The 57,671-nt window shown below is 69.4% G+C and carries 44 protein-coding genes (2 of these 44 only partly in view); 20 read left to right on the top strand and 24 right to left on the bottom strand.

The features are described 5' to 3' along the window. Nucleotides 1-335, top strand: partial view of a glucose-1-phosphate thymidylyltransferase RfbA gene (rfbA, locus tag FK531_RS01790; RefSeq protein ID WP_142094920.1) — the end only. The gene continues 541 nt to the left of window position 1, outside the view; 335 of the gene's 876 nt are visible here — the last part of the coding sequence; its start codon lies beyond the left edge, outside the window; it ends in the stop codon at nucleotides 333-335. 2 nt (nucleotides 336-337) lie between these two features. After that, nucleotides 338-925, top strand: a complete 588-nt coding sequence (locus FK531_RS01785; RefSeq protein ID WP_142095321.1) for a dTDP-4-dehydrorhamnose 3,5-epimerase family protein — start codon at nucleotides 338-340, stop codon at nucleotides 923-925. A gap of 243 nt (nucleotides 926-1,168) precedes the next feature. On the opposite strand, the gene FK531_RS01780 is transcribed toward FK531_RS01785, so the two are convergent. After that, complete coding sequence (locus FK531_RS01780) at nucleotides 1,169-2,422, bottom strand: MCE family protein (RefSeq protein WP_246097770.1); 1,254 nt, start codon at nucleotides 2,420-2,422, stop codon at nucleotides 1,169-1,171. A 229-nt stretch (nucleotides 2,423-2,651) separates the two neighbouring features. Here FK531_RS01780 and FK531_RS01775 point away from each other — a divergent pair, with 229 nt between their 5' ends. Then, nucleotides 2,652-3,818, top strand: a complete 1,167-nt coding sequence (locus FK531_RS01775; protein WP_142094919.1) for a S1C family serine protease — start codon at nucleotides 2,652-2,654, stop codon at nucleotides 3,816-3,818. Nucleotides 3,819-3,828: 10 nt separating this feature from the next. Here FK531_RS01775 and FK531_RS01770 read toward each other — a convergent pair whose 3' ends face one another. Continuing rightward, a complete protein-coding gene (locus tag FK531_RS01770) occupies nucleotides 3,829-5,217 on the bottom strand; it encodes a DUF1254 domain-containing protein (RefSeq protein WP_142094918.1) in 1,389 nt (462 codons plus the stop codon). 91 nt (nucleotides 5,218-5,308) lie between these two features. Further along, on the bottom strand, nucleotides 5,309-5,776 hold the full coding sequence (locus tag FK531_RS01765) for a GtrA family protein (protein WP_290367590.1): 468 nt from the start codon (nucleotides 5,774-5,776) through the stop codon (nucleotides 5,309-5,311). A gap of 143 nt (nucleotides 5,777-5,919) precedes the next feature. Between FK531_RS01765 and dprE1 the strand changes: the two genes are divergently transcribed. From dprE1 to FK531_RS01740, 5 genes are all read left to right on the top strand, one after another. Then, nucleotides 5,920-7,371 (top strand): decaprenylphosphoryl-beta-D-ribose oxidase, encoded by a 1,452-nt coding sequence (dprE1, locus tag FK531_RS01760; protein WP_142094917.1) that lies wholly within the window; start codon nucleotides 5,920-5,922, stop codon nucleotides 7,369-7,371. Continuing rightward, entirely contained in the window at nucleotides 7,371-8,132 is a 762-nt protein-coding gene (gene dprE2 / locus FK531_RS01755) for a decaprenylphospho-beta-D-erythro-pentofuranosid-2-ulose 2-reductase (RefSeq protein WP_142094916.1), read from the top strand. Before dprE1 ends, dprE2 begins: the two co-directional genes overlap by 1 nt. A 158-nt stretch (nucleotides 8,133-8,290) precedes the next feature. Continuing rightward, entirely contained in the window at nucleotides 8,291-10,126 is a 1,836-nt protein-coding gene (locus FK531_RS01750; RefSeq protein WP_142095318.1) for a galactan 5-O-arabinofuranosyltransferase, read from the top strand. A gap of 130 nt (nucleotides 10,127-10,256) precedes the next feature. After that, nucleotides 10,257-11,144, top strand: a complete 888-nt coding sequence (locus FK531_RS01745; RefSeq protein ID WP_142094915.1) for a DUF8832 domain-containing protein — start codon at nucleotides 10,257-10,259, stop codon at nucleotides 11,142-11,144. Nucleotides 11,145-11,226: 82 nt separating this feature from the next. Beyond that, on the top strand, nucleotides 11,227-12,594 hold the full coding sequence (locus FK531_RS01740) for an MFS transporter (protein WP_142094914.1): 1,368 nt from the start codon (nucleotides 11,227-11,229) through the stop codon (nucleotides 12,592-12,594). Nucleotides 12,595-12,604: 10 nt separating this feature from the next. On the opposite strand, the gene FK531_RS01735 is transcribed toward FK531_RS01740, so the two are convergent. Both FK531_RS01735 and FK531_RS01730 read right to left on the bottom strand, forming a co-directional pair. Continuing rightward, entirely contained in the window at nucleotides 12,605-12,805 is a 201-nt protein-coding gene (locus FK531_RS01735; protein ID WP_142094913.1) for a PspC domain-containing protein, read from the bottom strand. A 164-nt stretch (nucleotides 12,806-12,969) separates the two neighbouring features. Continuing rightward, complete coding sequence (locus tag FK531_RS01730; protein ID WP_142094912.1) at nucleotides 12,970-13,413, bottom strand: DoxX family protein; 444 nt, start codon at nucleotides 13,411-13,413, stop codon at nucleotides 12,970-12,972. A gap of 194 nt (nucleotides 13,414-13,607) precedes the next feature. Between FK531_RS01730 and FK531_RS01725 the strand changes: the two genes are divergently transcribed. Both FK531_RS01725 and FK531_RS01720 read left to right on the top strand, forming a co-directional pair. Then, nucleotides 13,608-15,461: a DEAD/DEAH box helicase gene (locus FK531_RS01725; protein ID WP_142094911.1), complete on the top strand. Its 1,854-nt coding sequence runs from the start codon at nucleotides 13,608-13,610 to the stop codon at nucleotides 15,459-15,461. Continuing rightward, on the top strand, nucleotides 15,461-16,036 hold the full coding sequence (locus FK531_RS01720) for a hypothetical protein (RefSeq protein WP_142094910.1): 576 nt from the start codon (nucleotides 15,461-15,463) through the stop codon (nucleotides 16,034-16,036). Before FK531_RS01725 ends, FK531_RS01720 begins: the two co-directional genes overlap by 1 nt. 8 nt (nucleotides 16,037-16,044) lie before the next feature. Here FK531_RS01720 and FK531_RS01715 read toward each other — a convergent pair whose 3' ends face one another. Continuing rightward, the gene (locus FK531_RS01715; RefSeq protein ID WP_142094909.1) at nucleotides 16,045-16,515 is read right to left on the bottom strand and encodes a MarR family winged helix-turn-helix transcriptional regulator; all 471 of its coding nucleotides are present in this window, start codon (nucleotides 16,513-16,515) and stop codon (nucleotides 16,045-16,047) included. A gap of 81 nt (nucleotides 16,516-16,596) precedes the next feature. Here FK531_RS01715 and FK531_RS01710 point away from each other — a divergent pair, with 81 nt between their 5' ends. Next, nucleotides 16,597-17,148, top strand: coding sequence for a carboxymuconolactone decarboxylase family protein (locus FK531_RS01710; RefSeq protein ID WP_246097768.1), 552 nt, complete (start codon nucleotides 16,597-16,599; stop codon nucleotides 17,146-17,148). Nucleotides 17,149-17,557: 409 nt separating this feature from the next. On the opposite strand, the gene FK531_RS01700 is transcribed toward FK531_RS01710, so the two are convergent. After that, nucleotides 17,558-18,811, bottom strand: a complete 1,254-nt coding sequence (locus FK531_RS01700; RefSeq protein WP_181762773.1) for a KasA/KasB family beta-ketoacyl-ACP synthase — start codon at nucleotides 18,809-18,811, stop codon at nucleotides 17,558-17,560. Between the two features lie 40 nt (nucleotides 18,812-18,851). Between FK531_RS01700 and FK531_RS01695 the strand changes: the two genes are divergently transcribed. Next, entirely contained in the window at nucleotides 18,852-19,412 is a 561-nt protein-coding gene (locus tag FK531_RS01695) for a TetR family transcriptional regulator (protein ID WP_142094908.1), read from the top strand. Here the strand turns inward: FK531_RS01695 and FK531_RS01690 are convergent. Together FK531_RS01690 and FK531_RS01685 are read right to left on the bottom strand one after the other, a co-directional pair. Then, nucleotides 19,409-20,014: a TIGR03086 family metal-binding protein gene (locus tag FK531_RS01690; protein ID WP_142094907.1), complete on the bottom strand. Its 606-nt coding sequence runs from the start codon at nucleotides 20,012-20,014 to the stop codon at nucleotides 19,409-19,411. The two genes, FK531_RS01695 and FK531_RS01690, sit on opposite strands and share 4 nt — an antisense overlap. Continuing rightward, on the bottom strand, nucleotides 20,011-21,012 hold the full coding sequence (locus FK531_RS01685; protein WP_142094906.1) for a sigma-70 family RNA polymerase sigma factor: 1,002 nt from the start codon (nucleotides 21,010-21,012) through the stop codon (nucleotides 20,011-20,013). Before FK531_RS01685 ends, FK531_RS01690 begins: the two co-directional genes overlap by 4 nt. A 177-nt stretch (nucleotides 21,013-21,189) precedes the next feature. Here FK531_RS01685 and FK531_RS01680 point away from each other — a divergent pair, with 177 nt between their 5' ends. Next, nucleotides 21,190-21,576, top strand: a complete 387-nt coding sequence (locus tag FK531_RS01680) for a VOC family protein (protein WP_142094905.1) — start codon at nucleotides 21,190-21,192, stop codon at nucleotides 21,574-21,576. 15 nt (nucleotides 21,577-21,591) lie between these two features. Here FK531_RS01680 and FK531_RS01675 read toward each other — a convergent pair whose 3' ends face one another. Further along, nucleotides 21,592-23,013 carry a protein kinase family protein gene (locus tag FK531_RS01675; protein ID WP_142094904.1) on the bottom strand — a complete coding sequence of 474 codons (1,422 nt, stop codon included), beginning with the start codon at nucleotides 23,011-23,013 and terminating at the stop codon, nucleotides 21,592-21,594. Between the two features lie 314 nt (nucleotides 23,014-23,327). Continuing rightward, a complete protein-coding gene (gene map / locus FK531_RS01670) occupies nucleotides 23,328-24,095 on the bottom strand; it encodes a type I methionyl aminopeptidase (RefSeq protein ID WP_142094903.1) in 768 nt (255 codons plus the stop codon). A 50-nt stretch (nucleotides 24,096-24,145) separates the two neighbouring features. On the opposite strand from map, the gene FK531_RS01665 reads away from it, so the two are divergent. The 7 genes from FK531_RS01665 (at nucleotide 24,146) to FK531_RS01640 (ending at nucleotide 36,527) form a co-directional block, all read left to right on the top strand. Beyond that, a complete protein-coding gene (locus FK531_RS01665; RefSeq protein ID WP_142094902.1) occupies nucleotides 24,146-24,415 on the top strand; it encodes a helix-turn-helix domain-containing protein in 270 nt (89 codons plus the stop codon). Between the two features lie 261 nt (nucleotides 24,416-24,676). Continuing rightward, a complete protein-coding gene (locus FK531_RS01660; protein WP_142094901.1) occupies nucleotides 24,677-26,239 on the top strand; it encodes an alkaline phosphatase D family protein in 1,563 nt (520 codons plus the stop codon). 134 nt (nucleotides 26,240-26,373) lie between these two features. Continuing rightward, a complete protein-coding gene (locus FK531_RS01655; RefSeq protein WP_181762772.1) occupies nucleotides 26,374-28,218 on the top strand; it encodes a glycosyltransferase family protein in 1,845 nt (614 codons plus the stop codon). Between the two features lie 182 nt (nucleotides 28,219-28,400). Further along, the gene (locus tag FK531_RS22185) at nucleotides 28,401-28,550 is read left to right on the top strand and encodes a hypothetical protein (protein WP_181762771.1); all 150 of its coding nucleotides are present in this window, start codon (nucleotides 28,401-28,403) and stop codon (nucleotides 28,548-28,550) included. 148 nt (nucleotides 28,551-28,698) lie between these two features. Beyond that, on the top strand, nucleotides 28,699-31,947 hold the full coding sequence (locus tag FK531_RS01650) for an arabinosyltransferase domain-containing protein (protein ID WP_142095315.1): 3,249 nt from the start codon (nucleotides 28,699-28,701) through the stop codon (nucleotides 31,945-31,947). Nucleotides 31,948-32,134: 187 nt separating this feature from the next. Next, nucleotides 32,135-35,392 (top strand): arabinosyltransferase domain-containing protein, encoded by a 3,258-nt coding sequence (locus FK531_RS01645; protein ID WP_142095314.1) that lies wholly within the window; start codon nucleotides 32,135-32,137, stop codon nucleotides 35,390-35,392. Between the two features lie 232 nt (nucleotides 35,393-35,624). Beyond that, a complete protein-coding gene (locus FK531_RS01640; protein WP_354003498.1) occupies nucleotides 35,625-36,527 on the top strand; it encodes a hypothetical protein in 903 nt (300 codons plus the stop codon). A 70-nt stretch (nucleotides 36,528-36,597) separates the two neighbouring features. On the opposite strand, the gene FK531_RS01635 is transcribed toward FK531_RS01640, so the two are convergent. The 13 genes from FK531_RS01635 to glf all read right to left on the bottom strand — a co-directional run. After that, entirely contained in the window at nucleotides 36,598-38,142 is a 1,545-nt protein-coding gene (locus tag FK531_RS01635) for an acyl-CoA carboxylase subunit beta (protein ID WP_142094899.1), read from the bottom strand. Beyond that, the gene (gene pks13 / locus FK531_RS01630; RefSeq protein WP_142095313.1) at nucleotides 38,143-43,212 is read right to left on the bottom strand and encodes a polyketide synthase Pks13; all 5,070 of its coding nucleotides are present in this window, start codon (nucleotides 43,210-43,212) and stop codon (nucleotides 38,143-38,145) included. 53 nt (nucleotides 43,213-43,265) lie between these two features. Next, nucleotides 43,266-45,152, bottom strand: a complete 1,887-nt coding sequence (gene fadD32, locus FK531_RS01625) for a long-chain-fatty-acid--AMP ligase FadD32 (protein WP_142094898.1) — start codon at nucleotides 45,150-45,152, stop codon at nucleotides 43,266-43,268. Nucleotides 45,153-45,323: 171 nt separating this feature from the next. Further along, on the bottom strand, nucleotides 45,324-46,316 hold the full coding sequence (locus tag FK531_RS01620) for an LLM class F420-dependent oxidoreductase (RefSeq protein WP_142094897.1): 993 nt from the start codon (nucleotides 46,314-46,316) through the stop codon (nucleotides 45,324-45,326). 81 nt (nucleotides 46,317-46,397) lie between these two features. After that, complete coding sequence (locus FK531_RS01615) at nucleotides 46,398-47,378, bottom strand: cutinase family protein (protein WP_142094896.1); 981 nt, start codon at nucleotides 47,376-47,378, stop codon at nucleotides 46,398-46,400. Nucleotides 47,379-47,384: 6 nt separating this feature from the next. After that, nucleotides 47,385-47,933, bottom strand: coding sequence for a DUF732 domain-containing protein (locus FK531_RS01610; RefSeq protein ID WP_142094895.1), 549 nt, complete (start codon nucleotides 47,931-47,933; stop codon nucleotides 47,385-47,387). Nucleotides 47,934-48,086: 153 nt separating this feature from the next. After that, nucleotides 48,087-50,171 carry an alpha/beta hydrolase-fold protein gene (locus FK531_RS01605; RefSeq protein ID WP_181762770.1) on the bottom strand — a complete coding sequence of 695 codons (2,085 nt, stop codon included), beginning with the start codon at nucleotides 50,169-50,171 and terminating at the stop codon, nucleotides 48,087-48,089. 323 nt (nucleotides 50,172-50,494) lie between these two features. Beyond that, nucleotides 50,495-51,493, bottom strand: coding sequence for an alpha/beta hydrolase (locus tag FK531_RS01600; RefSeq protein ID WP_142094894.1), 999 nt, complete (start codon nucleotides 51,491-51,493; stop codon nucleotides 50,495-50,497). Between the two features lie 298 nt (nucleotides 51,494-51,791). Then, the gene (locus tag FK531_RS01595; RefSeq protein ID WP_290367589.1) at nucleotides 51,792-53,699 is read right to left on the bottom strand and encodes an arabinofuranosyltransferase AftB family protein; all 1,908 of its coding nucleotides are present in this window, start codon (nucleotides 53,697-53,699) and stop codon (nucleotides 51,792-51,794) included. After that, a complete protein-coding gene (locus FK531_RS01590; protein ID WP_142094893.1) occupies nucleotides 53,677-54,582 on the bottom strand; it encodes a decaprenyl-phosphate phosphoribosyltransferase in 906 nt (301 codons plus the stop codon). The genes FK531_RS01595 and FK531_RS01590 overlap by 23 nt, the downstream gene beginning before the upstream one ends. After that, complete coding sequence (locus tag FK531_RS01585) at nucleotides 54,579-55,109, bottom strand: phosphatase PAP2 family protein (protein WP_246097829.1); 531 nt, start codon at nucleotides 55,107-55,109, stop codon at nucleotides 54,579-54,581. Before FK531_RS01585 ends, FK531_RS01590 begins: the two co-directional genes overlap by 4 nt. Before the next feature lie 10 nt (nucleotides 55,110-55,119). Further along, complete coding sequence (locus FK531_RS01580; RefSeq protein WP_142094892.1) at nucleotides 55,120-57,039, bottom strand: glycosyltransferase; 1,920 nt, start codon at nucleotides 57,037-57,039, stop codon at nucleotides 55,120-55,122. After that, nucleotides 57,036-57,671: the 3' portion of a UDP-galactopyranose mutase gene (gene glf / locus FK531_RS01575; RefSeq protein WP_142094891.1), read on the bottom strand. 585 nt of this gene lie beyond the right edge of the window; only the last 636 of its 1,221 coding nucleotides appear in the window; its start codon lies off the right edge, out of view; the stop codon is at nucleotides 57,036-57,038. The genes FK531_RS01580 and glf overlap by 4 nt, the downstream gene beginning before the upstream one ends.

Genomic DNA, 57,671 nt, shown 5'->3' with positions numbered 1-57,671 from the left:
CGATCGCGCGCGGGCTCGAGCCGTCCGCGCGCGGCGAGTACGAGATCACCGACGTCAACCGCACCTACCTGGAGGCGGGCACACTGCAGGTGGAGGTGCTCCCCCGCGGCACGGCCTGGCTCGACACCGGCACCTTCGACTCCCTGCTCGACGCGTCGAACTACGTGCGCACCATCGAGGAACGGCAGGGCCTGAAGATCGGTGTGCCCGAAGAGGTCGCCTGGCGGCGCGGGTTCATCGACGACGACCAGCTGCGCGAACGCGCGGAGACCCTGGTCAAGTCCGGCTACGGCGACTACCTGCTCGGGCTGCTCGAGCGCGGCAAGGACTGGTGACGGTGGAGTTCCGTGAACTGAGCATTCCCGGCGCCTGGGAGATCACGCCCCGACAGTTCGGCGACGACCGCGGGGTGTTCCTGGAGTGGTTCAAGGGCTCGGCGTTCGAGGCGGCGGTCGGGCGGCCGCTGAAGTTGCAGCAGGCGAACTGCTCGGTGTCCGCGGCCGGGGTGCTGCGCGGGGTGCACTTCACCGATTACCCACCCGGGCAGGCGAAGTACGTCACCTGCGTCAAGGGCGCTTTCCTGGACGTGATCGTCGACCTGCGGGTCGGGTCGCCGACGTTCGGCCGGTGGGACAGCGTGCTCATCGACGACGTGGACCGTCGGGCCGTGTACCTGTCCGAGGGACTCGGGCACGCCATCCTCTCGCTCGAGGACGACTCCACGGTGATGTACCTGTGCTCGATCGAGTACACCCCGAGCCTGGACCGGGACCTGCACCCGCTCGACCCGGACGTCGCCATCGAGTGGCCGACGGTCGGGCGCGACGGCACGGCCCTGGCCTACCAGCTGTCCGAGAAGGATTCGGCGGCGCCCACGCTGGCACACCTGGTCGAGGAAGGTGTGCTGCCGAAGTTCGACGGGTGAGTGAGGCGCCGTCGCGTTGGCACCCTGCCTTCCGTCACCGCTGACCGAGAGGCCCACCGGAGGCCGGAATAGAACTCGACCCGGTACCGTTGAACGGGCTGGCGACGTCCGGACATACCCCGGGTACCACATCATATTTGTCGCTGCGAGCGACCACTTGCCGAGAGGCGATATGGCGGGCATCGTCACCGGAGGCCGTCGGCACCTGTTTCAGGTGCCGGCGGCTTCACCCTTTTCGGGCCGTCACTTCGGGGTGACGCCCGTCAGTCGTGCCAGCTGTGTGGCGATCGGGTTCAGGTTCAGCGTCTCGGGCGCCTTCTTCGGCTTGTTGTCCCACGGCTGCGGGGTACTCGGATCGGCGTAGGCGATTCGGTTCGCGGACCGGACACCGGTCGCGCTGCCGAGCGGGGTGGTGCAGTTCGCCTCGGTGTTGAGCGGGAAGTCGTCGCGGGTCTCGTCGAAGTCGGGGTTCTCCCGCTTCATCCGTTCCACGATCTCGCGGGTGCCCTCGTAGCCCTGGGTGCACGGCGGCGGGTTGTTGGTCTCGGCGAGCAGACCCAGGTGGATGGTGCCGTCGCCGGGGGTGACGGTGCTCGCGCCGCCGGCCAGCGCGGGCAGGTAGGTGAGCAGGGTGTTCAGCGCCAGCGCGCGGGGCCCGAGCGAGCGCGACAGCTGGGCGACATTGGTCAGGTTCGTCGTCAGGTTCGCGCCCGACGCGGCCAGCAGCGACCCGACCTGCGTGCTGGCGGCAGTGCCGGTGTCGATCAGCCGTCGCAGGTCGGGGTCGTCGGACTTCAGCTGCTGCGAGAGCAGTTCGAGGTCCGCGCTGAAGTCCCTGATCGAGGAGGACTGCGCCGCCTGAGTGTCGAGAACCTTCCGACCGTCACGGATCAGCGTTGTCGTCTGGGGCAGGTTGTCGGTTCCGGCCTTCGACAACGAGTTGACCGAGTCGACGAGCTTCTGCAGGTCGTCGCCCTTGCCGTCGAAGGCCTCGCCCAGCTCGCGCACCGTGGTGGTCAGCGAACCGAGCGGCACCGAGTGCACGAGTGTGTTCGTGCCGGCGAGCACCTGCTCGACCGGGACCGGGATGACGGTGTTCGCCCGCGCGATGTGGAAGCCGTCGGTCAGGAACGGTCCGCCGTCGGAGGAGGGCTGGAGATCGACGTACTGCTCACCGATGGCGGAGCGGTTCGCGACGACCGCCTTGGCCGTGGCGGGCACCTTGGGAGCGTCGTTGTCGAGCATCAGATCCACCGCGACGCCGTCGTCGGTCAGTCGCAGGTTCCCGACCGTGCCGACCGGGACGCCGCGGTAGGTCACCTCGGCGTTGGTGAAGATGCCACCGGAATCGGCGAAGTTCGCAGTCACGGTGTACTGGCCGAAGCCGAGCAGATTGTCGAGCCGGACGTACTTGCCGCCGACGAACACCAGGCCGACGAGCGCCAGCAGCGCGAGCCCCACCAGCTGCCAGCGGGCCATTCGTGACAGTGCAGGCATCGTCCACCTCTGCTGATCGTCGTCGTTCTCACGGCCAGCCGGCCCCCCGCCACTGCCTAGTACGCGAATGAAATTACTCATGAGTAGGAATTAGCTGCAACTGAAAGTTACGTACATCTCATTTCCGCGCGCCCGAAAGCGCGCACTCGCGACAGGACCCCAGTAGCGTCTAGAGCACGACTGCGCAGGATTCGGAGAGGGCGGCTGCGCCGCCGGATGCAGGGTGTGGATGGACAGCAGGGAGCGCGACCGACGACGGCCGCCGCGTCACCGTGGCCTGCGTGCGCTGCTGCTCGTCGCCGCGGTCGCCGGATGCCTGCTGGTCGGCGGCCGACTCGGCACCGACTCGCCCACCCTGCCGAACATCCCGGCACCGGTCGCCGCCCCCGCGCCCGCGCCCGTCCCGCTCGCCCCCGCCGAGATCGCGGCCCGCGTGGTGCCGACCATCGTCACCATCACCTCCGCCGCGGGCCCGCTGACCACCGCGGGCACCGGCATCGTGCTCACCCCCGACGGTGTGGTGCTGACCAACCACCACGTCATCGACGGCGCCACCGACATCAGCGCCACCACCCTCGTCGACGGGTCCCGCCACACCGCGCAGGTACTCGGCTACGACCGGTTCCGGGACGTCGCGGTGCTGCGACTCGACGACGTGACCGGCCTGCCGACCGCCACGCTCGGCCGGTCCGCGGACCTGCACCGGCACGACCCGGTCATCGCGATCGGCAACGCGGAGGGCGGCGGGATACCGCTGTCCGCGCCCGGCGAAGTGGTCGGCGTCGGCCAGTCGGTCACCGCGCGCAACGCCTCGGACGGCAGTCGCAACCGGCTCACCGGCATGATCGAGGTCGACGCGGACATCCGGCCCGGCGACTCCGGCGGGCCACTGGTCGACGCGTTCGGCAAGGTCGTCGGCGTCAGCACCGCGGGCAACACCGGGATGCGTCCGGCGCCTGTCGATCCGGGGCATTCCGCCGGCTCCACGCCCGCACCGGATTCGCCGCCGACGACGGGCGCGCCGATCCCGATCGAGTCCTACGCCATCCCGATCGACGATGCCGTCGCGCTGGCGGACCAGATCCGCGGGGGCCGGACCTCGGAGACCGTGCACATCGGGCCGACGCCGCTGCTCGGCGTCGCCGTCACCGATGTCGGCGAGACCCAGTCCGGGGCCAAGGTGGTCGCGGTCGGCGCGGGCAGCCCCGCCGAACAGGCCGGGATCGCGCGGGGAGACGTGATCGTGTCCTGGGGCGCGAACCCGATCCGCTCGTCGAGCGACCTGACCGTCGAGATGACCGCCCGCCATCCCGGCGACCGCGTCGACCTCGGCTGGGTCGACGGCGGCGGCCGGCAGCGGACGGGATCGCTGACGCTGACCGTCGGCGCACCCTGACTGTCCGTTCTCAGGCGGGGGTGATGTCCCCCAGTTTCCAACTGCGGTCGAAGTACGGTTCCAAGGGGCCGTAGAACCGGAAGTATGAGAACCAGTGCCGGCCCGGGATGGTCTGGACCCAGTTGGCCTCCCTGCCGCCCGGCGCGGTCGGCCCGAAGTAGAGGTCGACGGAGCCGTCGTCATTCTTGACGAGGTCGGGATCGCGCGATCCACGGTCGCCGCGCTGCTGCTCGTTGTCGATCAGGCAGCGGGTGTCGACGTCGTAGACGGTGGCCGACCAGAACAACTTGGCGGGCGGATCGGCGGGGACGTGCAGCGTGTAGTGCTCGCCGCCGTCCAACCACTCGCCCGCCGCGTCGGTGTACGCGCCGAGGTACGCCTGTCCGACGCCCGGCGTCTGACTCTTCATCGCCTCGGAGAAGCTGACCGCCTCGTAGAACCAGGCGGCGCGCTCGAGCAGCTGGTCGTGGTGCTCGCCACGCTGATCGGAGTGGTCGAGCTGGGCGACCAGATCCCACTGCCGGTCCGGCCAGTACAGGGCCCCCGGGAAGCGCTTGGCGAACGAGTTGGCCTGCGCCATCAGCTCACCTGTGGCGGTAGCCGCGGTCAGGATCCGGGTCAGCCGCTCGTCGGGTTCGAACGGTTTGCCCTTCTCGATGCCCAGCTGTTTGAGCATCGCCAGGTAGAAGCGGTCGCGCTCGTCGACGATCTCGTGCTGATAGATGTCGTGCAGTCGAACCCAGTAGTCGAGGCCGCGCGGCTGGTCGCCGTTCCACGCCCGGCCTGCCGGGGAGACGATCCGGGTCTGCGGTGCCTCGCGTCCATCGAACGGGGTGATCCGGATCCCGTCGACCAGCTTCTGGGACCGCGCCGGGTCGGGGTCCAGCGTGCGGAAGCCGAACATAACGTTCATGCCGCTCGCCTCGTGCACGTAGTAGCTGTCGTCGACGTCGGGCGTGTCCTGCCCGGGCGGAACGATCAAGTGCTTGCCACCGCGGCCCTGGTCCGGGCCCATCTCGCCGAGGATCCCGCATTCGCGCTGCCAGAAGTCGGACAACCCGCCCGCGGTCGGTCCGGGTGGCAGTTCCACGACCAGCGGTCCGGTCTGGCTGAGGTCGATGAAGTTCAGGATGTACGGCGTCGTCGCATTCGCCGTGATGAGGCCGAGACGGTCCTGATAGGTGACGTAGTGCACCAGGTCGTAGTCCGTCGCGCCGAACACGTCCCGGTGCTGCGCCTGCCATTGGGCGTACGACACCAGCGGCAAGGACCACAGGTACGCCTGGCAGGCCAGCTGATGATCGAGCTCGTCGAAGATCGTCGGCAGGTCCGCGCGGCGGGGAAGCTCGCCGTCCATCCGAACATTCGCCAAGGTGCCGTGGACTGGTGAACTGGGCATGTGTTCCTCCGAGAAGTTGGGCGTCACCCCACCATTCCCCGGACCGACGGCCTTGTCGTCACCCGGCAAGGATGACGACCGACCGCCGCGACTACCGGATCTTGAAGATCACCATCCGCTGGACCAGGAAGTTGATCACCGTCGCGGTGCCCTGCGCGATCAGGTAGGCGAGCGGGACGCGCCACCACACGTCCGGAAAGGTGTGGTACATAACCTGATTGAGGCCGACCTGCACCGCGAAGGTCACCGCGTAGAGCGCCACCACGGCGATGAACCGCGCGCGACTCGGTTCCGCCTGGAACGTCCACCGGCGGTTGATGACGTAGGCGGTGGTGGTGCCGGCGACGAAGCTGATCGACTTGGCCACGGCGACGGGCAACCCGATCGCCAGGCCGACCACGTACAGGCCGAAATCGACCACCGCGGACAACGCGCCGGTCGCCACGAAACGCACGATCTGGGTCTTGAGATCGACCTCGGGCTGCACCGACTCGTCGGCCAACGGGAGGTCGACGGCCAGCGGCACGTGCGGCTTGGGACTTTGGGGGGTACCGGACACGAATCGAGCGTAGGCGACGGTGCGACGGAGGCCCGACGAGCGTGCAGTTGTCGGGGCAAATGTCGAGTTTCGGCGACCGGATCTGCACACTCGGCGCAGCGACCGGGGTATGCAATCGCGGCCGACGAGTAACCTCTACACCGATGTCCACGACAGCAGAAGAGTCGCCTGCCGCGCTCACGCCGCCGCAGCCTCTGACAACCCAGACCCGCACCCTCACCGGTTGGGGGCGCACCGCCCCGACCACCGCGGAGGTGCTGTCCACCCCCGACGTCGAGGTGATCGCCAGCGCAGTCGCGCAGGTCGCCGAGCACAACGACGGGAAGCCGAGCCACCTGCGCCGTGGCGTCATCGCCCGCGGCCTCGGCCGCTCCTACGGCGATCCCGCGCAGAACGCGGGCGGCCTGGTCATCGACATGAATGCGCTGAGCCGCATTCATCGCATCGACCGGGAGACCGGGCTGGTCGACGTCGACGCCGGTGTGAACCTGGACCAGCTGATGAAGGCGGCTCTGCCGTTCGGCCTGTGGGTCCCGGTCCTGCCCGGCACCCGCCAGGTCACCATCGGCGGCGCGATCGGCTCCGACATCCACGGCAAGAACCACCACAGCGCGGGCAGCTTCGGCAACCACGTCGTGTCGCTGGACCTGCTCACCGCGGACGGTCAGGTGCGCAAGCTGACCCCGAAGGGCGGCAAGAACGACCCGAAGGGCGCGCTGTTCTGGGCGACGGTCGGCGGCATGGGCCTGACCGGCATCATCCTGCGCGCCACCATCAAGATGACGCCGACCGAGACGGCGTACTTCATCGCCGACAGCAGGCGCACGGAAAGTCTCGACGAGACGATCGCGCTGCACAGCGACGGCAGCGAGGCCAACTACGACTACTCCTCGGCGTGGTTCGACGCGATCTCCGCGCCGCCGAAGCTCGGGCGCGCCGCCGTCTCGCGCGGCAGCCTCGCCACGCTCGACCAACTGCCGGCGAAGCTGCAGAAGGATCCGCTGCGGTTCAACGCCAAGCCCCTGGTGACGTTCCCGGACATCTTCCCGAACGGCCTGGCCAACAAGTTCGACTTCACGATCGTCGGCGAGCTGTACTACCGCAAGACGAAGAACGCGACGAACCAGGTCCAGAACCTGACGGCGTTCTACCACCCGCTCGACCTGTTCGGCGAGTGGAACCGCGCCTACGGGTCCAACGGATTCCTGCAGTACCAGTTCGTGGTCCCGACCGACGCCGTCGACGAGTTCAAGAAGATCATCGTCGACATCCAACGCTCCGGGCACTACTCGTTCCTCAACGTGTTCAAGCTGTTCGGCGACGGCAACCAGGCCCCGCTGAGCTTCCCGATGCGCGGCTGGAACGTCTGCGTCGACTTCCCGATCAAGGCCGGCCTCAACGAGTTCGTCACCGAACTCGACAAGCGGGTGCTCGAGTTCGGTGGCCGGCTGTACACCGCGAAGGACTCGCGCACCAACGCCGAGACCTTCCACGCGATGTACCCGCGGATCGGCGAGTGGATCGCGACCCGTCGCAAATACGACCCCACAGGCGTTTTCGCCTCCGACATGTCCAGAAGGTTGGAACTGCACTGATGATCAACGCCGTGGGTAACCCCCAGACCCTCCTGCTGCTCGGCGGCACCTCGGAGATCGGCCTCGCGATCTGCGAGAAGTACCTCGAGAAGGCGCCGATGCGGGTCATCCTGGCCGCGCTGCCTGGCGACCCGGGCCGTGACGGCGCCGTCGCGCAGCTGAAGGCCAAGGGCGCCACCGAGGTCGACGTCATCGACTTCGACGCCGTCGACACCGAGTCGCACCCGAAGGTCATCGACGAGGCGTGGTCGAAGGGCGACGTCGACGTCGCGATCGTCGCGTTCGGCCTGGACGCCGACGCCGAGGAGCTGTGGCAGAACCAGCGCAAGGCCGTGCTGGTGGCCAACGTCAACTACACCGCGGCTGTCTCCGTCGGTGTGCTGGTCGGCGAGAAGATGAAGGCGCAGGGCTTCGGTCGCATCATCGCGATGTCCTCGGTGGCGGGCGAGCGCGTCAAGCGCGCCAACTTCGTCTACGGCTCCACCAAGGCCGGCCTGGACGGCTTCTACCTGGGCCTCGGCGAGGCCCTCGCCGAGTACGGCCCGAAGGTGACCGTGGTCCGCCCGGGTATGGTGCGCACGCAGTTCAGTGCGCACGTCAAGGAGGCCCCGCTGACGGTGAACAAGGAGGACGTCGCCGCGCTGGCCGTCTCCGCGTCCGACAAGGGCAAGGAAATCGTCTGGGCACCGGGCCCGTTCCGCTTCGTGATGGTGATCCTGCGGCACGTCCCCCGCGCCGTCTTCCGCAAGCTGCCGGTCTAGGCGGCTCCGCCGCCCGTGAGTCCTTCTGGTCCGCCTGCGGGCCACAAGTACTCACGGGCGCGTAGCGCCTAGACTCCGAATTCGTGACGACCACCGCCAGCACTGCCCCGCCCCACCCCGTTCAACCCGCCCGGCGGGCGATCGAGGCGATCGGCGAGATGGTGCTGGCGGCTGTCGTTGCGGCCGTGGTCGCGGCGGTCGGACTGGTCGCATTCTCGGTGGTGCACTGGCCGGCGTTCAACTCCTCCAACGTCACTCGCGCCCTGACCACTGTCGGCCAGGTGGCCGCGATGGTGCTGCTGGCCGTGTCGGTGTGGCTGCTGCGCGCCGGTCGCGCCCCCCTGGTGGCGAAGGCACTCTCCTGGGTGGGGGTGTCCGGATTCGTCACGGTCACCCTCGGGATGCCGTTGGCCGCGACGAAGCTGTACCTGTTCGGCGTCTCGGTGGACCAGGAGTTCCGCACCGAGTTCCTCACCCGGATGACCGACACCGCGGCCCTCAAGGACATGACCTACGCCGACCTGCCGTCGTTCTACCCGGCGGGCTGGTTCTGGGTCGGCGGACGCGTGGCCAACCTGCTGGGGATGTCCGGCTGGGAGGTCTTCAAGCCGTACTCGATCGCGTCGCTGGCGGTCGCGTCGGTGATCGCACTCGTGTTGTGGTCCAGGCTGATCCGCGCCGACCTCGCCGTCGTCGTGACCCTCGCCGTGAGCGCGATCGCGCTCGCCTACGCCTCCCCCGAGCCGTACAGCGCGGTGCTCGTGGTGCTGCTGCCGCCGGTGCTGGTGCTGGCCTGGGGCGGTCTGCACCGCGCCCCCGGTTCCGGCGGCTGGGGCGCGATCGTCGGCACCGGCGCCTTCCTCGGCCTGGCCGCCACCTTCTACACCCTCTACCTCGGCTGGGCCGCGTTCGCCGTGACGTTGATGGCGCTGGTCGCGGCCGGGTTGGCATGGCGCGCGGACGGATTCGCCGCGGTGCGCGATCCGCTGCTGCGGCTCGTCGCGGCCGGGGCGATCGCCGGGCTGATCGCGTTGATCGTGTGGACGCCGTTCCTGCTCGAACTGCGCCACGGCTCCCCCGCCGGTTCGGGCACCGCCACGCACTACCTGCCCGAGCCCGGCTCCACCCTGCCGCTGCCGATGTTCGACGCGTCCTTGATCGGCGCCCTCTGCCTGCTCGGCACGGTGTGGCTGGTCGGCCGCGCCACCACGTCGCGGCGAGCCCAGTCCCTCGGCATCGGTGTGGTCGCGGTGTACCTGTGGTCGTTGCTGTCGATGGCCTTCACCGCCGCGGGCAACACGCTGCTGTCCTTCCGTCTCGAGCCGGTGCTGCTGGTGTTGCTCGGCGCTGCAGGCGTTTTCGGCTTCGTCGACTTCTCCCGTTGGATCATCCTGGCGACCAGCGACAATCCCCGGATCAAGGCCGCACTGGTCGCGGTCGGGGCGCTGGGCGCGGTGGCGTTCGCACAGTCGATCCCGCATCACCTGGCCCCCGAGATCAACACCGCCTACACCGACACCGACGGCGACGGCGTGCGGGCCGACAAGCGGCCGCCCGGCGCCGCGTCCTACTACTCCGAGGTGGACGCGACCATCCGATCGCAGCGCCCCGAGCCGCGGTCGGACACCGTGGTGCTCACCGCGGACACCAGTTTCCTGAGCTTCTACCCGTACTTCGGATTCCAGGGCCTGACCTCGCACTACGCGAACCCCCTCGCCGAGTTCGACAAGCGGGCCGCCGCCATCGGGCGGTGGACCGAGGCCACCAGTCCCGACGACCTGATCCGGCAGCTGGACGAGAGCCCGTGGCGCGCACCGGATGTGTTCGTCTTCCGCAAGAGCGCCGACGGCTACACGCTGCGGCTGGCGCAGGACGTGTACCCGAACGACCCGAACGTCAAGCGCTACACCGTGACCTTCCCGACCTCCCTGTTCGACGACCCGCGGTTCACCACGACCGAGGTCGGACCGTTCGTCGTCGTCACCCGGCACTGACCCCGGCCGGGACCAGCCACCCGGTCGAACCCCGACACACCCCGCACGGCGATTCTCCACACCCCTTGCGATACCCCCAGGGGGTATGTATCTTCGTTCCTGGGACCACCCCGCAACGAGAGGAACGACGATGAGCACCCACACCCACGACCAGCACGCACACGGCACCCACGCCAACGGCGGCCACGCCAACGGCGGCCACGTGGCCGCCGACCAGGCCCAAGCCCACGCCCACGCTGGCCACGGCGGCCACACGGCTCACGCGCACGGCGGCGGCGACCATCCCGCGGGACTGCCGGGCGGACTGCAGATCACACAGGACGGCTACACCCTGGACCTGGCCGAGACCGTCGTCCGGCCCGGCGACCTCGACCTCCGGTTCCGCATCCTCGGCCCCGACGGCCGCCCGGTCACCGACTACACCTCGATCCACGACCGCGACCTGCACCTGATCGTCGCGCAGCGCGAGCTGACCGGCTTCTGGCACGTGCACCCCGAGCTCGCCGACGACGGCACCTGGTCGGTGCGCCTGCACCTGCCGGAGGCCGGCGCCTACCGGGTGTTCACCGACATCGCGCCGACCGCGCTCGGACGCACGATCACGCTCGGCGCCGACCTCGCCGTCGCCGGCGACTACGACCCCCGGCCGACGCCCGCCCCGAACCGCGCCGCCGTCGTCGACGACTACGAGGTCACCCTCGACGGGGACCTGACCACCGGCGCTGGCGGCCTGCTGACCCTCACCGTCCGCCGGAACGGCGTGCCCGTCACCGACCTGCAGCCGTACCTCGGCGCCTACGGGCACCTGGTGGTGCTGCGCGCGGGCGACCTCGCCTACGTCCACGTCCACCCGAACGGGGCGCCCGGCGACGGGGTCACCGCGCCCGGCCCTGCCGTCACCTTCCACACCGCAGCACCGGGCGTCGGAACGTACCGCCTGTTCCTCGACTTCCGGCACGACGACACCGTCCGCACCGCCGCGTTCACCCTCACCGCGGCCGCACACCACCACCACTGACACCCACCGGAGGCGACCCGATGTGCGACTGCTGCTGTCCGCGTACCCGCGACCCACCCCATCGACGAAGGAACCCACCACCGTGTCCGAGTCCACCCTCACGTCGCTGTTCGCGAACCGCGACTACCTCCGGCTGTTCACCGCCCAGGTGTCGGCCCTGTTCGGCACCGGCCTGACCACGGTCGCGCTCGGGCTGCTCGCCTACGAGCTCGCAGGCGCCGACGCGGCAGCGGTGCTCGGCACCGCACTGACCATCAAGATGGTCGTCTACGTCACCGTCGCCCCGGTCGTCGCCGCCTACGCGGGCCGGCTCCCCCGGCGACCGTTCCTGATCTCGCTCAACGCGATTCGCGGGGCGATCGTGATGGCGCTGCCGTTCGTCGACCAGGTCTGGCAGATCTACCTGCTGATCGCGATCCTGCAGACCGCTTCCGCCGCGTACACCCCGACCTATCAGGCGATCATCCCGGACATCCTCCCCGACGAACGCGAGTACACCCGCGCGCTGTCGGCCGCGCAGCTGGCCGCCACGATGGAGACCCTGCTGAGCCCGATGCTGGCCGCGGTTGCCCTGACCCTGGTGAGCTTCCACTGGCTGTTCGTCGGCACCGCAATCGGATTCGTTGTCTCGGCCGCCCTGGTGATCGCCACGCGCATCCCCGACAGCACGGCAACCACGGAGGGCACGTTCCGGGACCGGATCACGGTCGGCCTGCGCATCTTCGCGGCCACCCCACGCCTGCGGGGACTCCTCGGCCTGAACCTCGCGGTTGCGGCGGCGGGGTCGGTGATCATGGTCAACACCGTCAACTACGTCCGCGACAGCCTCGGCGGAACCCAGTCCGGCGTGGCGGTTCTGCTGGCCGCCAACGGGTTCGGGACGATGATCATCGCGCTCACCGCACCGCGGGTGCTGGACCGGGTCGGGGCCCGGCCGGTGATGCTGGCAGGCGGCGGAACGCTGCTCGCCGGTCTCGGGGCGGCGATCCTGCTCTCGCTCGCGGACGGTGGCAACTGGCGCTGGGCCGCCGCGGTCGGAGTGTGGGCGGTCGTCGGCGCCGGCACCGCTGCGGTGCTCACCCCCACCGGCCAGGTGCTGCGGCGGTCCTCCGGCCCGGCGGACCGACCCGCCCTGTTCGCCGCACAGTTCTCGCTCTCCCACCTTGCGTGGCTGGTCACCTACCCGATCGCGGGATGGCTCGCGGCCTCCGGGTTGACCACGACCTGGGTGACGCTGTCGGTGATCGGTGCCGCCGGACTCGGTGCGGCACTGTGGATGTGGCCGCGGCACGACCCGGAGTTGATCACCCACCTGCACGACGCGGAGTCGCTCACCCCCGCCGAGCGGGCGGCGGCCGACCTCGTCGGGGACGACCTCTACCGGCACACCCACGCGGTCGTCATCGACGCCGCGCACCCGCGCTGGCCGCAGCCGGTCCCGGTCAGCTGATCCGACGACCTCACGCGGGCAACAGCATCCACAGCGCGAGGTAGACGAGGACGGCGGTGCCACCGGTGGCGAAGGCGGCGAGGACGGCGCCGGCTCGCACGAGGTTGGCGTCGACCCCGAAGTACTCGGCGATGCCGCCGCACACGCCGCCGAGCATGCGCTGCGTGGTCGAGCGGGCGAAGGGCTTGGTGGTGTTGCTGTCGAAGGTCATGTCGACATCCTGTCGCCCGGGCCGGGGTCGGCGCATCAGGTGTCACCCCGAATTCGACCCTGATCTTCGCCCGGAGTCCCGCCCCCACCCGCACCGAATGGGCCATCCGGTCAGTTGAACTGACCGGATGGCCCATTCAGGACGGTGGCACGCGGGACGCGGCGTCAGCGGCGGACGAGCGGCATGATCGCCCGAACCCGGGCGTCGCGCAGGTACAGCCCGCCCCAGACCAGGATCCCGAAGTAGATCGGGGCCAGGGTGGTGCTCAGGATCGGCTGCTCGGTGAGCAGGTTCGTGGCCACCGCCCCGCCCAGGTAGCCGGTCAGCAGGACCGCGCCGAGGATCGACGTGACGGGCACCAGGTAGATCACCAGGCACGCGAGCAGCACCACGCCGAACACCCGGTTCAGGCTCGGGTCGAACCCGAGGTCGGCCATCGCGGTGCGCACCTGTTCGACGTTCGCGATGTGGGTGAGCGAGTCGAAGAGGAAGAACAGGACGACGACGCCCGTGACGATGCGTCCGACGAGCCGGGTGCGCGGCGAGATCGGGTGGGTGCCGGCGACGGTCGCGGGGGCGATGGTCGAGGTGTGCGGCGTGGTGGTCATGGCGGGCTCCTCGGGCCTGATGCTCCGCGCACGGTGCGTGAAGCTGTTGCCAGGTAGACCAGCGGCGGTCGGAAAACTCATCGCCGCCCGGTCAGAGCCGCACAGACCGGGTTCCGTCAATGTCGGGAAAACCACAGCTGAACTGCAGATTTATCGTGGCAAGAAGAGCGGGGCCGGCGCTACCCTCGGCGACCATGGACGAGTCGAACCCGAATCCCGGACGCCTGCAGGCCACCCTCGTGCCCGCGCAGGCGTCGCTCGCGTGGTGGGGCGTCGACGACGTCGAGGCGGCCCTGACGGCATACGGCCTCCCGTCCGGCACTCCGGCGCAGGTGCGGCTCGCGGTGCCCGTCGACGCGACGACGGTCGCACCGCGGACCGTGCAGGCACGACTGGTCGACGTGCCCACGGCCCTGCCCGCGCTGCGCGACCTGCGTCCCGACCTGCCCGCCGACGAGGTGGGGGCGTCGGTGCGGGCCTGGCAGCGAGCGGCGCAGGTGGCGGACGGCGACGTCGCCGATCTCGCCGCGTCGATGCCGGCCGCCGCGCATGCGGCCCTCGACGGCGACGAGTCCACCATCGACGGGGCGGCGGCGACGCTGCGCCGGTTCGGCGCGACCGCCGCCCTCACCCGGGACCTTCGGGCCGCGCGCATCCGAGCGACCCTACGGCCCTACCAGATTCACGGGGTGGCCTGGCTCCGCGCGCTCGCGGGCGAGGGCGGCGGCATCCTGGCCGACGAGATGGGCCTGGGCAAGACGCTGCAGGCGATCGCCCTGCTGGCCACCCGCCCGGGCCCGCACCTGGTGGTGTGCCCGACCTCGGTGATCGGCAACTGGCGGCGGGAGATCGACCGTTTCGCACCGGACCTCGCGGTGACGGTGCACCACGGTCCGCACCGATCCCTGCCGGCAGACCCGACTTCCATCGTCCTGACCAGCTACAGCGTCCTGCGCTCCGACGCCGACGCCCTGGCGGCGGCGAAGTGGGACGCGGTGATCTTCGACGAGGCCCAGCAGATCAAGAATCCCGGCTCGCAGGCCGCCAAGGCTGCCGCCCGGCTGGAGGCGACGATCAAGGTCGCGATGACGGGCACGCCGGTCGAGAACCGGCTCGAGGAACTGTGGTCGCTGCTGCACGTCACCAACCCGGGGGTGCTGGGCACCCGGTCCCGGTTCCGGCAGCGGTTCGCCGCGCCGATCGAGTCCGGTCGCTCCGCCTCGGCCGCGGCGCGCCTGGCCACGGTGATCGACCCGTACGTCTTGCGCCGCACCAAGGCACTGGTCGCGACGGACCTGCCCCCGAAGCAGTACGCGACGATCGCGTGCACCTTGACCGACGAGCAGGCTCGCCTGTACCGCGCCGCCGTGGAGACCGCGTTCGACGCGGGACTGGGCAGCGGCATCGCCCGGCGCGGCAACGTGCTGGCGCTGTTGACCACCCTCAAGCAGGTGTGCAACCACCCCGCGCAGCTCGGTCACGAGGGCGACCGGTTGTCGGGGCGGTCCGGAAAGTTCGACCGCGCAACCGAAATGCTGTCGGAGATCGTCGCGGACGGCGACCGCGCGCTCGTGTTCACCCAGTACCGCACCATGGGCGAGCTGCTGTCGTCGCACCTGACCGCCGAACTGGGCCTGGGCGAGGTTCCGTTCCTGCACGGCGGGCTGAGCGTGGCGCGCCGCGACGAGCTCGTCGAGGCCTTCCAGTCCGCACCCGACGCGCCGCCGGTGCTGATCCTCAGTCTCCGGGCGGCGGGTTTCGGACTCAATCTCACTCGGGCGAGCCATGTCCTGCACTACGACCGCTGGTGGAACCCGGCCGTGGAGGATCAGGCCACCGACCGCGCCCACCGGATCGGCCAGCGGCGCACCGTCAACGTGCACACCCTCGTCACCGGCGGCACCGTCGAGGACCACATCGCCGCGATGCACGAGTCGAAACGTGCTGTCGCGGAGTCGATCTCCGGCAACGCGGAGGCCGCACTCGCGGACCTGCCCGACGCGCAGCTGCGCGCCCTGCTCGACCTCGACGCGATCGGAGCAAACTGATGGCCACGAAGCTCGGAGTCACCGCATGGGGACGGGCGTGGCTGCGGACGGTCGAGTCCACGACTACGTCGACGCCGAATTCACTGTTGCCCCAAGCTCGCACGCTGGCCGGAAACGGCTCGGTCACCCTCACCGCCGTCGAGGCGGGCCGGATCCGAGCCGAGGTCACCGTCCGCGGCAAGACCGTCCCGGTCGGGATCGACCTGCCACTGTGGGACCGCAAGGAGTCGACCGCCGCCCGCGCCCTGCTCACCCGCGTCGGCGCCCGCGACCGTCGGGTCGCGGCGGGCGAGATTCCCGACAGCGTGGTTGCCGACCTTGTCGCGAAGGGCATCTCGGTGACCGGTGACGTCGCCGACCACACCACGACCTGCGGGTGCGCGGGCCGCCGGAACCCGTGCCTGCACCACCTTGCCGCCGTCTACTGCCTGGTCCAACGGATCGACGAGGAGCCCGCGCTCGCAGTCACGCTGCGAGAGCGCCGGCCGGCGACCACCGGCCGGTCCGCGGCGGGCAGGACACCGGACCGGATCCCGCTCGCCGAGGTGGATGCGGCGAGCTTCTACGGCGACTGAGCCGCTCGTCAGCCGCCGAACCAGGCCTGCGCGTCCAGCCGGTACGCCTGACCGGCGGTGACGGTGCGCAGGTCGTCCTCGAGGGCGCGGAGCCTGTCGGCCCCGATCGCGCGCGCCCAGTCGGCCTGCAACCGGTCGAAGATTGCGCCCGCGCGTCGCAGGCTGTCGAGGCCCAGTTCGGTGAGCACCACCCGCTTGGCCCGGGCATCCGACGGATCCGGTTGTCGGGAAACGTATCCCATCGACTCCAGGCGGTCGAGGGTCTTGCCGGCAGCCTGCTTCGAGATGCCGAGTCGCCTGCCCACCTCACTGGCGCTGGCACCGTCGAGCCCGACCGCCTGCATCGCGAATCCGTACGCGGGCCGCATGTCCGGATGTCCCTGCTCCGCAAGCCTGCGGTGCGTCTCGTCGATCAGCGACCGGAACCCGGCAAACAGCAAGAGGGGCAGTTCGAAGCCCGGACCCGCGCGCTCACTCATGTCGCACCCCTTGCGCAATATCGACAACCAGGTTTACCGTTTGGACAACCACGTTGTCGACCCTATCCGAAGGAAGCCACCATGACGTTCACCGCCCACACCACCGCGACCGCCCCGACCGCCGCCCGCCCGACCATGGCCGCGGTCGAGCAGCAGTTCGGCTTCCTCCCCGCCGCGACGGCACTGATGGCCGAGTCGCCGGAACTGACGCAGGCATTCGCCAGGACGAACGCCCTGTTCGAGCACGGCACGCTGAGCCACCTCGAACGCGAGGTGGTGGTCTTCGCGATCGCCACGCGCCACGAATGCCACCTCTGCGTCGCCCTGCACTCGGCGCGACTCACCCGGGACGCAGCCTCGCCCGAACTCATTGCCGCGCTACGTGAGCGCCGTCCGCTCGGCGATCCGCGCCTGGAGACGCTGCGGCAGTTCACCCTGGCCGTGCTCGATACCGCGGGCGCCGTCGACGACGTCCGGATGCGCGCGTTCCTCGACGCCGGCTTCACCCCCCGGCAGGCGCTGGAGGTCGTGCTGGGCCTCGGCACCTACACACTGTCGACCTTCGCCAACCGCATGACCGGGGCGCCGGTCGACGAGGCCTTCGCCCCGTTCGCCTGGGAGGGCGTCGCGTAGCCCGTTTCGCGATTCCGCGTCGCCGCCGGGGCCGCCTTGCCGTCATCGATGACCCCCCTGACCGGCACCACCCGGATGTACCTCACCCGCGACCTCGACGCCTTCGTCCGCGACCACCGGGGCGCGCAGTTCACACGACCTGTGGGGTCCGATCGGCGCGGAGAACGACGCCACCTGGAACCTCGACCGGGGCGGCGGGCAGGAGAAGGCGTTCTGCTGCATCAACGCCACCGCGCGCGACTTCGCGAAGATCGGTCAGCTCGTCCTGGACGACGGCCGCGTCGGTGACACGCAAGTCGTTCCGCCGGCATGGATCTCGCGGACCGGTACCCCGGCACCGAACAGGACGAGCAGGAGACGTTCGGGGTGCTGCGGGCGATCGCGGCGGCCGACTAGGGGAGCATCGTCGCTACGCCCGACCGAAGGCCAGGGTGACGTTGTGGCCGCCGAAGCCGAACGAATTGCTCAGGTCGTAGTCTACCCGCTGATTGCGCGCGGAACCTGAGACGATGTCCAGATCTACTGCAGGATCCTGGTTTTCGAGGTTCAAGGTCGGCGGGACAACCTGATCACGAATCGTCGACATGGTGAGGATCGCCTCGAGGGCGCCGACCGCCCCGATCGAGTGACCGAGGGCCGACTTCGGCGCATAGACCGTCGCGCCCTTGGTCACCGCCATGATCGCGTTCGCTTCGGACGCGTCGCCCACCGGGGTGGACGTCGCGTGAGCGTTGACGTGGTCGATGTCCGAGGGGCTGAGGCCGGCGCTCTCGATCGCCTTGCGCATCGCACGAGCGGCCCCGATTCCGTCGGGGTCGGAAGCCACGATGTGGAATGCGTCGGAGGTGATGCCGGCCCCGAGCACTCGGCCGAATGCCTCTGCCCCACGGGCCCTTGCGTGCGCTTCGGACTCGAGCACCATGAGTGCGCCTGCCTCGCCCATCACGAAGCCGTCTCGGTCGCGGTCGAATGGGCGTGACGCGCGATCCGGTTCTCCATTTCGGGTGCTCATGGCGCGCATCATGGCGAAACTCGCGATCGGGACGGCGCCGATCTGTCCTTCGACACCACCGGCGACGACGACGTCGGCCTCACCCGTGGCGATCAGTCGCCAGGCGTGCGCGATAGCCTCCGATCCCGACGAACAGGCCGAGGTCGGTGCGAAAACACCTCCCTTGGCTCCGATTTCGAGACCAACAGTCGCGGCCGGCCCGTTGGGCATCACCATCGGAACGGACATCGGCGAGACTTTTCGGTACCCGCCGCCGCGAAGCGCATCGACCGCGTCGACCAGGGCGTCGCCGCCGCCGAGCCCGGTACCGACCACCACCGCGAGTCGTTCACGGTCGACCTCGGGACTGCCCGCTTCGGCCCAGACCTGCCTACCGAGCACGAGGGCCATCTGTTCGACGAACGAGTGCCTGCGATGTTCCACCCTGGTCAACCTCGCCGATGGCAGCGATTGCAACTTGCCGCCGATGCGTACCGGGAGGTCGTACTGGTCCACGAACTCGTCTTCGAGTTGGGCAATCCCACTGCGGCCGTGCAGCAAACCGTCCCACGTGTCGTCGATGCAGTCCGCGATCGACGTCGTCGCCGCAACAGCGGTGGCCACGACGGGCCGCACACGACGGGCAGTTTCTGAAGCGATCGTTACAGTCACGATGACAACAAATACCTGTAGCGGTCGCTACAGTCAACCCATGGCTCGCCCACCCGACCACGCGAAACGCGCGGAAATTCTCGCCCAGGTAATCGACTACATCGGCGAACGCGGTCTCGCCGACCTGTCCCTGCGCCCCCTCGCGGCGGCGCTGGGCACGAGTTCGCGAATGCTCATCCACTACTTCGGCAGCAAGGAGGAGTTGCTCGCGCAGGCACTGGCAACGCAGCGGCCCGACATCGAAGAACGGTTCGCCGACGTGTCGAGTCGGGCGATGCTCCCGGCCAGGATGCGGGAGTTGTGGGCTGCGCTGACGAGCGGCGAGCATTCCACCCATACGCGGGTACTACTGCAGGTGATGGGCACCGCGTGCGTGCAGCAGGGACCGTTCGTCGAGTACTCCACGGCAGCCATCGAAACACTGGTTGCCTCGCTCACCGGTGTACTCGTGCGGCTCGGATCCGAGGTGGGCGAGGCGACCGTGGTTTCAACGCTGCTCGTGTCCGGCCTTCGTGGCATCCTGCTGGATCGGCTCATCACCGGCGACATCGAACGAACCGACCTGGCGGCGCAGCGGCTGATCGACCTGTCGCTCGGTTAAGGCCGGGGTAGACCACGCGGATCACGCCCGAGGAACGCCAGCAACCGCTCCCCCGCCCCCGCATCTCCCGACACCTCGACGGGCGGGCCGAAGCGCACCGACCGGTCCGCATCCGTGACGAATAGCGCTGCGCAGGTGAGCAATTCGCCCGCGAGGGCGGACGGTATCGGACGGGGGCGACCACACGCGACGGACACGTCCCACCCGTGTACCGCGACCTCGAGCGCCCCGGCGGAGGGCACGATGTCCGCCAGCACCGGGACCTCGCCGATCCGGATGGGCGCGGGGTCACCGGACCCGGCCCAGGACCCGAGCAGATGACAGGCCCGATCCCGTAGGGCGGCAACGGGATCGGCATCGGGATCGGGCGCCACCGGGTCGGGGACCAGCGTCACCGTCCGATCGTCGACGGCCTCCTGCAGGGTCGCGAGGGCGTCGTTCATGTGTGCCAGCAGTGCCCGCAGGTCCCACTCACGACACGGCGTGGGCGCCGACATGTCCTGCGGCGTCACCAGTTGCAGGCTGCCGAGCGTGTAACCGATTGCCCGCTCGAGCAGTGCGACCGGGTCGGCCACCGGCCACACCACCGCGCTGCCGGTCATGACTCGAGCGGAGCCGACGGAGCGCCCCACACTTCGGGCAGACCGAACTTGGCGAACAGCGCGACGTCGAAGAACGCGGTCACGTGACCGATCCCGGACGGTCCCAGCGTGACCACCTGCAGCTGGAACGCGCGGTGGACGCCGTCGGGGTCGCGCATGTACATCGCGAACGCCGGCTGCCCGTTCGACACCGTCGGAATCAGCTTCATGTCGCCGGGCCCCTGTGCCGGGCAGTTGTTCTCGATGAGAGAACGGATCGCGTCCGGACCCTGGTACCAGCCGACGAACGGCGGCATCTCCCAGACCGCGTCCTCGGTGAACAGTTCCTTCAATGCCGCCATGTCGTACGTCTCGAACGCCGCCATGTACCGGTCGAGCAGCTCACGCTGATCCGGCCGGACCGGTTCCACGACGGCGTCCTCCGTCGGCGCGGCCTGGTCGATCTGCGCGCGGGCCCGCTGCAACGCACTGTTGACTGCCGCGGTGCTGGTGCCGAGCAGCTCGGCCACGTCCGCCGCAGGCCAGGCCAGCACCTCACGCAGGATCAGCACCGCCCGCTGCTTCGGCGGCAGGAACTGCAGCGCCGCGATCAGCGCCAGCCTCATGCTCTCGCGGGACGTCGCGACCACCGCGGGATCGCTCGCTCCGGTGCCGAGCAGGGTGTCGGGAATCGGCTCGAGCCACGGCACCTCCCGCTGTTCGACGAGGTCGTCGGCAGGGTCGGAGCTGGGCGCGCCGAGGCCGGTGGGCAACGGTCGCTTGCCCTTGCTCTCGAGCGCGGTCAGGCACGTGGTCGTCGCGATCCGGTACAGCCAGGTCCGCAGCGAGGAGCGGCCCTCGAACCGGTCGTAGGCCCGCCACGCCTTCAGGTACACCTCCTGGACCAGGTCCTCGGCGTCGTGCACCGAGCCTGACATTCGGTAACAGTGGGCCAGCAACTCCCGTCGGTACGGCTCCGCCAGCGGGGCGAACTCTCCACGAACTGCGCTCTCGGTCATGCACCTCACCCTTCCGTGATCGGTCTCTGGAGTACAGACCCCGCGCGAGCGCAAAACTCATCGGTCGGCGCCGGGCGGGCTTGCGAGCCCGCTTCCGGGCCGGTTGAATGTCGGCAGCGTCGCGTGTCGATGACGGACTGCGTCAGGCATGGAGGCGTCGAACATCAAGGGGTCACTGTGACCATCACGTTCAACCACACCATCATCGCGGCGAAAGACCGTCAGCACTCGGCCGACTTCCTGGCCACCCTCTTCGGACTACCCGAGCCGACGCCGTGGGGCCCGTTCACCACCGTCGAACTCGACGAGGGTGTGCAGCTCCATTTCGCCGAACCACCCGTCGACGAGATTCAGATACAGCACTACGCCTTCCTCGTCGACGACGAGGCCTTCGACCGGATCTATGCCCGCATCCTCGACGGCGCAATCGCGCACTGGGCAGACCCACAGATGCGGCTGCCCGGCGAGATCAACACCAATCACGGCGGCCGCGGCGTGTATTTCAGCGATCCGGCAGGGCACGCCATGGAGATCATCGCCAGGCCGTACGGGTCGGCCGAGTAGCCGGCCGCCGGGAGGTCAGCTGGTGAAGCCGATCTCGGCGAGATCGGCGTGGTAGGACCCCTCGACGCCGGTCAGTCCCGAGATCCACACGAGTAGGCCGGACGCCGGCCCCGCGTCCCGCAGCGCGATGGTGGTGTCACGCGGACCCAGCACCCCCTCGCCGAGCACCGTCGTGTCCTCGAGCCGTCCGCCCGGCGGCGGGGGCGTCCGGATCTCCACTCGCGCACCGGGTGTGGACGAGACGATCCACACCGCGCGCGTCACCGTGTCCGGCGGCAGCGCGACGACCAGGCCGACGCCGTTCTTGAACGCCGGGAACTGCTGCCGGTAGGAGTCGGTGGACCACCCGGTGGCGAAGTTCGCGTCGATCGCCAGCCCCGCGTCGGCGGAGTTGTCGGGGAACTGCTGAGGCGAGAACACCGACGCACCGACGGGAATGACAGGAACCGCAGGTGGCGGTGCAGGTTCGGCCGCTGCGGTGGCGACGGGCAGGACCGCCGCCAGTCCGGGAGCCTCCGGGTCCGGAGAGGTGACCGCAGCGGTGCCGATCAACCATCCGATCGTGCCCAGTACCAGCACGGTCGTCACGGCGGCCGCCGACAGGATCGCCAGCCGGCGTGGCGACATGGTGTCGGCGTCCGCCGGGGTGACGACGGTGGCCGCCGCCGCTCGCGCCGTCTCGGTGACGTCGGCGAGGGTGTCGGCGGTCGCGGCCGCGGTCGTCGTCGTGCCTGGACGCAGCAGTTCGGCGATCGCGGTCGACAGTTCCGGCGGCGTGCCCTCGGGAAGCGGCGCGGTGTCCAGGGATCCGGATGTCAGCGCACCGAGCACGCGGCCCAGTCCGTGCAGGTCCACCTCGGGACGCGCGTTGGCCCGTGTGCCGGGGAACGCCAGGTAGGCGGCACCGTCCAGGCTCACCCGCACCCGACTCGCGCCGTCCAGCGACAGCACGGTACCGAGCTCGTGGGCCTCCGCCACCGCCTCGGCCAACGCGGTGGCCGCCCTGGCCGCTCCCGACGGCGACGTCTCGCCCCCGACGGCCTCGCGCAGAGACACGCTCGGTATCCACTCGGCGACCACGAGAGACAGGGAATCCGTGCCCACCATGTCGAGAATCCGCGCGACCGCAGCCGATCTGATCCGGCACAACCAGATCGTCCGACCGAACATCTCCGCCGACTCGCTCGGGTCGGTGCCGGAAGCGACTATGGTCAGCGCCACTTCGCGGCCGACCGCCAAGTCCGTTGCGTGCCAGAATTCGAGGCCGTCGACTCCGCCGCAGGGCGCGAGCAACCGATATCGTCCGTCCAGGAGAACGGCCCCCGGGCACAGCACCCGTGACGGCTCCACCACCGGGGGACGCGGCAACGTGGGTGGCTCCGACGGCGTGGCCGCGGACGCCGCCACCGGCTTCCTCTGCTTCTCCGTAGAGCTCATCGCACCACCGCATTTCGCGGTAGGCACGCATGCCTACCGCTCTGCGTTCTCTGAACTTGCCCACTGCCGCAACGAAGCCAGGCCATGATTGATCATGGCACGCAGAACCGGGGGAACTCGTAGACACGCGACGTCGACAACATCAACTTCGCGCGAAATATCTTTCGATGCTGGCGAATTCGCGGAAAGTGCTGACAACCCAGCCGAAAGTGTGCACATTTCGTCGAAACCTGTGCGTGGATCGCGGAATCGAGCGTCTCGGCCTGCGGCGGGTGTGAGCAGAGCGTTCTCCGCCACCTCGACCGTCCCGCGGGTCACGCAGCGGTCAGGACCACCGGGCCGCCCGCGGTGATCGCGACGGTGTGCTCGCTGTGCGCAGCCCTCGTTCCGTCCAGCGTGCGGAGGGTCCACCCGTCGGCGTCGTGCCGGTAGTCGTCGGTGCCGCCTCGGATGAGCATGGGTTCGAGAGCGAGCACCAGGCCGGGCCGAAGTTTCATGCCTCGACCGGGCCGTCCCTCGTTGGGCACGTCCGGGTCCTCGTGCATGGCACGTCCGATGCCGTGGCCGCCGTGATCGGCGAGCAGGCCCCACCCCTGGGATCGCGCGAAAGTGCCGATGGCATCGGCGATGTCGCCGATCCGGTTTCCCACCCTGGCCGCCTCGATGCCCCGCGCCAGCGCAGTCTCGGTGTCGGCGATCAGCCGGAGGTCCTCGGGGTCGGCCTCGCCCACCACGAAGCTGACTGCGGAGTCGCCGCACCAGCCGTCGAGGAACGCTCCGCAGTCGAGGCTGACGAGATCACCGTCCACAAGCCGGTAGTCCGTCGGAATGCCGTGCACCACCGCATCATTGACACTGGCGCAGACGACGCCTGGAAACGGGCTCGGGGCCCAGTCGGGGCGGTAGCCGAGGAAGGCGGGCGTGGCGCCGGCCGCCCGGATCGTCTCGGCCGCGGCCGCGTCGAGGTCACGCAGGCTCACCCCGACCGCGGCGGTCGCGCGCGCGGCGTCGAGTGCGGCCGCGACGACTCGTCCCGCGGCCCGCATCGCCTGCACTTCACGTTCCGTCTTGATCTCGACCATTGCTCCCACACTCCCAGTTCCAATAGTTATACCGGTATTACTATAGGCACATGGTGCGCGTGCCGCTCACGGCGGAGGAACTCGAACGGGGCCAGCGGCTGGGCGAACTGCTACGCGCTGCGCGGGGATCGGCGAGCATGGCCGACGTCGCGACTAGCGCTGGCATCTCGGCGGAAACCCTGCGCAAGATCGAAACCGGCCGGATCGCGACACCGGCGTTCTTCACGGTCGCAGCACTCGCACAGGTCCTCGACCTCTCGCTCGACCGCGTCGCACACGCACTCGCGGATCCGCCGGTCCGCCGCGACGCCGCCTCCTGAACCCGAAGACCCCGTCACGCGGCTCGAGCACCAATTCCCGCCGCAATGAGATTCACCGCTGAGGCCGGCGCGTCGGGGAGTCGGGGAGTCGGGGAGTCGAGTCAAGCTGAGGTTCCATCACGGCGCCGATTCACAAGAAACATCGACACCGAGTCTCCGTCCGACCATCACCCGACCTTTACCGAACGTTGGTTTTCGTTCGTCACCCTCACAAGCCGTCGCGTCTACGAGGCGCAGGCACCCCACTCGTGAGGAGAACCCGTGTACCTGTCGCGCCGAACCCTGCTCCGCTCCGCCGCGCTCGGGCTGATCGCCGTTCCCGCGGCCGCCTGCTCCACCGGCGGGAGCAACACCGCCAGCGGGTCATCGGCCTCCTCGACCGCCCTGCTTCGCGATCGCCCGGTTCTCAGCCACGGTGTCGCCGCAGGCGATGTGCGCCGGGACGGCGCACTGATCTGGGCGCGAGCAGACCGGCCCGCGAAGCTCGTCGTCGAGACCTCCGCGAGCGAATCGTTCACATCCCCGACGCGATTCGAGGGCGGCATGCTCACGCCGGCCACCGACGGCACCGGGCGTCTGCGTCTGACCGGATTGCCCGCCGGTGAGCAGATCCACTACCGCGTCACCCTCGAGGGCGAGGACCGCGCCACCTCCGAACCGGTCACCGGTGTCTTCCGCACCGCACCCGACAAGGCCTCCGACATCACCCTCCAGTGGTCGGGCGACACCGCGGGCCAAGGCTTCGGCATCAACCCCGACATCGGCGGGATGAAGATCTTCGACACCATGGCTTCCCGCGACCCGCACCTGTTCCTGCACTCCGGCGACGTCGTCTACGCCGACGGTCCGCTCAAGGAGACCGTCACCCTGCCCGACGGCCGGATCTGGCGAAACGTCGTCACCGAGTCCAAGAGTGCCGTGGCGCAGACCCTCGACCAGTACCGCGGCCAGTTCGCGTACAACCTGCTCGACGAGAACTACCGTCGTTTCAACTCCTCGGTGGCGCAGATCGTCCAGTGGGACGACCACGAAACCGTCAACAACTGGTACCCCGGCGAGATCCTGGACCTGCCCGAGTACACCGAGAAGAACGTCGACGTACTCGCCGGCCACGCCTTCCAGGCATTCCACGAGTGGCAGCCGGTCCAGCCGACCGAGGCAGTCGACGGCCGGGTCTACCGCAAGATCGGGTACGGACCACTGCTCGACGTGTTCGTGCTCGACATGCGCAGCTACAAGGACGCCAACGACGCGAACAACGGCCCGGCCGGGCGGATCCTCGGCGCCGAGCAGACCCGGTGGCTGATCGACGAACTCGGACGGTCCACCGCGACTTGGAAGATCATCGCCAACGACCTTCCCCTCGGCCTGGTGGTCCCCGACGGTGACACCGCCTACGAGGCCGTCGCCCAGGGTGACCCGGGCCAGCCCCTCGGCCGGGAAACCGAGGTGGCTCAGGTCCTTTCGGCCGTCAAGGCCAAGAATGTCACCGGTATCGTCTGGCTCACCGCCGACGTCCACTACACCGCCGCTCATCACTACTCGCCCGAGCGGGCCAGTTACAAGGACTTCGACGAGTTCTGGGAATTCGTGTCCGGACCCCTCAACGCCGGCGGGTTCGGACCCAACAAGCTCGACGGCACGTTCGGACCGGAGGCCGTCTTCGTGCACGCCCCGCCCACCCCGAAGGCCTCCCCGATGGAGGGGTTCCAGCACTTCGGCGAGGTCCGGATCGACGGTGCCACCGCCGACCTGACCGTCGACCTGCTCGACGCCGCGGGGACGGTGCTGTACACCAAGACGCTGTCCGCGCCGAGCAAGTGACGGGCAGCCGAAGCCTGGTCCGCTCGGTCCCGGTGTGCGGGCCGTACCCAGCCACCTCACAGGGTGGATCGGTACGGTATCCGACTAGCACCGCGGCCGACGTCCCGTCTGCCGCCGACTGACGGGATGGGTGCATGACGCTGACTCCTGGTCACACCGCGGGCACCGCACCCGACCGCGCCGAGCACGACAACGCCGTCGACCAGGCACCGATCAGCACCACCACTGCGCCCGACGCGTCCCGGCTCCGCACCGTCGGACGGCGCCTGCGACCGCGCCTGACCCGACCCGACGTCGCTGCGGCCGTCGGGTTCACCGCACTCGCGGTCTTCGTCCTCTCCCGGCAGTGGCGCTCACCAGCGACCGGCTACCTCGTCGACAGCGGCCAGGACCAGCGGATGTGGGAGTGGTTCTTCGCCGTCGCGGCCCGCTCGATCACCCACCTCGACAACCCCCTGGGCACCGTCCTGCAGAACTATCCGCAGGGCGTCAATCTCATGGCCAACACCGCCATGTTCGGGGTCAGCATCCCGCTCGCCCCCGTCACCCTGCTGTTCGGCCCGACCGTCACCTGGACGCTCGTCCTCACCGCGGGGCTCGCGGGCACCGCGTTCGCCTGGTACTGGCTCCTCGCCCGCTACGCCGTGCAGTCCCGCGCGGCCGCGGCTGTCGGGGGCCTGTTCTGCGGGTTCGCCCCGGCGATGATCTCGCACGCCAACGGTCACCCCAACTTCGTCGTCCTGGCACTGCTCCCGCTGATCCTCGGTTGCGTGATCCGACTCGGCCGCGGAGCGGGCCCGCGCACCGCAGTCGTCCTCGGTCTGCTCGTCGCCGCTCAGATCGCACTCGGCGAGGAGCCGCTGCTCATCACGGCCCTGACCTTCGCCGTGTTCACCGCGTGCTACTTCGCGTTCCGACCCCGACTGGCTGCGCCCGCCGCCCGCAACGCCGTGCGTCCGCTGCTGCTGGCCGCCGCCATCGCTGTGGTGCTCACCGCGGCCCCGCTGTGGTGGCAGTTCTTCGGCCCGCAGAGCTACCACGCCATCGATCACGGGCTGATGGGCAACGACCTCAAGGCCGTGCTGCAGTTCCCGACACAGTCCCTCGGCGGGCACACCAACCCCGGCCAGGACGTCGCGATCAACCCCACCGAGCAGAACGCGTACTTCGGCTGGCCCCTGCTCGCCGTGGTTGTCTCAGCGGCCGCATGGCTACGACGGTCACCGGTCGCGCGGGCGGCGTCCGCCACGACCGCGGTGATGATCGTGCTCTCGCTCGGCTCCCGGTTGATGATCGGCCGCAGTGACACCGGCATCGAGCTGCCCTGGAAGTGGATCGCGAACCTGCCGCTGCTCGAGTCGGTGCTCGAGACCCGCTTCGCGATGGGCGCTGTCCCGGCGATCGCGCTGCTGCTGGCCCTGGCCACCGACCGCGCGCTACGCGAGCGGGCAGCACTGATCCCGTGGTGTCTCGGTCTGCTGCTCGCCCTGCTGCCGCTCGCTCCGGCGCCCCTCCAAGCCATCGACCGTTCCGCCGCCCCCAAGTTCTTCACCGACGGGACCTGGCGCGACTACGTCGACTCCGGTTCCCTCGTCACCGTGCCGCTGCCCCGACCCGAGGATGCCCGCGCGCTGACCTGGCAGATCGACGCCGACTTCGGCTTCCCACTCGCCGGCGGCTACTTCGTCGGACCGGTCGGGCCGGAGAAAAAGGCCAAGTACGGACCCGACGACCGGCCGACCGCGAGCGTGTTGGCGCAGACCCAGAAGACCGGCATTGCGCCCGAGATCACGGACGCGATGCGCGCCCAGGCGGTGACCGACCTGAAGTTCTGGCAGGCCGACGTGCTGGTGCTGCCCCGCGGGCCGAAGGAGCAGGTGCTGCGTCAGACCGTGCAGGCCCTGCTCGGCGACCCAGGTCACCGCGCCGACGACGTGTGGGTCTGGGACGTAAGGGCACTGGTCGCCGTCGGGCGCTGACGTCCGCCACCGATCCGGGGCCCGCAGGTAGGGGAAACACTAGGGGCCGGGGGATGCCCGACTCACCCCTAATCGACCCCTAACCTGCGCCCGATCCGTTCCGTCGAGGGCCGACAGCTCGGTCCAATGGCTCACGGCACCAACCGGTGCCGGTCACCATCGCACGACCCGCAGGAGCGCTTATGTCCTTCTCGACGATCTTTTCGACCCTGATCTCCGCGATGTTCGGCGGCAACTTCGGCACCGGCTCGGGCAGCGGTTCGGGTGGCGCTGCCGGCGGTGGCGCGGCGGGTGGCGGAGCCGGTGGGGGTGGCTTCCACTTCGACTCCTGACAGGCAGCGAGTCCGGGGTCCACACCCTCGCACGGACCCCGGACTCGCGCCCTCGGGACTCGCCGACGACCGGTGACGCGGCACCCAACCCATAGGATCGGTCCTTGTGCCCGCCGAGTCTGAGTTCCCCGCAGCGTCCACGCCCGGAATGTCCAAGCCCGGAATCGATTCCGCAAACCGGTCCGGAGTGCGGACCGCCCGCCTGATCGCGATCGTTGCCGGCCTGCTCGGCGCCGTCCTCGCCGTCCTGACGCCCCTGCTGCCGGTCGACCAGCAGACCGCCCACGTGTCCTGGCCGCAGAACGACTCGCTCACCAGCGTGAACGCCCCGCTGGTCAGTTACGAGCCGCTCGCCCTCGACATCCACATCCCGTGCGCCGTCGCCGGGACCCTGCCCCCGGGCGGCGACACCCTCGTCTCCACCGCGCCGAAACAGGCACCGGACTCCGAGCTCGCCGGGCTCACCGTGAAGGTCACCTCCGATGCCGACCGGACCGTCTCGGTGATCCTGCGGAACTCGCAGTTGATATCCGCACCGCTCGCCGAACTCACCGCAGGCGGATGCACGGCGATCGTCGTCCACTCGGACGCCACCCACACCACCGCCACCTTCGCCGGTATGCCGGCCGGCTCCACCCCGGTCACCGCGGACCAGCCCGGCGACCTGCGTCCCCAGATGGTCGGGATCTTCAGTGACCTGCAGGGCGCCGCCCCCGCGGGCCTGCAGGTGCAGGCCGAGATCGACTCCCGGTTCTCGTCCAGCCCCACGCTGTTCAAGCTGCTGGCGATGATCGTCGGTGCACTCGCGACCCTGCTCGCGTTGGTCGCCCTGCACCGCCTCGACAACGTCGACGGCCGCCGCGCCCGCCGGTTCTTCCCCTCGCACTGGTGGAAGTTCACCGGCGTCGACGCGGTCGTCGCCGGCACCCTCGTGCTCTGGCACTTCATCGGCGCCAACACCTCCGACGACGGCTACCTGCTCAACATGGCCCGGGTCTCCGAGCACTCCGGCTACATGGCCAACTACTACCGCTGGTTCGGCGTCCCCGAGGCCCCGTTCGGCTGGTACTACGACGTACTCGCCGCGATGGCCAAGGTCTCCACCGCCAGCACCTGGATGCGGTTGCCCGCGCTGATCGCCGGAATCCTGTGCTGGATGGTGATCAGCCGCGAGGTGATCCCGCGTCTCGGTCGGGCGGTGCGGCACAACCGCATCGCGGTGTGGACCGCCGGCCTGGTGTTCCTGTCCTTCTGGCTGCCCTACAACAACGGCCTGCGCCCGGAACCGATCATCGCGCTCGGCGCGCTGCTGACCTGGTGCTCGATCGAACGGGCCATCGCCACCGGACGACTGCTGCCCGCCGCCGTGGGCGTGCTGATCGCCGCCTTCTCGCTCGCCGCCGGGCCGACCGGGGTGATCGCCGTCGCCGCCCTGATCGTGAGCCTGCGACCACTGGTGAAGATCCTGGTCACCCGCGCCCGGGTGGTCGGGTGGCTGCCGCTCGTCGCCCCGATCCTGGCGGCCGGCCTCGTCGTCCTCGTCGCGATCTTCGCCGACCAGACCCTCGCCACCGTCTTGGAAGCGACGAAGGTCCGCACCGCCATCGGTCCCAACGTGTCGTGGTTCGGCGAGTACCACCGCTACGACGCACTGCTGAACGTCTCCCCCGACGGCTCGCTGGCCCGCCGGTTCGGCGTCTTCGCGATGTTCCTGTGCCTGATCGTGTGCGCGATGCTGCTGCTGCGCGGCCGCGGCAAGATCCCCGGCGCCGCGGCCGGGCCGTCGCGCCGCATCCTCGGCATCGTCTTCGCCTCCCTGTTGCTGATGATGACGACGCCGACCAAGTGGACCCACCACTTCGGCGTGTACGCCGGCCTCGCCGGATCCATCGCCGCGGTGACCGCCGTCGGCATCGCCGCCGCGACCCTGCGCTCACGGCGCAACCGGACGCTGTTCGCCGCCGGGGTGCTGTTCCTGCTCGCACTGGCGTTCACCGGCCCCAACGGCTGGTGGTACGTGTCGAGCTACGGCATCCCGTGGTGGGACAAGTCGCCGTCGATCCACGGCTACACCTTCGCGACCGGCCTGCTCGCGTTGAGCATCCTCGCGCTGCTGCTGGCCGGCTGGCAGCACCTGCGGGAGCCGTACCGCGCACCCGAACAGCCGCACCCCGCCCGCGGCTGGCGGGCCCTGCTCGCGTCGCCGCTGACCCTGGCGGCCGCGTTCATCGTGCTGGTGGAGGTGCTCTCGCTCGCGAAGGGCGCGATCTCCCAGTACCCGGCGTACTCGGTGGCCCGGTCCAACTTCGACACCCTCACCGGCGACACCTGCGCGCTCGCCGACGACGTACTGATCGAACCCGACGCCAATGCGGGCACCCTCGCCCCGCTCACCCCCGGCGCGGATCCGTTCGGGAGCGCCGCCACCAACACCGGCTTCACCCCCAACGGCGTGCCCCTCGACCTCACCGCCGACGCCGAGAACAAGGCGGCGGGCGGGGCCAACACCGTCGACGCCACGTCGACCACCACCAGCACCGGGACCGGCGCGGGCACCGGCGGCGGCACCGGATCCACCGGCGTCAACGGCAGCTCCGTGAAACTGCCGTTCGGGCTGAACCCGGCGACGACCCCGGTACTCGGCAGCTACCAGGCCGGCGCGCAGGCGCCCGCGCACCTCACCACCGGCTGGTACGAGCTGCCCGCCCGGAGCGACGCGGCGCCGATCCTCGTGGTCACCGCCGCCGGTCGCATCCGGTACGTCGACAAGGACGGCATCGTCACCTACGGCCAGGACCTGTCGGTCGAGTACGGCAAGCGGACCCCCGACGGCGGTGTCGAGGTCGGGGGCAGCATCACTCCGATCGACATCGGCCCGTCGCCGTCCTGGCGGAACCTGCGGGTGCCGATGTCGCAGATCCCCGCCGACGCCGACACGGTCCGGCTGGTGGCGAACGATCACGACCTGAGCCAGAAGCAGTGGCTGGCGATCACCCCGCCGCGGGTGCCGCAGCTGCAGACGCTCAACGAGGTGGTCGGGTCGTCGGCACCGGTGCTGCTCGACTGGTCGGTCGGCCTGTCGTTCCCGTGCCAGCGCCCGTTCGACCACCGGTACGGCGTCGCCGAGGTGCCCGAGTACCGGATCCTGCCCGACCGCGTCGGCGCCGACTCGACCAACGGTTGGCAGGACAAGATCGGCGGCGGACCGCTCGGCTGGATCGACCTGCTGCTGACCTCGCGGACAATGCCCAGCTACCTGAACGAGGACTGGGCGCGGGACTGGGGTTCGCTCGAGAAGTACACACCCCTCGACCCGTCCGCGGCGACCGCGACCGTCGACACCGCGACCGTCACCCGGTCGGGACAGTGGAGGCCGGGTCCGATCGCTGCGCGGTAACCGACGTCGCGGGCTCGGTGCGGCCCTGCTCCTCGACATGCAGGGCCCGCACCGACTCCCGTGACCTCAATTTTCGGACAATCTCCATGCGGTGTGAGCCACTCAGGTTGCTCGCATACCATCGTGAACCGTGCCCGACGTCGTGACAGCTTCTCCCCAGGCCCCCGCAGCTCCCGAACAGGTAGACATGCGCGCGAAATACCGGACCGCCCGGCTGATCGCGATCGTCACCGGGCTGCTCGGATTCGTCTTCGCCGTCGCTACCCCGTTCCTGCCGGTCAACCAGACCTCCGCCGCGTTGAACTGGCCGCAGGCGGGCGTCATCGGCAGCGTCGACGCGCCCCTCGTCTCGCAGGTCCCGATCGACCTGCAGGCCAGCGTGCCCTGCCGCCTGGTCCGCGACCTCCCGCCGACCGGCGGGCTGTTGCTCGGCACCGCCCCGCCGCAGGGCACCGGGGCACCGCTCAACGCGATGTTCGTCCGAGTCAGCGACTCCACCGTCGACGTCCTCGACCGCAACGTCGTGGTCGCGTCGGCGCCGCGGGCCGCGGTCGAGTCCGGCGGCTGCTCGGCGATCACCATCAGCTCCGACATCAACCGCACGACCGCGGCCTTCGAGGGCCTGACGGTCGACGGGCACCCGGTCACCGGCACCCTGACCGGCGACCTCCGCCCGCAGATGGTCGGCGTGTTCACCAACCTCGAGGGCCGGGCTCCCGCCGACCTGACGCTGACCGCGAACATCGACTCCCGGTTCTCGTCCTCGCCGACGTTCGTCAAGCTCGCCGCGATGGTCCTCGCGTGCATCCTGACCATCGCCGCGCTGGTCGCGCTCGCCCGACTCGACGGCACCGACGGCCGCGGCCACCGACGCTTCTTCCCGTCCCACTGGTGGCGGTTCAAGCTGGTCGACGGCGTGGTCGTCGCGATCCTCGCGCTCTGGCACTTCATCGGAGCGAACACCTCCGACGACGGTTACCTGCTGACCATGGCGCGGGTGTCCGAGCACTCCGGCTACATGGCCAACTACTTCCGCTGGTTCGGCGTCCCCGAGGCACCCTTCGGCTGGTACTACGACGTGCTCGCCGCGTTCGCGAAGGTCTCCACCGCGAGCCCGTGGATGCGCCTGCCCGCGCTGATCGCCGGCATCCTGTGCTGGCTGGTCATCAGCCGCGAGGTCATCCCGCGTCTCGGTCGCGCGGTCCGGTTGAACTCCGCCGCGGTGTGGACCGGTGGCCTGGTGTTCCTCGCGTTCTGGCTGCCCTACAACAACGGCCTGCGCCCCGAGCCGATCGTGGCGCTCGGCGCGCTGCTGACCTGGTGCTCGGTGGAGCGGTCCATCGCGACCGGACGCCTGCTGCCCGCCGCGGTGGCTGTGCTGATCGCCGCGTTCTCGCTCGGCGCGGCACCCACCGGCCTGATGTGTGTGGCGGCGCTGCTCGCCGGCGCCCGGCCGATGGTCCGGCTGGTCGTCAAGCGGCACCGGGAGGTCGGCACACTCCCGCTGGTCGCGCCGATCCTCGCCGCGGGCGCCGTGGTGCTGGTCGCCGTGTTCGCGGACCAGACGTTCGCCGGCGTCCGCGAGGCCACCCGGGTGCGCACGCTGATCGGCCCGAACATGCACTGGTACGAGGAGTTCCTCCGGTACTACTACCTCTTCGTGCAGACCGTGGACGGCTCACTGGCGCGTCGTTTCGCCTTCCTGATCATGGTGCTGTGCCTGTTCACCGCACTGTTCGTGCTGTTGCGCCGCAAGAAGATTCCGGGCGCGGCGGTCGGACCGTCCTGGCGTCTGCTCGGCGTCGTGTTCGGCACCATCTTCTTCATGATGTTCAACCCCACCAAGTGGACCCACCACTTCGGCGCGTACGCGGGCATCGCCGGTTCCCTCGCCGCGCTGACCACGGTCGCCGTCTCGGCCGCGGCGCTGCGCTCGCGCCGCAACCGGACAATGTTCGCCGCGGGACTGCTACTGGTGCTTGCCTTCTCGTTCGCCGGCATCAACGGCTGGTGGTACGTCTCGAGCTATGGCATTCCGTGGTTCGACAAGACGGTGTCCCTCGGAGGCAAGGAAGTCAACACCGCGATGCTGGTGCTGTTCGTGCTGGCCATCCTGCTCGTCGCCTGGCAGTACTTCCGCGAGGACTTCGTCGGCACCGAGGTGAAGGCGTCCAGCGAAAGAGGTAGGCGGATCAAGAGGTTCGCCCCGATCCCGCTGACCGCGGTCGCCGCCGCGATGGTCCTGTTCGAGATCCTCTCGATGGCCAAGGGCGCGGTCTCGCAGTACCCGGCCTACTCGTTGGCCCGCTCGAACATCGACGCGGTCACCGGGTCGATGTGCGGTCTGGCCGACGACGTCCTCACCGAGGCCGACCCGAATGCCGGTCGCCTGCAACCGATCTCCACGATTCCCGATGCGGCTCGCCGCCCGGCTGAGCCGTTCGGTCCGCTGGGCGGAAGCAACCCGACCGGCTTCAGCCCCAACGGGGTGCCGTCGGACCTGTCCGCCGACTACACCGAGGTCAAGCCCGGCCAGGCCAACACCGACAACCAGTCGGTCGGGGCCACCTTCGTCACCGGCGCCGGCGCCGGAACCGAGGGCGGCACCGGTGCACGCGGCGTCAACGGCAGCACCGTCAAGCTCCCGTTCGGGCTGGACCCGGCGACCACCCCGGTCCTCGGTAGCTACCAGACCGGCGTGCAGGAGCCCGCCCAGGCCACCTCGAGCTGGTACCAGCTGCCCGCCCGCAGCGACAGCTCACCGCTGGTGGTCGTGTCGGCCGCCGGCCGCATCTGGTCGGAGGACAAGAGCGGCAAGGTCACCTACGGTCAGTCGCTGCTGCTCGAGTACGGACACCGGGAGGCCGACGGGTCGATCACCTCGCAGGGCACCTACCTCCCCAAGGACATCGGCCCCGCGCCGTCCTGGCGGAACCTGCGGATCCCGCTCGACGAGCTGCCCGCGACCACCGACGTGGTGCGGATCGTCGCCAACGACCCGAACCTGACGGGCGACCAGTGGCTGGCGTTCACCCCGCCGCGGGTGCCGCAGCTGCAGACGCTCAACGACTACGTCGGGTCAACCCAGCCGGTGCTGCTGGACTGGGCGGTCGGGCTGCAGTTCCCGTGCCAGCGCCCGTTCGACCACCAGTATGGCGTCGCCGAGGTACCCGGCTACCGCATCCTGCCGGACCGTCCGCTCGCGGTCAGCTCCACCGACACCTGGCAGTCGGAGGAGAACGGTGGTCCGCTCGGCTGGACCGAGATGCTCGCCGAGGCCTCGACGGTCCCGACGTACCTCAACCACGACTGGGGCCGGGACTGGGGCGCCCTCGAGCGGTACAACCCGCACTTCCCGAATGCCGTCCCCGCGACCGTCGACACCACCGACGTCAAGCGGTCGGGCTTCTGGAGCCCCGGCATGATGCGGGTCTACCCCCACTAGCCGCCCACTTCCCCTGCACCACCCCTCAGGGTGATGGGAACCTTCATTCGGTCTAACTGGCCGAGGGTTCCCATCACCCTGGTTGGCTGTGCACACGTGGCAGGGTTATCCACAGGCGACGACAGACACCATTCCGTCGTGAGGGCTCCGTGGGAATACTGCTGGCATGAGACGGGGGCGATGGGGGTCGGTCGAGTTCGACGAGCTGTGGGCCTGGAGTGACGACGGACTAGTGCGTGTCGCTGACCTTCGCGAAGCCGGAATGTCCGGCTACGCCATCGACGCCCGCTGTCGAAGTGGCGGACCCTGGCAGCGCATCCTTCCCGGACTGATCCTGTTGCACAACGGAATCCCGACGCAGCGACAGAGGCGAAGTGCGGCGTTGCGGTACTGCGGCGCGGATGCGGTCCTCACCGGACGTGCCGCGCTCGCCGAACACGGCTACCTCAGTTCCGAGGCGGCCGGTGACGTGCACGTACTGATACCCCACGCGCGCCGACTCCAATCGATGGACTTCCTGACGGTCGAGCGGAGCGCACGGATGCCGAACCCCGTGCAGCTCGGCAGTCTGGCATGCGCACCCATCACCCGAGCACTCCTCGATGCAGCGCGGCGTATTACAGATATCAGGACCGTACGCGCACTGATCTCCGAGGTGGTGCAGCGAGGCGATGCCACCCCGTCAGATCTGTTGGCCGAGTTGAACTTCGGCAGTCGACGCGGCACTGCCTTGCCCCGCAAGGTACTCGAGGAAGTTGGCGAGAACGCACACTCGGTGGCGGAAATCGACGCCTTCGAGCTGTGGAAACGCAGCGGTCTGCCACTCATGCTGCCCAACAAGATCGTCGAGGACAGTCGCGGCCGGTTCCTCGCCCGCCCGGACGGGTGGTTCGACGATGTTGCGCTCGCGTGGGAGATCGATTCGCACGACTGGCATCTCGGCGCCGAGGAGCACGATCACACGCTGAAGCGTCGAGCGACGATGCAGAGCGCCGGCATCGTGGTCATGGCAACCCTCCCGAGCCATCTGCGCCTGGAACCGGGTCGCATCATCGACAACCTCCGCGACCACTACGAGTTGGCGCGATCGCGTCCGCGCCCGAACGTCCGCATTCGCCCCGACACTCCTGGGTGATGGGAACCATCAGCCAGTCAGACCGAATGATGGTTCCCATCACCCTGCGGGAGAGCCCGGGGCACTGCGATCAGAGCGGGAGCAGGTGGTGCTTGCGCGGGTTCTTGTAGATCGTCTTGTCCCGGAGCAGGGTCAGCGCCTTGCGGATCTCGAGGCGGGTGGTCGACGGGTAGATCACGGCGTCGACGTACCCGCGCTCGGCCGCGATGTACGGCGTCGCGACGTGCTCGTTGTAGAAGTTGATCAGGTCGCGGCGGACGGCCGCGGCATTCTCGCCCGCCGCCTCGATCTGCCTGCGTCCGATGATGTTGACCGCACCCTCAGCGCCCATCACGGCGATTCGCGCGGTGGGCCACGCCAGGTTCACGTCGGCGCCGAGCTGCTTCGACCCCATCACCGCGTAGCCGCCGCCGTACGACTTGCGCACCACGACAGTCACCTTGGGAACGGTGGCCTCGACGTAGGAGAACAGGAAGCGGCCGCCGCGCTTGATGACGCCGATCTTCTCCTGCTCCACACCGACCAGGAAGCCCGGCGTGTCGACGACGAACACCAGCGGGATGTCGTACGCGTCGCAGACCCGCACGAAGTGTGCTGCCTTGTCCGAGGACGCTGCGTCGAGCGCTCCGGACAGGTGCATCGGCTGATTGGCGACCACGCCGACGGCGCGCCCGTCCACGCGGGCGAACCCGGTGATGATGTTCTGTGCGGTCTGGCCGCGGACCTCGAGGAAGTCGCCGTCGTCGAAGATCCGCAGCAGGATGTCGTGCATGTCGTAGCCGGCGTTGTCGGCGTCCGGCATGAACGTGTCGAGCGCGAGGTCCTCTTCTGTGATCTCCGGCTCCAGGCCGGGATTGACGATCGGAGGCTTCTCGTTGCAGCTCGACGGCATGAAGCTCAGGTACTGGCGCGCGTACTCGAACGCGGCCTTCTCGTCGGCCGCGACATGATGGATGTTGCCGTACTCGGCCTGCTTGCGGGCGCCACCGAGCTCGTCGAGGCTGACGTCCTCACCGGTGACGGACTTGATCACGTCCGGTCCGGTGACGAACATGAACGACTCGTCGGTCGCGATCACGAGGTCGGTGTTGATCGGCGCGTACACCGCACCACCGGCGCACTTGCCCAGGATGATCGAGATCTGCGGGCACATGCCCGACAGCGGCTCCTGGCGTCGACCCATCTCGGCGTACCACGCCAGTGACGTCACGGCGTCCTGGATCCGGGCGCCGGCGGACTCGTTGATGCCGACGACGGGGCAACCGATCTTGATGGCGAAGTCGTTGACGGCGGCGACCTTTCGGCCGAAGATCTCGCCGGCGGCACCGCCGAAGACGGTCTGGTCGTGGGCGAACACCGCGACCGGCCGGCCGTCGACGAGTCCGTGGCCCGTGACGACGCCGTCACCGTACGGGTTCGACGGGTCGCCGGGCTGCCGGGCGAGCTGTCCCAGCTCGACGAAGGTGCCCGGGTCGAGCAGCATGTCGATGCGTTCGCGTGGCGTCGGCAGGCCCTTCGCCTTGCGCTTCTCGATGGCCTTCGGGTTGCCCGGGGCCTTCGACAGCTCGAGCTTCTCGCGCAGCTCGGCGAGCTTCTCGGCGGTGGTGGTGCTCACTCAGTTACTCCGGTTCTCGGCCTCGATGACGGCCAGCTTCTCGGTCAGGTCGGCCCCCACCTTGGCGATGTACGGTTCGTCCACGATCTGGATGTGGTCGCCGCCGACATGGATGATCTCCAGGTTCGGGGCAATCTTCCCCCAGCCGCCGTCGGGTGCCCGCGTCGCGAACGAGGGCTCGAGGGCGATGGCGTCGTCGTGGTACCGGTCCGCGAGGTACAGCACGACCTCCCCGTCGTACCTGTCCGGCTTCGCCGTCTGCAGCGCCCGGTTGTCCAGCCAGGAGGTGCGCTGGTGCTTGATGATCCCGCCGGGAATCTGCGCGCCGCTCACCTTCAGCAGGTCCATCAGGATCTGGATCTGCTCCTCGTCGGATTCGGCCGCGGCGAGCTTGTCGTACGGCAGCGGCGCGTCGACGTTGTACGTCTTCTTCGCGAACGCGGCGTACCGCTGCCAGCGCTTCTTGATTTCCTCGGGCGTGTCCTCGACGTCCTCGCCCGCCATGACCGTGTCGATCAGCCCGACGATCCGGACGTCCTTGCCCTCCGCACGCAGCATCGAGCCGACGGCGTAGGACAGAACCCCGCCGAGCGACCAGCCGTACAGCACGTACGGACCGTCGCCCTGGATCTCCTTGATCAGCGGCAGGTACTCGGCGGCACGCACCTCGATCGGACCCTCGGTGCGTTCGAAGCCGTACATCGGGGTGTGCGCCGGAAGCCGACGCAGCAGCGGCTCGTAGGCGACGGTGGACCCACCGGCCGGGTGGAACACGAAAACCGGTACGGCAGAGGATCCCTCAGGACGTTCGCGCAGGGTGCGCACCAGCCCGTCGATCTTGACGCCGTCCTCGAGGTGCTCGCGCACCCGCTCCGCGAGCTGCTCGACGGTCTCCGAGTCGAGCACGTCGTCGAAGCTCACCTCGCCGCCGGCCCGCTCGGTCAGTCGCGCCGCCAGCCTCTCCGCGGTGTCGTCGTCGAGCACCGGGAGGATGTTGAAGATGCCCTTGGCGGACTTGCCAGTCACCACCGCCCAGGTCGCGAACGTGAGCCGCTCGGCGGCGTCGCGCGGCGGGACGTTGATCTCCCCGTCCGACGAGTCCTGCTCCGCCTCGGCGACGATCTGCTCGGCCTCCGCGACCGGGCTCGTCGACTCCCCGTCGAGCTCGGAATCGAGTGCGGTGGAAGCCTCTTCGACCTCGGCGACCTCGGCGGCCGCCTTCTCGGCGCGCTGCTGCTCAGCGAGCGCCTCGACCTCTTCGCGGTTCTCGATCGCGTAGCGCAGGTACTTCTCCACCTCGCGCAGGTTCGCGTCCCGGACCGCCTGCAGCTGCAGCTGCGGGATGTCGAACTCGTACTCGACGCGGTTCTTGATCCGCACCGCCATCAGCGAGTCCAGGCCCAGCTCGATGAGCGGGATCTCGGCCGGCAGGTCCTCGGGCGCGTAGCCCATGGACTCGGCGACGATCAGCGCCAGCCGGTCCTCGAGGGTCTGGCTGCTGTTCGGATCCCACTTGTCACCGAAGGATTCGACGACCTCGGGCAGTTCCTCCATCGGCGAGCTGGACCGCGCGACAGGTGCCGCGACGACCAGCTCGGGCAGGGGCTCCCCGGCGGTGACGACGGCGTCCAGCAGCAGCACGAAATCAGCGCCGGTCTTGCCGTGCACCTGCAGTGAGGCACCGCCCGGATGCGGGTTCAGCGTCGTGGTCAGCGTGCCCTCGGCGGGCAGCTCACCGCGCGCGATTGCGGCGGTCAGCGTCACATCCGAAAGCACCTGCGCGGCAGCCGAAGTCGCCAGCTCGTTCAGGTCGGTGACGGCACCTGCCGCGACCTCCCAGACGTGCCTGCCGTCGGGCAGCGAGACGTGCGCGCCGGGGGCCCGGGACGAACCGGACGTCGAGACGCGGGTGTCGAGCCAGTGCTCCTTGCGCAGGAACGCGGTCCGCGGCGGGTTCGCGAAGTCGCCCGTGGCGAACAGCGACGGCAGGTCCACCGCGTGTCCGTGCACGTACAGCTGCGCGAGCGCGTTGAGGACGCCGACCTCCTCGTCCTCCTTGCGCTTGAGGGTCGGGATCAGCTGCGCGTCAACCAGTCCGGCGTCGAACGCGGTCGCCGCGACCGACATCAGCGTCGCGGGGTTCGGGGCCAACTCCACGAACGTGGTGTGCCCGCTGTCGACCGCCATCCGCACCGCGTTGGTGAAGTAGACGCTGTGCCGCATGCCCTTGGTCCAGTACTCGACCTGGTGGATCGGCTCGTGGCCGGCGCGGTAGAAGGTCTCCTTGTCAACCGAGGAGTACAGCCCGACCTTCAACGTGTGCGGCTCGATGCCGGCCAGCTCCGCGGCCAGCTCGCCGAGGATCGGGTCCACCTGCGAGGTGTGGCTGGCGCCCTTGGTCTGCAGGATCCGGCCGAGCTTCTCCTCCGCCTCGGCACGGGCCACGATGGCCTCCACCTCGGGCTGGGGCCCACCGATGACGGTGTGCGTCGGGGCCGCGTACACGCAGACCTCGAGGTGCGGAAAGTCCCCGAGCACCGACTCGATCTCGGCGGCGCTGTATTCGACGAGCGCCATCAGCCGGATGTCGTCGCCGGACAGCACCGACTCGCCCTCGCCCATCAGGCGCGAGCGGGCGGTGATCACGCGCACCGCATCCTCGGGCGAGAGTCCGCCGGTGACGTAGGCGGCGGCGGCCTCACCCATCGAGTGCCCGACCGCGGCCGCCGGATCGGCACCGTGGTGGCGCAGCACGGCCGCGAGCCCGACCTGGATGGTGAAGATGCCAACCTGCGAGGTCTCGACGTCGTAGTCGATCGAGTCGTCGAGGAACTTCTCGGCCATCTTGTAGCCGGCCTCGTACTCGATCAGCTCGTCGACCTCGTCGACCGTCTTCCGGAACACGGCGTTGCTGCGGTACAGCTGCTTGGCCATCTTGCGGTGCTGCGAGCCGAAGCCGGAGAACACCCAGACCGCACCCTTGGCGGCGGGGGCGTCGGCGGACAGCACGCCCTGACCGGGCTTGCCCGCGGCGACCGCACGCAGTCCGGTGATGGCCTCGGCGTGGGTGCGGGCCAGCACGACCGCGCGGGAGCGTCCGTGATTGCGTCGGGCCAGAGCGCGTCCGAGGTCCTCGAGCGGGGTCGCGCTGCCTTCCGCGGTCTCGAGCCAGTCCGCCAGGTTCGCGGCAGCCAGCCGACGGCGCGAGGGCATCGCGGCGGAGACAGCGAGCAGCACGGGCAGCGGCTGTGACTCGGCCGGCCGCTCCGCGTCCGGGTGGGCATCGTCAGGCCGCTCGTCCACCGGGTGGGGGGAACCCTCGGCCAGTTGGTCCGAATGACGGTTCCCATCACCCGAGTCGGCGGTGGCCTCGACGCCCATGGACTCGGCGGCGTCGGCCAGCACCGCCGCGGCCTCGGCATCAAGCCACTCCGTGGCCTGTGAGTCCTTCTGGTCCGCAGCGGGACCAGAAGGACTCACAGGCGCCGTAGGCGCCTCGTACTCGCGGACCACCACGTGCGCGTTGGTGCCGCCGAAGCCGAAGCCGGAGACGCCCGCGATCGCGCGACCGGTGTACCGCGGCCAGTCGGTGGCCTCGGGGATCACGCGCAGGTGCGCGGTGTCGAACGGGATGTACGGGTTCGGGCCCGCGTAGTTCAGCGACGGCGGGAGCTTGTCCTCCCGCATCGCCAGCACGACCTTGATCAGACCCGCGGCGCCGGCGGCAGCCTCGAGATGACCGAAGTTCGTCTTCGCGGAGCCGAGCAGTGCGGGCTTGTCGTCGTCCCGGCCGCGGCCGACGACGCGTCCGAGCGCGTCCGCCTCGATCGGGTCGCCGAGGATGGTGCCGGTGCCGTGCGCCTCGATGTAGTCCACGCCGGACGGGACGATGCCCGCGTCGCGGTAGGCGCTGCGCAGCACCTCGGCCTGCGCGTCGGGGTTGGGGGCGAGCATGCCGTTGGAGCGGCCGTCCTGGTTGACCGCGGATCCCGCGATCACCGCGAGGATCTGGTCCCCGTCGCGTTCGGCGTCCTCGAGCCGCTTGAGCACGACCAGTCCGCCGCCCTCGGCGCGCACGATGCCGGTCGCGTCGGAGGAGAACGCCTTGATCTTGCCGTCGTCGGTCAGGATGCCGGTCTCGTCGAAGCCGAGGGTCGCGGCGGGCGCGACGAGCATGTTGACGCCGCCGGCCAACGCCAGGTCCGACTCGCCGGACCGCAGAGAACGCACCGCCTGGTGCACGGCGACCAGCGAGGACGAGCAGGCCGTGTCGAGTGCGATCGACGGCCCGCGGAAGTCGAAGTAGTAGGAGACCCGGTTCGCGACAATGGACGTCGAGGTGCCGGTCAGCGCGTACGGATGCGCATTCACCGGGTCACTGACGGCGAGGAGCTGGTAGTCGTTGGCGGAGCTGCCGATGAAGACGCCGACCTGCTCGCCCTTGAGCTCGTTGGCGGGGATCCGGGCGTGCTCGAGCGCTTCCCACGTCAGCTCCATCGCGAGTCGCTGCTGCGGGTCGACGTTCTTGACCTCGAGCGGCGACATCGCGAAGAACTCCGCGTCGAAGCCCTTCACGTCGTCGAGGTAGCCACCCTTGGTGTTGGCCTTCTCGATCGCCGCGGCGATCTGCGGGTCCGCGGCGAACTCGTCCCAGCGACCCGCGGGCAGCTCGGTGACGGCGTCGCGGCCCTCGATGAGCAGTCGCCACATCTCGTCCGGGGTCTGCCCGGTGCCGGGGAAACGGGTGGACACGCCGACGATCGCGATGTCGTGCGACTGCGAGGTGTCCCCCCGCGTGTAGTACGCGGCGTCGTCACCGACCTCGGGCACCTCCGGCTCACCCTCGATGATCAGCGTCGCGAGCGAGGCGATGGTGGGGTGCTGATAGACGACCGTGGCGTTCAGCGTGACGCCGACCAGTTCCTCGATCTCGCCGGACAGAGCGACGGCATCCCGGGACGCGAGCCCGAATTCCTCCATCGGGCGGTCGTCGGTGATCTGATCCACCGGTTGCCCGGTGGCCTCGGCAACCCAGTTGCGCAGCCATTCGCGCAGCTGCGCGACCGTCATCTCTGTTTCAGCCATCAACCCATCACGCTACCCGTCGGAAAGGACTTGTCGTCTTAGACGCTATCGGGGAACGCGGTCTGCGTGTAACCACCGCGCAGTGTGCCCTCGATGTATGCGGCCTTGCAGGCGCGTCGCGCGATCTTGCCGCTGGAGGTTCGCGGGATGGATCCCGCGGGCACGAGCAGCACGTCGCGCGCGGTGACGCCGTGCCTGGTGGAGATCGCCGCGCGGACCGCGTCGGCGATCGGACCCGGGTCGGCCTTGCCCGCACCGGGGGCGCGCTCGCCGACCAGAACCAGCTGCTCGGACGCGTCGTCGGCGTCGAAGGTCAGGCCCGCGCCCGCCTCGAACACCTCCTTGGGCAGCTGGTTCGCCGGCACCGCGAACGCCGCGACGAAGCCGGGCCGCAGCGCGGTGCTCGCCTCCTGCGCGGTCGCCTCGAGGTCCTGCGGGTAGTGGTTGCGGCCGTCGACGATCACCAGGTCCTTGACCCGGCCGGTGATGTAGAGCTCGCCGTCCACGTACACGCCGAAGTCGCCGGTGCGCATCCAGTTCGAGTCCTCGGGCGCGCCGTCGGCGTGGCTGCCCTCGGCGATCTTCGCGGCAAGCTTGTTGTGGAAGGTCTGCTCGGTCTCCTCGGGACGACCCCAGTAGCCCTGGCCCATGTTGTTGCCGTGCAGCCAGATCTCGCCGACCTGCTCGTCGGGGACCTCGGCGCCGGATTCGGCGTCGACGATGGCCGCCCACTGGCTGCGCGCGACGTAGCCGCAGGACACCTGCGCGATGGCGCCCGGGGCGTCCTTGTCGACGGTGACCATGCGACCGCGGTTGAGCTCGTCGCGGTCGACGTAGATGACCCTGGCCTCGTCGCTGTGCTTGGTGGACGAGACGAACAGCGTCGCCTCCGCCATGCCGTACGACGGCTTGATCGCGGTCTTGGGCAGTCCGTACGGCCCGAACGCGTCGTTGAACTTGCGCATCGACGACGTGGTGACCGGCTCGCTGCCGTTGATCAGGCCGATGACGTTGCTCAGGTCGAGGGTCTCGCCGTCCTTGGGCAGGCCACGGGCGGCCGCGTGCTCGAAGGCGAAGTTCGGCGCCGCGGCGAAGGTGCCCGCACCGTCGGTGATGGCGGCCAGTTCCTTGATCCAGCGGTACGGACGCTGGACGAAGGCGCGCGGGCTCATGATGGTGATGTACTTGCCGCCGAGGGCGGGCAGGATCACCGTGAGCAGGCCCATGTCGTGGAACAGCGGCAGCCAGGTGACGCCGCGGGAGTCGGTGGTCAGCTCGATCGCGTCGACCATCTGCAGCGCGTTGGTGCCGACCGCGCGGTGGGTGATCTCCACGCCCGCGGGGACCCGGGTCGAGCCCGAGGTGTACTGCAGGTACGCGATGTCGTCGAGGCCGATCTCCGGGTAGACCCAGCTCTCCGCGACGGTGTCCGGGATGGCGTCGACGGCGATGATGCGGGGCCGCTCCGCGGCGGGCAGGGTGCGGAACAGCTGGCGAACGCCCGCGGCCGAGCCGGAGGCGGTGAGGATCGCGGACGGCTTGCAGTCGCCGAGGACGGCGTGCAGGCGGTCACCGTGACCGGGCTCGTCCGGGTCGAACAGCGGCACGGCGATGGTGCCCGCGTGCATGGCCGCGAAGAAGGAGATGACGTAGTCGAGGCCCTGGGGCGCGAGGATTGCCACCCGCTGACCGGGCTCGGTGACCTGCTGAAGGCGGGCCGCGACCGCGCGGAGGCGGTGGCCGAACTGGTCCCAGGTGAGCTCCTGGACCTCGCCGTCGCGCTCACGCGAGTAATCGATATATCGGTATGCCAGCTCGTCCGAGTTCTCCCGGGTGTGCCGTTCGACGTGGTCGACGAGGGTGCTACCCGGCATCAGCCGGATGTGTCCCGCTTCGTCGATGTAGTCATCGAAAGTCTGGTTCATACCTTCTCCTCCAAGGCAAGCCCGCAGCGCGGCGTCTGTGCACCCGCGGGCTTCGTCCCCTGCGGCAGCGAGGGGTCGTGCAAATAGTGTCTAGTGGCAATAGGCAGGTCTCGTCTTGGTAACGATCTGCTTCGCACCCCAAACCAACAGAATGCTACAGATGCCTGAGCGTCATTCACCCTTGAGTTGGGTGATCACGGGAGCAAACGCATCCATCTGGGTCGGGAAGATGCCCACGTACGACATCGATGTGCGAGCTCGAACGGCCCTGATCTGATCGGCAATCTCCTCGTAGGTGCCGAACGCCAGGTAGGGAGAGTTGAGAATGTCCTCCACGGTCAGGGTGACATCCACCTCGATGTTCGGGGGATACCCGTTGGCGAGCGCGGCCAGGGCCATCTCGGCCATCGCCTCGCGGTCGTCGGTGGGCATGATGGTGGTGATCGTCCAGTTCAGTTCGATGTCGTCGAACCTGTCACCGGCGGCCTCGCGGATCCGATCGACCCGAGCGGCGGTCGCCTCCATCGTGATGCCGGACAGCAGCATCTTGCCGTCCCGGTTGCTGGGCGGGGCCAACGAGATGATGTCCGCGTACTTCGCGGCCAACGCCAGCATCTTGGGACCGCCGCCGCCGACGGCGATCGGCGGACGCGGACCCTGACGCGGGCGCGGGCTGCCCTTGAGTCCGTTGATCTGGTAGTACTCGCCCTGGAAGTTGCACTCCTGCCCGCGCAGCAACGTGTCCAGGATTTCGAGGGTCTCCGCGAGCTTCGCGATGCGCACCCCGGGGCTGTCGTACGTGATGCCGCCCTTGTCGAACTCTTCCTTCATCCAGCCGGCACCGATGCCCAGTTCCAGCCGTCCACCGGAGAGGACGTCGATGGTCGCCGCGTCCTTGGCGAGGACCGCGGGATGCCGAAAACCGTTGGCCAGCACCGCAGTTCCGAGACGGATCTTGTCGGTGGCGACGGCCAGCGCACCGAGCGCCGCGATCGGTCCGACCTGGTTGCCCAGGTGGTCCGGAATCATGAAGCTGTCGTACCCGAGTTCCTCGGCCTTCTGCGCCAGCTTGACGAAGCGACGGGCGCCACCTTCCTCGGCGTTGCCCTCTCCGCCGGCGGCGAACCGGAACTTGCGCGGCGCGGTGGCGTCGGCGGAACTCATCTATCGCTTCTCCTGAAACTGGGGGCACGCGGTACGGCAGGTGGCCAATTGGCCACTCTATCGGGTTCGCACGGGTCCCCACTATTCGTGAGCGGGAACCGGCGCGGACCGTACCTTGTCAGCGGCCCAGTTTGTCATCCACTGGGTCGCCGTGGTGCCGTTTTGATCGACCACGAAGGTGTTGTACAGGGCATGGACAGGATTGTTGATGTACTCCCCGACACGGCTGAGGCTGGCGAGGAGATTCGACGGCTTGAACGCGTTGGGTGGCGCGTCGCAGATCCCGTCCGACGGCGCGCAGATCTGGACAGTCCGGTCGGCGAGTGCACCGAAGCCACCCGGGCGCGGACCGGTCATCGTGATCCCCGGGACCTTCAGCCCGTTCAGCGACAACTCGGCGCCGACACCCCCGACCGAGGGTCCGATGGTCGGGGCGGCGGCGGGGTCGCGTCGACCGTCCGCGATGACGCCGACGCCGAGCACCAGGTCGGCGGGAACCGGGCCGGTGCCCGCGCCGATGGCGGCTGCCACGTCACCCGCGATCACCGCCCCCTGCGAGAAACCGGTCAGCACGAAGCTGGTCAGCGGGCAGTTGGCGTGCATCGAGGCCATCACCTCGGTGGCCTTGGCGGTGCCCTCACCGCGGCTCTTGTTGTACGAGGTCTGACCGTCCGGCGGCAGGGCCACCGGGTTCGAGAACTGGGCGACGTACGGCACCGTGTAGACCTGGGCCCGCTGCGGACCGAACTGCGCCTCGAGCGGGCGAGTGATGTTGAGCATCAACGAGTTCAGGTTCGCGGTCGGGTTGAACGGGTCGTCCCCGGCACTGGACTCCCAGGTGCCAGGTATCGCGACCACCTGCACGTCCGGACAACTGGCCGGCTGCGCGGAGGGCCGTCCCGGCGTCGGCGTCGGGACGGGCGGCGGCTTGGGCACGCGCCCCGCCAGCAGGTACCACGCCACCAGCGCGGCCAACGCGACCAGCAGCATCACGATGAGCACGATCAACAGGCGCAGGAACCTGCGCCCGGCCGACGTCCGTCCCTTACCCGCGGCAGCCATCGACGGCTACTTGTTGCAGTACGTGGACTGTGCGGCGTCGATGTAGACCTTCGCCGCCTGGGCCGCCTGGTCCGCGGACTGGTTCACGCCCGCCAGGGTGGCCTCGGCTCCGGCCATCCCGGTCACGTAGGCGGTGATCTCCCCGGCGTCGACGTTGTTCGCCTTCGCCGAGCAGATGTAGTTGGCGGTGGAGATCGCGACGTCGCCGTTGCCCGCCGGGCTCACCCCGCCCTTGCGCAGCGCCTCGACGAACGCCTTGCCGCGGGCGTCCAGTGCGGGCGCCTCCGTCGGACCCGGGAAGCCGCTCGGGACGGCCTGCGGGGTCTCCGGCGGCGCCGTCGCCGCGACGGCGGGGCTGGTGTACGGCGGCACCTCGATGCCCGTCGCCAGCGGCTGGGCCGTCGGCGACCCGGTGCCCTGCGCGGTGGTGAGCGTGGGGGTGCTGCTCGCCGTCGAGTCGTCGCTGCCGCAACCGGCGAGCACACCGACCGCGGCCACGCTCAGCGCGCCGACTGCGACGGCCCGAGCCAGAGGGGTAGGGGTCGAAATACGCATGTGAGTCTCAGTCCTCTGGGGTGTTGAAGCGTGCTCGGCCGATGGGGCGTTGGTGCCGCCCCGGCCGCGGTTCGGCTGGTCGGTGTCCAAGGGTACCGACGCTGACGGGCCGGGGACGGCAGGTGCAGATCCGGCCCGTCAGCTGCGGTCGACCTAGTGGATCTCGGCGCGTCCGCCGATCAGGGTGATGTTGCCGAACTGGAAGTTCTGCTGGACACCACCGTTGATCGGGAACTCGTCACCGACCGGGAAGCCGAGGCGGCCGTTCTCGTAGTTCTGGCTGCCCCAAGCGTCGAAGATCGGGCCGTTCTTGATCGACCAGGCACCGCTGAGCGGGCTCCAGTAGATGTTGCCGCCCTCGAACCGGTTGAACCGGCCGCCGTCCTTGACGCCGATCTCACTGGTCTTCGGGAAGCCCAGCCAGCTGTTCTCGTAGCCCAGCTGGCCGTACTTGCCCATGATCAGACCCTGCACGGCGTTGGTACCGGTGGTCGGGCTGTAGTACATCGCGCCGACCTCGAAGCCCTGCACCGCGCCGGGCTTGCCCGGCGTGTTCACCTCGTCGGCCACCGGGTAGCCGAGCGGTCCGCGCTCCCAGCCCTGGCGTACCCATTCGTCGCGGATCGCGCCCCACACGGGGTGTGCGCCGGTCTGCGGGGTCCAGTAGATCGACCCGTTCTGGAAGTGGTTGAACCGGCCGCGACCGTCGGGCGCCGGGGATTCGCTGGTGGTCGGGAGGCCGAGCTGTCCGGCCGGACCGCCCGCGGCCTGGTACGCGCCGCCGATCATGCCTGCGACGACCTGGGCGCCGGTCCCGGAGGAGAAGAAGATCCGACCGTTGCGGTAGTCCTGCGCCACGCCGCCCGCGACACCGTATTCCCCGGTGACGCAGCCGCCGAGCCACGGGTTGGCGTTCGCGACAGCCGCGATCGCACCGCCGACCGAGCAGGCCGGCGCGTTCGCCTCGACGCCGAGGGCGTTGGCCACCTGCGGCCACGCCTGATGCATCTCGAACTGCCAGTACGGCCACGAGTGGGTACCGGACGGGCGGTAGTTGATCTGCGCGGGGATGCCGAGCTTGTTCAGCTTGGTCGCGAAGGACTGCGACGTCAGGCGGGACAGGATCTCGAGTCCCATGCCCGCGTAGTTGGTGGAGACACCGGGGATGCCGGACGGCTGGTCGTAGGGGCCGGTCATGCCGCTACCGCTGGAGACGTAGAGGCTCACGCCCTTGAGCTTGTCCGCGTTCACGTAGGGATCGTGTGCAGCCCAGGCCGGGTTGCTCGGCGGACCCCACATCTTGGCGGCGCTGAAGCCGCCGGCGTCGTTCATCGCGTACTGGACGGCCTGCGGCATGCCCAGCGACGTGGTGGTCAGGATGCCGGAGAACGAACCGGCGAACTTGAAGAAACCGGGGTTGCGCTCGGTCAGCGCCATCGCGGACGTGCCGCCCATGGACAGGCCGATCACGCCGCGGGTGGTCGTGGTGCGCAGGCTGTTCTCCAGGACCGGCGGGAGTTCCTTCATCAGGAACGTCTCCAGTTGGTAGAACTTGCCGTTGTCGGGCTCGAGCCAGTCGGAGTAGAAGCTGGACTGGCCGCCGACCGGGAGGATCACGTTGACGTTCTTGTCCGCGTAGAAACTCGCGGCGTCGGTCTCGATGGTCCAGCCGCTCTCGTCGTCGCGCGCGCGCAGGCCGTCGAGCATGTAGAGGGCGGGGAAGGTCGCGTCCGGCTTGGCGTTCCAGTCCCTGGCCAGCAGCACCTGCACCTGGAAGGGTGCGCCCATCGCCGCGGAATCCACCCACAGCGCGACCCGCCGGTCGGTGATCCACTGGACCTTCGAGACACCGGGGATCGAACGGAGGGCGGTCGGCGCTGCACGCACGGCCCGCGACTGCGGCGGCGCGACCGTGGTGGTCGGGGCCTCGGTCGTGGTCGGGGCGGTGGTCGTCGGCGCGACGGTGGTGGTGGTCGTGGCCTGGGCGGCGGTGGTCGTCGCGACGGCCGCGGCGGACGTCGACTTCGCGGCGGGCGTGGTCGTGACCGGGGCCAGCGTCTCCTCCGCCTGCGTGACGGCCGCGCGGGTGGTCGTGGTCGCGGTGGCCGACGTGGTGGTCGTCGTCGCGTTCGGCTCAGCGAACGCGACCGCCGTCGCGGTGGTGAGTCCCGCCGCGGTCGGCAGTACCAGCGCGGCCGCCAGCAGGCGGGCCACACGGCTTCGGCGCCCGGTCGTCATTGCGCTCCCCCCGGGCCGGGTACCCGGCTTCCTCAGTACTGGTCGCATCTGACGGTGACTCTCTTTCTGCTTTCGGCCAGTTGACGGATCAACTCGGCACTCGGCTCTCGGCTTGCCCCCGACCAACGCGGACGCCGTGCCGTGACGCCTGACGCTCGTCGTTCTTTCTAACACGCAGGTCAGGTGTGACGCAGGTGACGCGCTGCTACGTATGGTGCATTTGTTGCTCAGGCGCGAGGCGCACCCAAACCGCAGATGCCGCCCCACGCGGCCGGGATCGGCGCGTGGAGCGGCATCGACGATTTACATCTGGCGTCCTGTGATCAGTGCGCGTTCAGCGCGTCCAGGATCTGGTTGCGGGCCTTGAACAGCTCGGCCGACCAGTACGGCCACGAGTGCGTGCCGTTGGACGGGAAGCTGTAGGTCGCGGGGATGCCGAGGGTGGCCATCCGGACCTGGAAGGAGCGCGTGTTCACCAGCGCGAGGGCCTCGAGGCCCATGCCGTTGGCGGTGTTGTAGTAGTCGATCGGTGCGCGCGGGTGGTCGTACTCGCCCGGCAGGCCGCTGGCCGAGGACACGTACAGCGACAGGCCCTTGAGCTGCGGGGCGAACACGAACGGGTCGTTACGCAGCCACGCCTTGCTCCACGGCGGACCCCACATGGAGTCGACGTTGAAGCGACCGGCATCGAGCATCGCGACGCGGATCGCCTCACGCATACCCGGCGCCGAGATGTTCAGGTAACCCGACAGCGAGCCGGCGAACTTGAACTGGTCGCGGTGGTACGCGGCCAGCGTCAGTGCGGCGGAGCCGCCCATCGACAGGCCGAGGACGCCGTTGTTGTTGCGCGAGACGCCGCGGGTCTCGAGGTAGTCCGGGAGCTCCTTGGTCAGGAAGGTCTCCCACTTGTACGTGGACTTCTGGCCGTTGAAGTTCGACGGCGCCATCCAGTCGCTGTAGAAGCTGGACTGGCCGCCGACCGGCATCACCAGCGTGACGTTGTCGTTGCGGTACTGGTCGAGGGCGTTCGTCTCGAACGTCCACGCGTTGCGGTCGTCACGGGCACGGAGACCGTCGAGCAGGTACAGGGCGGCATTGCCACCGCGGGCGGCCCACTGGATCTGGACCTTGATCGGACCCATCGACGAGGGCACCATGACCTCTTCGAAGCCACCCGAGGGCGCGCGGTGCGCGATCGGCGCGGCGCCGGCGACGGCGGTGCCCGCAATACCAGCAGTCAGGGGCAGGACGAGCGCTGCGGCCGAGAGGCCGAGGAGGCGTCGTTTGAGGTTCGTACCGAACCCCGTTCTGCCAATACGCATGAATACTGCTCTCTTTCTTCTCCTGCGGTGCCCGCGCCCCAAAGATGGAGGAAGCGGCCCGGCAATCGTCGGTAAGCCACAAACCTGCCGACCCCACGCAAGCGGGATCGGCAGTGGAACTGATCAAGGTCACACTGCGCTCGCTGGACTGTATGTCACGGCGATGGCTCTGACAACCGGTGCCTCGGCCCCCGATTTTCATCATTCGAGGCTCGGTACCGAGGCGAACACACTCTTTTCATCGACTAACTGACCGCGAGCGTTACACAAACGAGATGTTCACGCCAGGCGACCTGTCCTACTTGGGCCTTTCGGGTGGTGGCGTGAGCCCACAGCGCTCGATTTCGTAGGCAGGAACCCGGTCGATCCGGTACTCGGCGTAGTGGAACGCGCGCTTGAGATTGCGGATGAACAACGGTCGGGTCAGCTCGCCGCGCGAGGACGCCAGCAACTCCTCGGTGTCCGGACACATCAACGCGACCTTCGCCTGCGCGACCCAGTTCTCGTCCAGGTACCAGGGCAGCCAGGGGTGCTGGTCGACCATGCCGGTGTCCGCGACCACCCAGTCGGGGTAGAGGGCCTTGTCGTGCCCGATCCGGCCGTCGCCGAGACGCTCGGTGTGCGCGGCCAGCGGGTACGCCAGACCCATCTGGTCGATCACCTTCACGTCCAGCCCGACGTTCATGCTCGTCATGCCGAGGTTGAGGAAGTACACGGTGTGACCCGCCCCGCCCTCCGGGATCGGCGCCGGCGGCGGCACGAGGTCCCAGTAGGTGAAGTAGGCCGCGGGCAGCAGCAGACCGCCGTCCGGGGTGTTGGCGATGGTCTCGACCATCGCCCGTATCCGCGGGTAGTCGAGGTAGTCCTCGGCCCGGATCGGGTGCGCGTGGCCCGTGTTGAGGACGTAGAAGGCGCGCTCGTCGACGATGCCCGACTTCCCGACCACCGTGCCGTTCGGCATGCCCTGCGCGGTCGACGCGACGATCGCCCAGACCACGGTGGCCAACCACGCGACCGCGCCGACGGCGAACAGACCGGTCGCGGGGGTGCGACCCCACTGGCCCCGCGGCGGCAGCCGGACCGGCAGAACGGCGATCGGCAGGATGAAGCAGAACAGGACCGGCAGCAGCACCCGGCCGTGCATGAAGTCGCCGCCGACGCGTACCGAGTAGATGCCGAGCAGCAGCGCGGTCACGAGGATCACCGCGACCACGGCGGCCGGCGAGTGCAGCCGGGACTGCCAGGTACGGGACGTGAGATCGGTGCCCGTGCCGCGGGTGCGCCGGAGCAGCATCCAGGCGGCGTAACCGCCGAGCAGGAGCAGCGGCAGCCACAGCCAGTACGGCCCGACCAGGTTCCACAGGTAGGTGAAGCCCTGGCCCCACTTGGCCCCGCCGGCATCCTTCGACACCGCGGTGTTGGGGTACGGCAGTCCGTAGTAGCCCATCCGCCAGATCTGGTACAGCACCGGTGCCGCGCCGGCGACGGCGACGATCGCCACGCGCAGCTTCCAGGTGCCGGGGGCGAGGAAGATCAGCAGCAGCGCGAGGCCGGCCAGGATGACCATCTCGGGCCGGACCAGCGGCCCGAGGCCCGCGACGAAGGCGAGGGTCAGCACCGACGCGGTGCTGGGTTCGCGTTGCGACCAGCGCACCAACAGCACCCACACCAGGGCGATCCAGAAGATGACCAGGCAGCTCTCGAGCCCGGAGGTCGCGAAGTCGCGGGCCGGGGGCACCGCGATGTACGCCAGCGCGCCCGCGGGCAGCAGCAGTGTTCCGGCGGAGCCGAACGACGATCGACGCCACAGCGCGCCGGTGCCGATCATCGCCAGCGCGATCGCGCCGCCGGAGAGCACCAGCGCGAGCGTGAGCACGACGTACTCGAGCCGGATGTGGGTGAGCCATCCGAACGCGTAGACCAGATAGGTCCACAGGGTGCTGGTGTTCGCCTCGACCCGCTCGCCCGCGTTGAAGACCGGACCGTTGCCCGCCAGCAGGTTGCGCACGGTCCGCAGCACGATCAGACCGTCGTCGGCGATCCACCGGCGCTGCCACCCACCCCAGACGAACAGGGCGGCGGTCAGCACCACGCCGCCGAGGTACACCCAGCGGGCGGTCGAGGCGGAGACCGATTCGCGGGTGTCGCCGTCGACCGCGGCGGGTTCCGCGGAGCGGATCGCGTCAGGCGATGTAGACAGCGACACCCACCACTCCGATCCACGCCAGCGCGAGGAACTGCAGCACCCGGTCGTGCAGTGCGATCTCTTCCGGCTCGCCGGCCTCACCACCGTCGATGTCGACGGCGTACCGCAGGATCGCGATGGTGAACGGGATCATCGAGATCGCGAACCAGTTGCTGCCGTGCGCCCGGTCCTGCTCGAAGGCCCACAGTCCGTAGCAGATCACCACGGCGGTCGCCGCGAGCGTCCAGACGAACCGCAGGTAGGGGGCGGTGTAGTACTCGAGCGCCTTGCGGATCTTCGCGCCGGTCGCCTCGGCCAGCTTCAGTTCGGCGTACCGCTTGCCCGCGGCCATGAACAGCGAACCGAACGCCATGATCAGCAGGAACCACTGCGACAGCGGGATCTCGGCGGCGACGCCACCGGCGATCGCGCGGAGCAGGAAGCCCGAGGACACGATGCAGATGTCCAGGACAGCCTGGTTCTTGAGCCCGAAGCAGTAGGCCAGTTGGATGGCGATGTAGACGGCCATGACGAGGGCCAGGTGCCAGTTCGCGATGAACGAGAGGCCGATCGAACCGGCCAGCAGCACGACGGCCATGGCGTAGGCGAGGCCCAGCGGGAGCACGCCGGCCGCGATCGGGCGGAAACGCTTGGTGGGGTGCTGGCGGTCGGCTTCGACGTCCATCGCGTCGTTGACGAGGTAGATGCCGGATGCGGCCATGCAGAACACCACGAACGCCAGCGCGACCGACAGCAGCACGTCGGCCTCGGTGACCGAGCCCGCGGCCAGCGGTGCGGCCAGCACCAGGACGTTCTTCACCCACTGGCGGGGACGCAGTGCCTTGACGATCCCGCCGGCCAGCGACTTGGGCGGCCCGGCGACCTCGGCGGGGTGCTCGCTCATTTCTCTCCAAACTTCTGTTCGGCCCGCAGCACCACTGCGGCCGAGACTGCGCCAAGGGCGGATCCGGCAAGCACATCGGTCGGGTAGTGCACTCCGAGCACGAGCCGCGAGAGCAGCATCGGGGGCACCAGCACCGCGGGCAAGGGTAGCCCGGTGAGCCGGCCGAGCAGCACGGCGGCGGCGGTGGTGGACGTCGCGTGCGACGACGGGAAGCTCAGCTTGCTCGGCGTCGAGACGTTCACCTGCACCGAGGGGTCGTTGGGTCGGGGCCGCCGCACGACACGCTTGATCACGATGGAGGCCGCGTGCGCGCCGACCGCGCCGACCGCGACACCCGCCCACTGGCGGCGGCGCGGACGGTCCAGCGCGGCACCGAGGCCGGCGATCGCGACCCAGCCGAGCGCGTGCTCGCCGAAGTGGGACATGCCGCGGGCGGCCGCGATCACGCCGGGCTGCGCGCCGACGGTGCCCTGCACGAGGTTGAGGATCTTCACCTCTGCGGCCGACTCGGCGGAACCGGAGACCAACGCCGCCGCATCAGGCCTTGTACTCGAAGACACTCTCCCACCTCTCCTTGCTGGTCAGTGACGGCACCGCGGCCGCGTATTCGCCCTTGAGCTCCGGGAACCGGGCGGCCAACTCGCGGCGCAGCCGGATCGCCTCCTTGAGCAGGGCCAACGCCTGCCGGGGATCGCGCTTGCGGTAGACCACGCCGCGACCGTCGGCGGTGGTGACGGTGACGCCGTCGACCTGCGAGAGCAGGAACCAGCGGGCGTCGAGTGTCGGCACGTTCAGCTGCGGGCGCTCGTGGTGTTCCTCGTGCGCGGGCTTGACGTTGTGCACCAGGCCCTTGGCGAGCCGGACGACCTTCGCGAGGGGTCCACGCGGTTCGCCGACCGCGCCGACCTCCGCGCCCGAGGGCAGCGGCAGGCTCGTCGAGGACGGCAGCACGACGGCGTCCGGGTACTGCTTGCGCATCGCGTGCACCTGACCGAGCGCGGTCGGCAGCTGCGCGGCGATGTGCTCGGGTCCGGCGAGGAAGTCCGCGATGGCCTTGTTCTGGATCGCGACGGTGGAGTACTCGAGGCACAGCAGGTGCTTGACCGTGGCCTTGACGGTGTCGAGCACCAGTCCGCGACCGTTGCCCGGCATGTGCAGGGCCGCGACGACCAGGCGGTTGCGCAGGTGGAAGTAGGCCTGCCAGTCGATCGCGTCGTCCTTGTCGGACCAGGCCATGTGCCAGATCGCGGCACCCGGCATGGTCACCGTCGGGTAGCCGGCGGCCTTGGCGCGCAGGCCGTACTCGGCGTCGTCCCACTTGATGAACAGTGGCAGCGGCTGGCCGATCTCCTCGGCGACCTGCCGCGGGATCATGCACATCCACCAGCCGTTGAAGTCGACGTCGATGCGGCGGTGCAGCAGCTTCGAGTTGTCCCGGTCGCTGAGCGGGTACTTGGAGAAGTCGTGGTCGTACTCGACGTTCGGCGCCGCGGACCACATGAAGATGCCGCGGTTGACCACCTCGCCCATGGTGTGCAGGTGGCTGCGTTCCTGCAGGTTCAGCATCTGTCCGCCGACCAGCATCGGAGATTTCGCGAACCGGGACATGGCCAGCGCGCGCAGGATCGAGTCCGGCTCGATCTCGATGTCGTCGTCCATGAACAGGATGTGCTCGCACGAGGTGGTCTTCAGCGCCTCGTACATGACTCGGCTGTAGCCGCCGGACCCGCCGAGGTTGGCCTGGTCGTGGATCGCGAGCCGGCCACCGAGTGCGGCGGCCGCCTCGGCGAAGCCGGGCTCGTCGCGCACCTTGCGGGTGCCCTGGTCGGGGATGATCACGGCGTCGATCGCGCCGAGCACCATCGGGTCGGAACCGAGCGCGGCCAGCGCCTTGACGCAGTCGGTGGGGCGGTTGAAGGTCGGGATGCCGACCGCGACCCGGCCCGCGCCCGGCGCCTCGATCGGCGCATACCAGCCCGCCGACTCGAGCACCACGTTGGTGTCGGAGGTGACGTCGAACCAAATCCAGCCGCCGTCCTCGAACGGGGCCAGCTCCACCTCGAACTCGAGGTGCGCGTCACCGTCCTCGAACTCCTTGCCCTGCACGTGAATTCGCGAGGAGTCGGCCTTCGAGCGGTACACGTCGACGCGGCCGTGCCCGGACAGTTCCAGGCGCAGCACCACCGAGGTCAGCACGCTCCAGCGGCGCCAGTAGCTGGCCGGGAACGCGTTGAAGTAGGTGCAGAACGACACCTCGGACTCCGAGCCGATGTCCAGCGAGGTGCGCGAGGTGGAGTGGGAGCGACGCGCATTGGTCGCGGACTCCTCGAGGTACAGGGTGCGCACGTCGAGCGGTTCGCCCGGCCGGGGCAGGATGATCCGCTGCAGCAGTGCCTTGCCCCGCAACTCGATCTCGTCGAACAGGGTGTCCTGCTCGATCAGGTGCCGGGGGGTCACGCGTCGGTCCCGTTACCCAGCGGCGCCCCGGACTCGAGGTGCGGGCGCAGCGTGTTGTCGAACATGCTGAGCGCGCTGGCGATGGCCATGTGCATGTCGAGGTACTGGTAGGTGCCGAGGCGGCCGCCGAAGAGCACCTTCCGCTCGGCGGTCTCCTGCTTGGCGCGGGCCCGGTACGCGTCGAGCTTGGTGCGGTCCTCCGGGGTGTTGATCGGGTAGTACGGCTCGTCCTCGGACTCGGCGAACCGCGAGAACTCGCGCATGATCACCGTCTTGTCCGCCGGGTACTCCCGCTCGGGGTGGAAGTGCCGGAACTCGTGGATGCGGGTGTACGGGACGTCCGCGTCGTTGTAGTTCATCACCGGGGTGCCCTGGAAGTCGCCGGTCGGCAGCACCTCGGTCTCGAAATCGAGGGTGCGCCAACCCAGCTCGCCGTCGGCGTAGTCGAAGTAGCGGTCCAGCGGTCCGGTGTAGACGACGGGCGCGTCGGGACTGGCGGCGCGCAGCTCGTCACGCACGTCGAACCAGTCGGTGTTCAGACGCACCTCGATGAGATCGTCCTTGGCCATGTTCTCGAGCCACGCGGTGTAGCCGTCGACCGGCAGTCCCTCGTAGGTGTCGTTGAAGTAGCG

The organism is Rhodococcus spelaei, from assembly GCF_006704125.1.
Classification (GTDB): domain Bacteria; phylum Actinomycetota; class Actinomycetes; order Mycobacteriales; family Mycobacteriaceae; genus Rhodococcus_G; species Rhodococcus_G spelaei.
The sequence above is the reverse complement of the archived record's forward strand: the minus strand, read 5'-3'. Positions and strand labels throughout refer to the sequence as shown.

What these genes read in the sequence shown, in the direction of transcription:
- FK531_RS01735 (WP_142094913.1), bottom strand. Translation starts at nt 12,805, where the DNA reads ATGACCTTCGACAGCAACACCACCAAGCCCTTCGCCCGCTCGACCACG.
- FK531_RS01775 (WP_142094919.1), top strand. Translation starts at nt 2,652, where the DNA reads ATGGACAGCAGGGAGCGCGACCGACGACGGCCGCCGCGTCACCGTGGC.
- FK531_RS01675 (WP_142094904.1), bottom strand. Translation starts at nt 23,013, where the DNA reads ATGAGCTCTACGGAGAAGCAGAGGAAGCCGGTGGCGGCGTCCGCGGCC.
- FK531_RS01600 (WP_142094894.1), bottom strand. Translation starts at nt 51,493, where the DNA reads ATGCGTATTGGCAGAACGGGGTTCGGTACGAACCTCAAACGACGCCTC.
- FK531_RS01725 (WP_142094911.1), top strand. Translation starts at nt 13,608, where the DNA reads ATGGACGAGTCGAACCCGAATCCCGGACGCCTGCAGGCCACCCTCGTG.
- map (WP_142094903.1), bottom strand. Translation starts at nt 24,095, where the DNA reads ATGGTCGAGATCAAGACGGAACGTGAAGTGCAGGCGATGCGGGCCGCG.
- FK531_RS01770 (WP_142094918.1), bottom strand. Translation starts at nt 5,217, where the DNA reads ATGCCCAGTTCACCAGTCCACGGCACCTTGGCGAATGTTCGGATGGAC.
- FK531_RS01695 (WP_142094908.1), top strand. Translation starts at nt 18,852, where the DNA reads ATGGCTCGCCCACCCGACCACGCGAAACGCGCGGAAATTCTCGCCCAG.
- FK531_RS01690 (WP_142094907.1), bottom strand. Translation starts at nt 20,014, where the DNA reads ATGACCGGCAGCGCGGTGGTGTGGCCGGTGGCCGACCCGGTCGCACTG.
- FK531_RS01620 (WP_142094897.1), bottom strand. Translation starts at nt 46,316, where the DNA reads ATGAGTTCCGCCGACGCCACCGCGCCGCGCAAGTTCCGGTTCGCCGCC.
- FK531_RS01780 (WP_246097770.1), bottom strand. Translation starts at nt 2,422, where the DNA reads ATGCCTGCACTGTCACGAATGGCCCGCTGGCAGCTGGTGGGGCTCGCG.
- FK531_RS01745 (WP_142094915.1), top strand. Translation starts at nt 10,257, where the DNA reads ATGAGCACCCACACCCACGACCAGCACGCACACGGCACCCACGCCAAC.
- pks13 (WP_142095313.1), bottom strand. Translation starts at nt 43,212, where the DNA reads ATGACGGTCGCGCAGCTGCGCGAATGGCTGCGCAACTGGGTTGCCGAG.
- FK531_RS22185 (WP_181762771.1), top strand. Translation starts at nt 28,401, where the DNA reads ATGTCCTTCTCGACGATCTTTTCGACCCTGATCTCCGCGATGTTCGGC.
- dprE2 (WP_142094916.1), top strand. Translation starts at nt 7,371, where the DNA reads ATGATCAACGCCGTGGGTAACCCCCAGACCCTCCTGCTGCTCGGCGGC.
- FK531_RS01710 (WP_246097768.1), top strand. Translation starts at nt 16,597, where the DNA reads ATGACGTTCACCGCCCACACCACCGCGACCGCCCCGACCGCCGCCCGC.
- FK531_RS01685 (WP_142094906.1), bottom strand. Translation starts at nt 21,012, where the DNA reads ATGACCGAGAGCGCAGTTCGTGGAGAGTTCGCCCCGCTGGCGGAGCCG.
- FK531_RS01750 (WP_142095318.1), top strand. Translation starts at nt 8,291, where the DNA reads ATGGTGCTGGCGGCTGTCGTTGCGGCCGTGGTCGCGGCGGTCGGACTG.
- FK531_RS01650 (WP_142095315.1), top strand. Translation starts at nt 28,699, where the DNA reads ATGTCCAAGCCCGGAATCGATTCCGCAAACCGGTCCGGAGTGCGGACC.
- FK531_RS01720 (WP_142094910.1), top strand. Translation starts at nt 15,461, where the DNA reads ATGGCCACGAAGCTCGGAGTCACCGCATGGGGACGGGCGTGGCTGCGG.
- fadD32 (WP_142094898.1), bottom strand. Translation starts at nt 45,152, where the DNA reads ATGAACCAGACTTTCGATGACTACATCGACGAAGCGGGACACATCCGG.
- FK531_RS01730 (WP_142094912.1), bottom strand. Translation starts at nt 13,413, where the DNA reads ATGACCACCACGCCGCACACCTCGACCATCGCCCCCGCGACCGTCGCC.
- FK531_RS01715 (WP_142094909.1), bottom strand. Translation starts at nt 16,515, where the DNA reads ATGAGTGAGCGCGCGGGTCCGGGCTTCGAACTGCCCCTCTTGCTGTTT.
- dprE1 (WP_142094917.1), top strand. Translation starts at nt 5,920, where the DNA reads ATGTCCACGACAGCAGAAGAGTCGCCTGCCGCGCTCACGCCGCCGCAG.
- FK531_RS01610 (WP_142094895.1), bottom strand. Translation starts at nt 47,933, where the DNA reads ATGCGTATTTCGACCCCTACCCCTCTGGCTCGGGCCGTCGCAGTCGGC.
- FK531_RS01590 (WP_142094893.1), bottom strand. Translation starts at nt 54,582, where the DNA reads ATGAGCGAGCACCCCGCCGAGGTCGCCGGGCCGCCCAAGTCGCTGGCC.
- FK531_RS01665 (WP_142094902.1), top strand. Translation starts at nt 24,146, where the DNA reads ATGGTGCGCGTGCCGCTCACGGCGGAGGAACTCGAACGGGGCCAGCGG.
- FK531_RS01605 (WP_181762770.1), bottom strand. Translation starts at nt 50,171, where the DNA reads ATGACGACCGGGCGCCGAAGCCGTGTGGCCCGCCTGCTGGCGGCCGCG.
- FK531_RS01645 (WP_142095314.1), top strand. Translation starts at nt 32,135, where the DNA reads ATGCGCGCGAAATACCGGACCGCCCGGCTGATCGCGATCGTCACCGGG.
- FK531_RS01615 (WP_142094896.1), bottom strand. Translation starts at nt 47,378, where the DNA reads ATGGCTGCCGCGGGTAAGGGACGGACGTCGGCCGGGCGCAGGTTCCTG.
- FK531_RS01655 (WP_181762772.1), top strand. Translation starts at nt 26,374, where the DNA reads ATGACGCTGACTCCTGGTCACACCGCGGGCACCGCACCCGACCGCGCC.